Below are 57,671 nucleotides of genomic sequence, written 5' to 3'. Positions count from 1 at the left end.
ACTTAATATTTTAAAAAATGCAGAAGACAACTTCATAGAAAAACAAATAAGTGGTGCAGAAATTTCTATCAATGTCAAAAAAGTTCAATCTGATTTCATTATAAATATTTCAGATAATGGGAAGGGCATAAAAAAAGAGCTTTTAAGTAAAATTTTCGACCCCTATTTTTCTACAAAACTGGATAAAAATGGAGCTGGCCTTGGATTATATATGTCGAAAATTATAATTGAAGAACATAATATGGGAAAATTAGTAGCTATAAATACAAAAGAAGGCATAGAGTTTATTATTAAACTGCCTTGCAGCTAACTTAGAAAATAAGCCTGTATCCAAAACCATAAATACTTTCTAAGGTCTGTTTTGGGATTTTTTTTCTCAATCTAGAAATTAGCATTTTTAAGGAATCATTCGATATTAAACTAGGATCATCGTAAATTGTATTAATTATTTCCTCATAAGTGGATATCTTATTTTTATTTTTTATTAAAAGCTCCATTATAAAGGATTCTCTTTTAGTTAACTTCACACACTTTTTTTTATGTAAGAGTATTTTTTCTTCCCTATCCCAAAAAAAATCGTAATTTAAGTCAATTATTTTCATATTTTTTTTAAGTTCACTGTTATTAATTCTACTTGAGCAAGAATATATAACATTTAATAAAATATCAAAATCTAAAGGTTTAATTAAAAATTGCTCAATACCTATATTAACTAATTCTAAAAGGTATTCGGATTCATCATGTGCTGAAATTACAATAATCGATTGTTCTTTATGTATTTCGTATATTTTTTTACAAAGTTCCACCCCATTCATAATTGGCATATTAATGTCTGTGATAACTATATCGTAGAATTTATTTTCTTTCTTATAATACTCCATATATTTAAGTAAGCCATCTTTTGCATTACTTACTAAGTCTACATGAAGAAATAATTCAGAAAAAACACTCCCTGTTTCTTTTTGAAAATTAATATCATCTTCAAAATACAAAATGCTTAATTTTTTGCTTACTTCAATTACTTTGTAATATTCAATCATATTATTCCTTTTTTAAGATTCTACAAATTAGCAAAATAATTCTTAAAGTATCTGCTTATGTTAAGATTTAAATAATTTTTACCTATAAAATATATACGGTATGTTTCTAAGATTTATACTTAAAAATAAATAGATTTTTATCAAATGCTATACTTATCAGGAGAAGTTAATTTGCGTCTAAAATACTATAAGCAACGATTATAAAGAACATTAAAACACTTTTAAGGTTTAATATTACACTTAGTTCTAATTAGGTAAAAAAGCTTAATGAAGTATAAGAATTTAAATAATAAATTTAAAATAAAAATAACTTTATGTCCTAAAATACGTGTTTGGGATAAATTATCTTAAGGTATTGCATATATACACAATACCATTCTTTCTCTGTTTAGAGTTTCATATTTTTAATTAAAGCCTTCTTTTCCCTCAAATTCTTTTTCCATGGCATCGCTTACAATACGCTTAGCTATTGCATCTGTTTCTAGGGCAATATCGCGTGTTTTTACTGCCGTTGCTGCATTCTGTTGTGTTTGCTGGTCTAAAGAATTTATGGAATCATTAATTTGAGTAATTGCACCTTCTTGTTCTCTACTGGCAAGAGCAATTTCATCAATTTTGTTTGTGGAATTATTTATATTATCTAATAAAGAACTATAACCCTCAATCATTTGATTACTAATATTTTTACCTTCTTTTGCTTTAATCGTTGCATTTTCAACTAAGTCTTTAATTTCTTTTGCAGCTTCTGCTGATCTGTTTGCTAGATTTCTTACTTCTTGAGCTACTACTGCAAAACCTTTTCCCGATTCTCCTGCTGTTGCTGCTTCAACTGCTGCATTAAGTGAGAGAATATTGGTTTGAAAAGAAATTTGATCTATTATGGAAATAGACTCATTAATAAGCGTTACTTGTTTTGTAATGTCTTCCATCGCCATACTAGTATTTTCGGCTAGGTTTTGACCAGATTTTGCAGAAGAGTCAAGTTGTTTTGCATATTCACTCATTTCTTTAACATTAAGTGCATTTGAAATAATCGTAGAAGTAACTTCTTCTAAAGCAGCAGCTGTTTCTTCTAAAGACATGGCAGCTGATGTGGAGGATTCGTTTAAAATATCAACATTAGAAATAAGTTTATTAGAAGATTTATCTAAGGTAAGTCCAATTTCTAAAGATTTTTTTAATAAAATAGAAATACTTGAACCTACATCATTTACACCAAGAGCTAATCGTTCTAAGTCAGCTTTAATACCTTTGGTTGAAACCTTAGGAGTATAGTTCGAATCAGAGAAGTTTTTAAGAACAAATAAAATACTAGCAATATTTTTTTCCAAATTATCTCCCATATTATTAATGCTTAAAGTCAAATCATTTAAAGCAGGATTATTTGATTGTTGAGTAATTTTCAAGGAGAAATCACCTTTTTCATACTCTTTCAAAGCTTTATTTGTTTCTTTAATAATATTTTTATCTTTTTCTAAATCAACTTTAATACTTTTTATATTCTCATTAATAATAAGTGCCATTTGTGAAATTTCATCTTTTCCTTTAATCTTTACATATTCAACATCATCTGTTTTACGATTTAAATAAGCGAAAAAAGCCTCTAATCCAAGTTGAAAGTCTTTAAGTGAAGATAAAATATTTTTCGAGATGAAAAAAACAAGTAAAGATATAAAAAGTAAAATGAACGCAGCAATCAATATATTTAAATAAACAAGGGATTCACTTTTCTTGTTTATTAACATAGGAATTGTCTCTAAAAGTTTATCAATTTGTATTTCAGTTTGGTGAACTGTTTTTCGCATATCGCCTTGAATTCCTAAATTACTGTTTAATCCTAATACAATCATTTCTTTACTTAGTGCAATAAAATTATCTTTATAATGTTGTAAATCTCTAATACCTTCTTGATTTAACATAGTCGTATTTACCAACAAAGAATTTATTTTTTTATTAAACGTATCAATGTATTTTAAATCTTTTCGTAGTAGAAAATCTTTTTCTTGTTTTCTTAAATCATATACCATGGCTAATAGTTTATAATTATTTTGTTTTTTAGCATACTCTTGTAGTTCTTGTACACTTTTTCTAAGAGCACCGTATAAATTAAGAGAAGGTGTTAATCCAATTTTTTCATAACGCTCAACCAAAGAATGAAATTTTTCTTGATAAGAAAGAAGAGTTTTATCAAGATTATTTATCATTTTGTCATCAAATCCTTTAGACAAAAGATCATTTTTGATTTCTTTTATCTCTAATCGCATTGTCGATAAATTTTTATTAAATTTTTCAAGATATTTTAAATTTTTTCGTAGTAAAAAATCTTTTTCATTTTTTCTTAACATTAAAATATCTGTTTTTAGTTTTTCAACCAAAACAGATATATGTTTATATTCATTAATTGTTCTGTGAGAATAATCATTAAAAGAGAATAATCCGATAAACCCCATAATTGTGATGAGCGTAAGAAGAAACAGTTTTATTTTAATTGTAATTTTATTCATATAATACCTTTTGTACTTTATTTAATAATAATTATATCATTTAAAATTAAAAACATTATTAAATTATAAATGATATAATTAGTTATTTAAGAATTTGCACTATAGCAATTTAAAATGTAAATAAAATCAAATAAATAAAGAATAACTTTATTAGTAGAATGCAAGCAGATGTTTTCTTTTATGGTGTCACAAGCCAAAATAATTCAATAATTATCTTCCTTTGGATAAGAATCATTCACTAATAGTGAACATATTTTTAGTTTTTTTGAAAAATAAAAATATTACTAAATAATTGTATGAATGTATTAATACGTTTTTTGGGAAGAACAAAAGCATAGAATAATTTTTTACTCTTTTTTTGGAAATATTCGTAGGAATGAAAACTATACATACAAATACAAAAAAAGTAAAGCATAAGAGAGTGAATATTAACAAACAATATATTCGCAACAAATAATAAAGGAGAGAGAAAACAGAAAATTGAAAAGTGTTTTTCTTGTAAATCATATGAGATAAATATTAGCAAGCTTTTTTTGCTAATATTTGTTTATTTATTCTTAATAGCTACGTAAGACCCTTCATGTGTTCCACATACTCTTCCATCACAAATAATCTCGCTGTAAATTTTTAGGCGTGCTTTCCCTTTTTTATTTAGTATCTTTAAAAATTTGCTAAAGTCTTCTTCTTTAGGTGTATAAGCAAGGGCTTGAAAATCTTTTAAAACAGGTAATAAAAAGGAGAATTTTGATTCTTGAATTACTAAAGTAACATCAAGTTTTAACTCTTTTTGTTTTACAAAAAGTAAAGCCCAAGCAGATAAAATTGCAATAGAAGATAAACTTCCACCAAAAGCTGAGTTTTTATGATTGATATTAGCAGCAAGAGGAGCATCAATAACTAGTAAATCACCTGTATATTTACTTATACTTACCCCGAGTTCTTTTGTAATAGGAATATTTTTTTGTATATATTCTAAAACTTCGTTCATCTCTATCTTCACAATCTTCCTTTAATTAAAAATCTTCACTGTCTAACAAATGCAGATGTTTTCTTTTTTGATAACTTAAGGCTAACAAAATACAATATTTAAGTTCTTTTAGAGGGAGTTCATCCTTAAGATCAAAACATATTTCTCTTTTTCCTTTGAATTCAAAAATATCATCAAATAAAATACGAAAGGTTTCAATTAATTTTGTAGTACAAATAAAATACATGCTGTACTTATTTTTAGTATTTTCTACCCAAGATATACGTATTGGACTTCCTTTTTTACAAGAATAAGAGGGAATATTCCATTTAAGGGATTCTTCTATTTGTATATTTTCTTCTTTGGCTACTTCATAAATAAGTTCTCTTAAAAAAAGTACTTTTTTTCTAATAGTTAAGGGATAAGTACTAAAAATAGTTTCTACCTCAAATAATATATCTTTTTCCATTTATTTTCCTATTATTAATCCCAACGGTTTTTAATAACTTTTTTAGGGAGCAAGATTATACTTATAAAAACCAATACTAAAAGTCCAAAAGCATATAAAGATAAAGGATTAAATATCAATAAACAATACAACCAAAGAAAAGAATAAATACTTGCAAATATAAAACAAACAAAAGAATTGTTTTTATAAATAAAAACAAGAATCAACAAAGCAGAAAGGACTAAAGAAGAAAACCATAATACATCATATTTAATATTTGAGTCCAAGTCTAAAGGATTCTCTATTTTGTTTTTGATACCCAATAACATACGTTTTTCCATAATATAATGAAAAGGCTCAAAAACCAAATCACTTACTTTGGCCCATGTATACAAACCTTTTAAACCATGTGTTCTAATAATAAGTCGTGTTTGTGTATTAGAAATCTGTTTTAATGCAAAACTGCCCCAGCCTTCTAAAACAAAATATTCATACTTTTTTGAAGCAACTACTAAAAACGAATACTTTTCATCTTTTGCAGCAGTGGTTGGAACCAAACGTCCAACCCTCATATCATAAATATAATCTTTGGGAACATTTATTGTATGGGCTTCAAAACCAAGAAGTCTTTCTAAAAAAGTATAAGCAAAAAAACCACCTCTATCTGCCCCTAAAGTAACCAAAGTATTCCAAACTTCTTTTACATTTGCATCTATTGTAATAGCTCTTGTTGAGACAATAAAAGGAGCAATATTATCCCCTTGCATTTTTGCACTTATTTCATTTTTGCTGGCATTCCAAGTAGAAATTTCATCTTGAATTAAACTGCTATAGATAATAAATTGGATCAAGAAAATAACAAACAATAATAGAGTTGATTTTATAAAGTTGCTCATTACTTAAGGCCTTGACATTGTTTCAAAATAATTAGCTATTAAAACTTAATATTTGTTTTTTTAATGGCTAATTATTTTTCTACATTTTATACAAATAGCCTTAAAACAAAGGCAGAATCCATATAACTTTTTTCATATAAATAAAAGAATGAGACAATTTTTGTTAAACTTGCATATGGAAATAATTGATAAAGAAAATAAGATATATTTATTAAATGAAGAGAATTTTGATTTTCCCACGCTGGAAATGATGAAAGACGACTTGGTTGCTATTGGAGGAGATTTTCATCCTCAAAGAATACTAAACGCTTATAAAAATGGAATTTTTCCCTGGTTTATTGATGAAAATAACTATATTCACTGGTTTAGTCCCAATAAAAGAATGGTTTTAAAACCAGAAGAATTCAAAATCTCAAAGAGTTTAAAAAAAAGTATTAAAAATAAATCCTATGAAATAAAAAGCAATGAGAATTTTTATGAAGTTATTAAAAACTGTGCCAATATAAAAAGAAAAAACGAAGATGAAACTTGGATTAGCGAAGAATTTATTTATGCGTATAAACAACTTTTTGATTTGGGTTATGCTTTTAGTATTGAGTGTTATTTAAAAGAAGAATTAGTAGGTGGTTTGTACGGTTTATTAATTAATAATATATTTTGTGGAGAAAGTATGTTTTCTAAAAAAACAGATGCTTCTAAAGTAGCTTTTTATCACTTGTGTAAAGAAGCTAAAAACAATGGTATTAAATTAATTGACTGCCAAGTTCATAATCCCCATCTTGAATCACTTGGGGCAAAAGAAATAAAAAGAGAAGAATACTTTTCTCTTCTTAAAGAATAAGTTCTTTTTATTCTTTATACTGAGGATGCCTTTTTATAAAAGAATCAAGACGTTTATTTGCCATTCTTTTTAATTTTATTTGAAAATAAAAGCTCCAACCAAAAATAATTCCAACAAAACCAAAAGCCATTTTGCACCAAGAATACATATTAAAGCTATCTTTATGAGATATTATCTTTCCATCTTTAAATATAAATTCTGCTTCTACTTCATTATGAATAAATCTTTTAGTTATTGAAAACATATACCTTGCATTCCACGAAACACTTCCTGTTTCATCATTTGCGCTTACATTTTTAAAATCTTTGGTTTTTGGATTTCCTTTTTTTTCTAAGAGCATATGCCACATAGCCTGCGCTCTTTTCCCATTTATTCTAAAAAAAGGATCATTGTATTCAATATCTTTATGATAACACTTTTGCATTTCTCTAAAATTTGAGTGTCTAAATGCTTCATAAAACCGTGTTAAAAGTTTTTCGTTATCATTCACGGAATAGGTCCTTCTTTCTTAATTATTTGTATATTCTTATTTTAGAATAAAATACTGTATTTTTGAAGTACTTATACTTAAAACTTAACTTTGCTTTTAATTTTATTGCAATTGTTACGTCTTGAATCACAAACTTTAACTCCTTTGAGATAGAGCATCGTTTCTATTGTTTGTTTTGCACTTGGGGAATACAAAAATGTTTTTTCAATAGTATAAAAACGTTTATTTCCTTTTATTATTTTTATAAAAATTGACATATTTTTGTTCCGTATTAAGCCTTGGGGACAAAACACGGATATAAATGCTACTTCATAAGTGTTTTCTATCCCTTGGCCTAAAACCTCAATCGTACTGCCTTTACACTTAATAAACCATGATATTTTTAACTTATAAATATATTCTCTTAAATAAAGCCCTAAAGACGCAGTATTAATAGTCGTACTTATCATTTCTTGGTAATTATTTTCATTCTTGGAATAGGGAATAAAAACAAGTCGCCTGTTATTGTTTATATAGTATTTATTCATTAGTTTATAAGTACTAGGTATTTTTTGGAAAAGATATTCATGCTTAAGCCGCGAAGTATTTGTTTCTTTAAAAGAACAAGCAGAATAAAAAAGAAGTATTAAAATTATTAAGAATATGGATTTTTTCATTTTATAATTCCTTTTTTAAAGAAGTAACTATAAAACAAGATTATGATTTTTAATATTATTCTAAACTTAAAATATCATGATAATCAAGATAGTTTTCATACTAGCGTTAAAGGTTTGGGAAGTTTTTTATAAATGAAGAAAGATTTTTAATAAAGAAACAGATTTACTGTTTCTTTATCAATTAATTATGCAGATTTTTTAGCTTTTTTTGAAGTATTGTTTGCAGCTTTTTTATTTACTTTTCTAATAACTTTTTTTGCTACTTTTTTAGCTGGTTTTTTAGCTACTTTTTTTACAACTTTTTTAACTACTTTTTTAGCCGTTTTTTTAACAACTTTTTTACTTGCTTTTTTATTTACTTTTTTTGCAACTTTTTTAGCCATTTTTTTAGCAACTTTTTTTGCCATTTTTACTTTTGTCGGTTTTGCTTTAATAACTTTTTTAATAACACTTTTTGCAACTTTTTTAAGGTTCTTTTTTTTGCTTACTTTTTTGCTTGCTTTTAAAGATATTTTTGCAACTTTTTTCTTATTTAATATTTTTGCCATTTGGACTTCCTTTGAGTTTTTATCACTACTTTTATATATAAAAGTAATATTATATGGTGATTATATATATTTAATTGTCATTTGTCAATACTTTTTAATTATTTTTTTTAAATTTGCAATAATATTTCCCATAAATTACACATATTATTCTTTTACAATACAGATACAAGGAGTCAAATATGGCTAAATTTGGAGTATTGTTTCAGAATTTGTTAGTATTTTTGTTTTCTATATGTTTTTGCATTTGTATTATTATTGTATGTTTTATTTTACTTATAGATTCAAATGTATTATTGTTTTAATAAATAAGATTAAAAATCTACTCTTTACCTCTTCTTTTATATAATTATAAAAAAATGAAATGAGATCAAATGAAAAGTATTTTTTTGGTATTTTTATGTTCTTTGCAATTTTTAAGTGCAAATGCAAAAGTACTAACACTAATTCCAGAAGCATCAGGAATCACCTACGTAAAAAAGACAAATACACTTTTTGTTGTTAATGATGAGGGAATTTTATATGAGTTAAACCTTAAAGGTAAAATATTAAGAAAAAAACATCTTGGGTCATACGATTTAGAGGGAATAAGCTTTGATTCTAAAAATGACTTATTAATTCTTGCCATTGAAGGAAGAGATAATATTCTTCTTGTACACCGAAACAATTTTCACATTAAAAAAGAAATTTCAATAAAAAGAAAATATAAAAACAAACTTTTACTAAAAAAAGATAAAAAAAGAGGTTTAGAGGGTATCGTCTTAATTGATTCACATGTATACATCTCAAATCAATCAAATATAGCCTATCCTAAAGAAGATGCTTCAGTCATTGTAATTCTTCCTTATACTATTAAAAAGAAAAAACTTAAGATCATTCGTATTCTTGATCATGGATTAAAAGATATTTCTGGTTTGACATATTATAAAGGTGATTTGTACTTGGTATCTGATAAAAAAAGCACAATCTATCAATATTCCTTTAAAGTAAAAAGAATAATCAAAAAAAAGAAACTTAATAAATCTCATGCGCAAGAAGGTATCACTTTTGATAAGAAAGGAAATTTATATATTGCAGATGATAAAGGAAAAATTTTAGTCTATAAAAACTTTAAAATGTAAGAACTAACTTTTTTCATTTATCCATTCAAGTATAAGTATATGAAGTTTATTTGGCTCTTCTAGTGGTAACATATGACTGGTACCATTATTAATAATAAACCTTGCTTTTTTATGTTCTTTTTGTAAAATAGCCAAAGAATCATGATTTAAGAGCCTGTCGTGTTTTGAATAAAAAAAATAAATTGAAGTATTCAAGGCTAGTAAGTCCTGTAATAAATCTTTTCGCAATAAAGTAGCTTTCATTTGAAGTTCAAATACATAAGCTCCTGCATCTTTGTACATGTTTTGGACTAAGTCAATTAGTTTTGTATTGTTATGGTTTTTTTCTTCTAATAAAGAAATGACTTTTTTCGCACTCAAGTTTTTAAATCCATGTTTTTTTGTAAACTCAATAGCAAGACTACGTTTAACAATTTCATCTTTGTACATTGAAGAAGGAGTAGATGCAAGTATGAATAATTTATTAATTCTATGGGGATATTTACAAGCATAATAAGCAGATACATAACCCCCCAAAGAAAAACCAAGTAAATTGATTTTTTCTTCTTTAAAATACAGCTCCTCTATTATTTCATCAAAGGTGCTTTTTAAAGGAATATTTACATGAATAAGTTCATATGAATCATCAAACAAACAAAACAGCTCTTTCCACAATCTTTCATCTGTCATTAAACCAGGAAGGAAATATATCTTTGTTTTCATATTCTTCTTTTATATTGAAATAATGTGCTTTAACGCACACAAAAAATATTAGGACTCTAAATAAGTCTCATCTTTGTTTTTAATATTAAAAATAACATTTTAGAGCTTAAATTATTGTTGTAGGATGTGAGAAAATCATTTTATTGTATTTTTAAAAATACGAATATTATAAGATTTTACAAAGAAATATATTCTTCTCTTATGATTTTTAAATCTTCCCATGTTTGAAGATGTTTACCCACGAATTCGTACTTTACATCATTTATATTGGTTAGTTTATAATTAAAAATAAGTTCTGAAACATTACCCACAATTTTTTTTGAACACAGTTCAATATCAAAATCTTTTATGGTAACTTCAAGAACTTTATATCTTAAATAAGCTTCCTTTTTATTTTGTGCAAAAATTATTCCATTGTTTAACATTAAAACATTTTCATCGTAGAATATATTACATATTTCTATGACTTTTCCCTCTTCTATTAAATTAATAAGTTGATTTACACTATCTTTCATTTTATACCTTAAAATTAATAATGTTTAACAATAGCTACATTGTGTGTAGTGTTCATAAATTTTACATAAAACAAAAAAAAATAACTTAAAATTATTTTGTTATACTTTATTTTTAAAGAATTTTTAAACATATAAATTACCTTATAATTGTTTTTTATATTCATTATTATTCTCATTTGTAAAATATTTTCAAATAACATATTTTAAGCTAATTAACCTATAATAATAAAAAGAATTTTAGGAGAAAGAATGATTAAAAACTATTTAAAAAATACTCCCGATGAAAAAGGTTATTTTGGTAAATTTGGAGGTTCTTACCTTCCTCCTGTTTTAGAAGAGGCTTTTAAAGATATCAAAAGTGCTTATGAGCACTTAAAACATTCCCCTGCTTTTATTGAAGAACTTGCTTATGTAAGAAAACACTATCAAGGAAGACCTACTCCTATATCTTTTGCTAAAAATCTTACTAAAGAATGTAATGGTGCAAAAATTTATTTAAAAAGAGAAGATTTAAACCATACAGGCGCACATAAACTAAACCATTGTATGGCAGAAGTTATTTTAGCCAAACACTTAGGTAAGAAAAAAGTAATTGCAGAAACAGGAGCAGGACAGCATGGAGTTGCACTTGCAACGGCTGCTGCTTATTTTGGAATGGAATGTGAGATTCATATGGGTGAAGTTGATATGAAAAAAGAACATCCAAATGTTATAAGAATGCAGATTTTAGGTGCTAAAATAATTCCAGTATCTCATGGATTAAAAACACTTAAAGAAGCTGTTGATTCTGCTTTTGAATCCTATATAACACAAGCAGATACAGCCCTTTATTGTATTGGTTCAGTAGTAGGGCCTCATCCTTTTCCAATGATGGTTAGAGATTTTCAAAGTATTATTGGTTTTGAAGCAAGAGAGCAGTTCTTAAGTTTAGAAAATAAACTTCCTTCTCATGTTCTTGCTTGTGTGGGTGGAGGATCAAACGCCATGGGTATTTTTGCTGGTTTTATCCAAGATGAAGAAGTGCAATTAATAGGTGTTGAGCCTCTTGGAAAAGGAGAAAAACTAGGAGAGCACGCAGCCTCTTTAACTTATGGAGAAGAAGGAATTATGCATGGTTTTAACTCTATCATGTTAAAAGATCAAAAAGGAGATCCAGCTCCTGTTTATTCAATTGCTTCTGGAATTGATTATCCTTCAGTAGGTCCAGAACAAGCGTATTTAAAAGAATTAGGAAGAACCCAAGTAGCTCTTTGTAATGATGAGGAAGCTATAGCTGCTTTTTATAAACTCTCACAACTAGAAGGTATTATTCCAGCCCTAGAATCAGCTCACGCTGTTGCTTATGCTATGAAACTGGCTAAAAGCTTAGATAAAGATCAAAGTATTTTAATAAATCTAAGTGGTCGAGGGGATAAAGATATTGATTTTGTAGTTGAGAACTACCCTTTTGATTCTTTTAAACATTAATACACTTTTTTGTATTAATGTTTCTATTATTCGTATTTTTCATAAGCCTCGTATTTTTTGTAAAATATGCGTAATTCATTTAAATCCTTGTCATTTAATAAATAGACCTTTGAAAGAGAAGTTAATGACTTATAATGTTCATTCGACATTATTGAATCTATATTAGTAACATGAGTAAAGATAGTTTCTTCTCTTTTTTTATTCATCTTTTTACTTGAAAATCCCAATAAAGACAAATATATTTTTTGAGATTTTTCAAGAATTTTAATATTTTTTTTAAGTTGAGGATTAATTTCTAGTAAGATATCAAAATCATTTTTAGTTACAACAGAAACAATGTTTTTTTTAAAAAATGCTTGATAAATTAACTTTGAACGTTTTTTAAAATAAACACGTTTAGTAATTACTCTTAAATATGATTTATTATGTTCTTCATAAACAAGACTTTCAAACCATTTTTCAGCACTAAAAACGCCATCTCTAAAATTAACAGTATAGTTTTTTATGTTTTTTATACTTGCATTTGAATCTTTATGTGTAATTAAATAATATTGCTCATATTTTTCATTATTTATTCTAACCGTCCATTTTTTGGATATGTTTTTTTTTAGTCTCTGTTCTTCTTTAAAAAAGAATTCTGGGCTTAGAATTATTAATTCAATTTTTTCATTAAAAAAATCACTAATGATTTTTTTTTCACTTGAATAAGGAAGAATATGAATTTTTACATCACTGTATTTATTATTAAAGCTGCTTTCAATAACTTTTATTACTAAGTTTGAAAATTTTTCATCTTTAAAAAAAGTTTTTGTGCTCATAGCAATATTAAAATTAAGAACCTCAGATTCTAAGGAAGAAAAAAGAAATAATAAAAATAAAATATATTGCAAAATTATCCTTTAAATATTTTACATCATAACAATTATAAACTAAATTTCAGTTATTTTAAATCCAATAAACCTCTTTTGCATCAATACGTATATCAATAACAGAACCTGGCATAATTGAATTACATAAATACTCATCTTTTAATAAAGACAATTTTAAAGCAATGCCAGCAATGCTAAAATCAATCCAAAATTTTTCATCGTTTTTTTCTTTTCTTATAGAAGAAACCACTCCTTCTAAATAAGAAATATCCTTTTTAAAATATTCTTTGCTTTTATTTATTGTGATATTGTTGGAGTTTATCATTAACACTGAATCTCTTTTTTTCTTGGAAGAATTTGGAATAGTTAATTTTTGACCATCTAAAAAAACTTTAACCAAATTTCCTTCTTCATTTTTCTCCCAAGGAGCATAGAGTAAATTAATGCTGCCACTTTGCACCAGTTTTCCTTGAAATAAAGCAACCTTCATATCTGAGATATGGTTTAACCAATTATGATCATGACTGGATATTAAAACAGTGCTTTTATATTTTTCTTTTGCTAGTAATATTGCTTCTTTTATTAATTGGGCTGAATTTGTATCTACTCCTGCTGTTGGTTCATCAAGAATCAAAACCTTAGGTTTTAATACTAATCTTGCGGCAAGTGCAACTCTTTGGGCTTCACCACCTGAGAGTTCACTGTGTTTTCTTTTTGAAAAAGATTTATCCAAACCCACAAGAGATAGTGCATTGTTTACTTGTTCTTCTAAATTATCAAACTTTTTTCTGATTTTTAAACCATATGCTATGTTTTGGAAAACACTGCGTTTTAATAAATAAGGGTTTTGGGGTAAAATAACAATATCTTGTTTTGCATCTAGCCCCAATAAAGAAGAATCTAAACCATCAAAGGTTATTTCTCCTTTTGATGCTTTAGAAACAAAAGAAAGCAAAGAAAACAGTGTGGATTTTCCACTTCCATTGGGTCCTAAAAAACCAATAATTTGATTTTCTTCTAAAATCAATTCTTTTATATCTAATACTTTTTTACCCTCATAATAATGTTTGATATTTTTCAAATCATAGAGTGTTTTCATTGTGACCACTTCCTTTTTAGAACAGATAAAGCAATATTTACCATAAGTGCAAGACAAAATAAAACTAAACCAAGTGCTAAACCCGTTACAAACTCGCCCTTACCTGTTTCAAGTGCAATTGCTGTTGTTACTGTTCTTGTATGATATTTAATATTACCGCCCACCATCATAGAGATTCCAATTTCTGTAATTATTCTTCCATAAGCAGTAATTGCAGCTGTCATAATTCCAAACCTGGCTTCTATTAATGTAGCATTTAATATCTGTATAGGTTTTGCTCCTAAACCTTTTAATGACGTATATAAACGCTTATCCACAGATTCTACTTGAGCTGCTGTTAAAGCAATAATAATAGGCAAAGATAAAATCACCTGCCCAATAACAATAGCTTTTAAGGTAAAAAGTAAATTAAAATCTCCAAAAACACCATTTTTTGACAAAATAGTATATAAAATTAAACCAATGACAACAGTAGGCAAAGCCAATAAAGTGTCCACCATAGTTCTTAGTATTATCTTTCCTCGAAAAGAATAATAACCCAAAATAAAACCAAGAGGTAAACCAATAATTAAACTTATTAATAAAGCCAAAGAAGACACACTTATTGTTGCATAAATTGCTGAGTAAACGCTGTCATCTCCTTCGAGCAATAAGTGTATAGCTTCAGTAAAACCGTCTGTAAATAGATTCATTTTATCTTTTTCCAAATACTTTTAATTATTTGCATTGGGAATAAAAAGTGCTTGCCCCAATAACCTAAAATCGGCTATAAAACCTTGTATTTTGGAACTGTTAATCCAAAGCGTAAACTTTTTAGCAAGTTCTTCTTTTGCATTTGAACATTTTTGGGAATTAATACTAATAACACTGTATTGATTAATTAAGTCTTTTGAACCTTCAATAACTATTTTCATAGTATTATCACTTTTGTGTTGACTCATATACTTAATCCAAGTACCTCTATCGCTCATAGTGTATCCACCCATTTGTGAGCTCATATTAATAGTACTTAACATTCCTTGTCCTGTTTGCATATACCATTTTTGCGATTCAGGAACATTTTTAAGCGCTTTTTTCCATAAAGATATTTCTTTTTTATTTGTACCTGAATTATCTCCACGTGAAAAAAATGTCACTTCTTTTTCTTTAATTGTTTTTAGAGCCAAACTTATATTCATACCTGTGAGTTTTGCAGGATCATTTTTAGGTCCTATTAAAATAAAATCATTGTACATCACTTGTTTACGGTTTAAGCCATAGCCTTGTTTAATGAATTTTTTCTCAGATGCAGGGGCGTGTACAAATAAAATATCTACATCACAATTTTTTCCCATTCTAAGTGCTTTTCCAGTTCCCGTTGCTATCCATTTTAAGTTAATACTTGTATCTTTTTCAAACTTTGGTGCTAAATAATCTAAGAGACCTGTATTATCAGTACTAGTAGTAGTTGCCATCATCAAACTTTCTTTTGCATTTACATTTGTATTTAAAGAGAAAAGGATAGTAAGTGAAAGCACCCCATTAGTAATAACTTTTTTCATTTTTAGCCTTTTAATTAAATATATTTATTTGTTCATTAAGAAAAGAACAAGAAAAACGAATGATCTTAACACTTTTGTTTGCTAAAAAATGTTCACTGCTTGTATCAGAAACTAGAATTGCATTACTTTCCCCAAGCACAGAAATCATTCCTGAACCATATTTGTTTTTTTGGCTTACTGTGAATTCTGATTTTTCAAGCTTTCCTAAGACCAAATTTACGCGTCCTTTTTTTACATTAAACGCTTCTATATTTACAGCGCTTTCATAATCATGGTAAATATTATTGTTGCCTTGTAATTTATATAAAACCGGTAAAACAAATAAATGTAAATTAACCATAGCAGTAAGAGGATTACCTGGCAAACACATAACATAAGTAGAGTTTAGTTTTCCCATCATAATAGGACGACCAGGTTTTACATTCACTCCATGAAAAAATATCTCAAGTCCATTGTTTAAAAATGCTTGTCCCACAAAATCGGCATCTCCCATAGAAATACCCCCACTGGTAATAATTACATCATAAGATTTTAAATTCTTAATAAATTTTTCTGATTCTTCAAGATTATCAGGAATGACTCCGGTATATGTTGCAGAAAAACCTTTTTCTTTAAGCTGGCAAAGAAGAGCAAAAGAATTACAATTGTATATTTCATCTTCACTTGCATGCTCCCAAGGTTCTTTAATTTCATCCCCAGTTGAAACAATAGCAATACTCAATGTTTTAATAACTTTAATCATAATCATACCTTGAGAAGCTAGAACTGCGACCATTGAAGCAGTAATACTTTCCCCTTTTTTATACAAAATATTGCCAACTTTTTGTTCTTCACCTTTTAATCGTAAACAACTTCCTTTTTTTATTTCCTTTTTTATTTTTATGCTGTTATTTATTACAAGAACATCTTCAATGGGAACGATTGTATCTGCATCATTAGGAACTTTGGCCCCTGTCATTATTTTATAACATTCATTTTCTTTTAACTCTTTTTTACTGTTTTGTCCTGCAAAAATAGTTTCTTTTATTAAAAGAGTATTTGAAGCTTCACAAAATTTTATTGCAAAACCATCCATCGCAGAATTATTAAAAGAAGGCAGGTTTTTTTGACAAATAATATCTTGGGATATAACACGGCCTAAAGAATTTTCTAAAGAAATTATTTCTTCAAAGGTATTTATTTCTGCCATTTCTAAAGAAATTTTTATTGCTTCTTCAAAATCTAAATATTTTTTAATCATTTAAAACCTTTATTTGTCTATAAACTTTTGATATTATTTTACAAATATAATCAATATCTTCTTTGCTAAAAATACTTGTAAAAGAAAAACTAAGTGCTTGTCTGGATTCATTTTCGCTGTAGTACATTTCTTGCAGAATACGGGAAGGTTTCATTAATCCCAACGAACAACCTTCTCCATTAGAGGTAAAAATATCATATAAAGCGAGAGCACGTATAATTTCTCGTGCTTTTATATTTTTTAGTCCAAAATGCAGTGTATTCTCTAAACTTAAAGAAGGATCAACAAAAAAGAAAAAATCATCTTTTAATTCCTTTTTTAAAGCCTTGATAAACATGCTTTTGTTTTCTTTTTCATAAGAAAAAGCCTGTGTTTTGATAATATTTTGTAGAGATATGATATCAATTTCGCCAAGAACTTGTTTTTCTAATAAATCATTATGTAATAAAACAGAAGAACTGGCATATCCACTTAATTTATACGCATCCAAAACAGCTATATCGATATTTGTGCAGTCCAAAGTAGCAGAAATATTTCCTATAATTTTCGCTTTGCTTCTCTTTTTAACTTCTAATAAATCAACTTTTACATACGTATCCATAATGTAAGAAGAAACAAATATATAGGTATATTTATCTTTAATACTTTCATAATCAAGCTGCCCATTTTTATTAATATTAATAAAGTCTAAGTTAAATCCAAGTTTTTTATATGCGTAAGAAGCTTCTATCAACGCTTCACTTTCACCCAAAGAAACGGCAATATTCCCATCAAGTCCTAATAAAAAGCCAAGTAAACTCTCTTTGCTGAAATGCAAAGTATTTAAAGAAGAAAATGAAAATCTGTTTTTATACTCTTCCAATAAAACCTTTAGATTTTCATTATTAGAAAGTGCGGCCAGAGAATAAGAAGACGCAATATTTATATCTTTTAATACAGGATATTGTAAAACATTTAGTTTATACATGAGAATCCTTTTTACAAACGATGGAAGCTTTTTTATTTAAAAAAATCACATCAAATCGTTCTTGTGCATAAACATTAATTTCATCTTGTAGTATTTGATAGTTTTTAATAATTTCTTTTGCTTTAGGAGTTAGGGTAGTACCACCATTGTTTCTGCCTTTTTGAACAATAACTAATTCATCTTCAATATATTCTTGTAATATTTTAATATGTGACCAGGCTTTTTTATAATTCATTCCTAGAATTTTAGAAGCTGCTAAAATACTTCCTGTTTCATCGATATATTTTAAAATTTGAGTTTTACCGCCACCAAAAATAAGGTTTTGTTTTTCATCTTCTATCCATGTTTTAACTTTTATTTGCATGACCCAACTTCTTTCTAAAACAACCCAATTGACAATAAATCACGTCTACATCAGAGTTTTTCACCGTAGATCCAACTCTTCTTAAACTTGTACTTTGTGCTTCTTTCCATAAGGTTTTACAAGTAACTTGTGTATTGTTTTTATAATGTTGTTTAATATTTTTGTAAATATCTTCTTCATAGGTTTCAAAAGCAATTTTTCCAAACACACCTAACTCACAAGATGTGATTTTTATATTTTCATTTTTGCAAGTATCTGCCATTTTTATTGCTTTTATGCCAAGAAGTTTGGCAACTTTAAAAGCTTTTAAACAGCTCAAGCGTCCATTTTCATCCAAGTTATCTTGAAGTATAAGCATTTGTTTTGTATCCAAACTAGACATCTATTCTTCCTTGGTGAGTATACATATTCATTTTTTTACCTCTTGCAAAACCAATCATTGTGATACCATGTTTTTGCGCCGTTTGTACTCCTAAATACGTAGGTGCAGTACGTGAAACTATCATAGGAATTGCATGCATAACCGCTTTTGTAACCATTTCAGAACTTAAACGTCCAGAAACAAACAAAACAGATTTTGTGGTATCTAAACCTTGCATCATGCATTTACCTATGGCTTTATCAATAGCATTATGACGTCCTATATCTTCAGCAGTAACAGTAGTTCCATCCAGTAAATAAATCATTGCTTTATGCACACAACCTGTTAAGTTATACAGTTCACTGTCTTTGTAAAAAATCTTTATTTCATCAAGAATGGTTTGTGCTTTTATTTTAAAAGCGCTTTGGTTAAAAGGAATTTCTAAAAAGCCAGCAACATTTCCAGTAACTCCTCCTCCACAACCACTTGTTAAGGTTTTTTCTTTAAATAAATTCTGTATGGATTCTTGGTTAATATTGGCATTAACATCAACTCTTAAACCATCTTTACTTACACTTATTTCTTTAATATCTTTATAGGAAGAAATAACATTTTCACTCATTAAGTATCCAATAGCATGGGCATCTTGATCTTTTGGAATACACATCATGGAAATGGTTTTTTCTCCATTTAAATATAAATTCAATCTTACCTCATCAATAGTTACGTCTTCAAATTCTACGGCTTTATTTTCTATAAGTTTATCAATTATTACTGTTTTTAAATATTTACTGTTGTCCATATTTTTCCTTTAAACTACGTTCGCAAGATAGTTTATTGTGCAAATTTTGCATATTTAAAAGCTTTATTATGCATTTTTAGCATAATAAGAAACCAAAAGAAAAACACCTAAGTGTTTTTCTTTTCTTTATTTTATTAAGTCTTCTTCTTTAAGAACATCTGGTCTAAATTGTTCTATATACTCTCTAGGTAGTTTTCCTGTAATAACACCAGGCAGATAACCTTTTACCGATACAAAATACGAATACACTGTTTCAAATGTAAAGAACGAAATAATCGCAGATCCCATAAAATGAATAAATAAAATAAAACGCTTAAACTGAATCGTTTGGGCATGTGTTGCAGCATCAGGAGCCATAAACCAAATTAAGAATCCTGAAAGTACTAATAAAGCACCAAATGCTACATACATATAATAATTTATTCTATCCATCGCTTCGTATTTTCCACGTAAAAATATTTTATTCCATATTTTCACAGAGGGTCTGTAAAAAAACTTGTGATCTTTAAATGCAATTACCGTCATAATTAACCAAATAGGCATCCATCCTACTCCAACTATTTCATGAGATGCTCGCATAAACCTTGCAATATATCCTCCACCTGTCCAGTTTCCAAAAGTAATTGAAAAACCAGTAATGAATAAATAAATCATAATCACAATATTTAATAAAATTACCAAACGTTGAAAAACAGAATACACTTGTACCTTGTCATCATGTCTTGTAATCTTTGCTTGTTTTCTTCCTTTTGCAAGTATGAACATTCCTAAAAATAGAAAAAATTCTACTAAGAAAACAATGGGTAAAAGGTGTTGTCTTTCTTCAAAAGCTCTAATAACTTCAGGTGCAATTGCTCCATAATTAGGTCCATATAAAGCAACTTCCATTTGTTCTAAACGTGTAAGTTCCGATATGGGAATCACATTTCCAGAAATATCTCCTTGGGCTATCAGTATTAAAAACTTAAATACATAATCTAAGTTAGCAATAGTTGCTAGAAAAAAGTACCAATAAGTAAGAAGAGCAAATATAAAACCTATTATAATATAGGCTTTATACTCACTAAAAAAACTTTTAGTTTCCATACGCTTTATCCCAACCGTAAGGCATTGATTGTACTCCGTGACCAAAAGAGATTACTCGTTCTCTGTAAATATTAGCAACAGATTCAGCATCTCCTACTAATAAGGCTTTTGTTGAACACATAGATGCACATACAGGAACTTTTCCTTCTGCAATTCTATTTTGTCCATATAATTCTCTCTCATGTGCACTGTTTGTATCATCAGGACCACCTGCACACATAGTACATTTGTCCATTACACCTTTAGTACCAAAAGCTCCATTAGATGGAAATTGAGGTGCGCCAAAAGGGCAGGCATATAAACAATAAGAACAACCAATACATTTATCTTTATCATGTAAAACAATTCCATCATCTCTAATATAGAAACAATCAACTGGACACACCTCTTCACAAGGGGCATCTGTACAATGCATACAAGCTACAGATAAAGAAAATTCCATTCCTTGGATTCCCTCATTAACTGTAACAACTTTTCTTCTTGAAATTTCAACAGGTAACTCATGTGCTTCCGCACAAGCAACAGAACATCCATCACAATGGATACATCTGTTTTCGTCACAGTAAAATTTCATTCTGGCGAAATCAGGTTTCGTATTATCACTCATATTATCCTCCTAAGCGCTTTCAATTCGGCACAAGCCACCTTTTGTTTCAGGTATTTGAGTAACAATGTCATAACCGTAGTTAGTAACAGTATTAGCACTTTCCCCAATCGCATAAGGTGCTGTTCCTTCTGGATACTTATGAGAAAGATCCACACCTTCCATAACTCCTGCAAAATGAATAGGAATAAAAATTCTATCACTTGATACTGAGTGCGAATATTTCGCTTTGACTTTAATTTTAGTTCCTTGAGGGGAATGAATCCACATCATTGAACCATCTCTAATGCCATGCTCTGCCGCTAAATCAGGATTAATATCACAAAACATATCAGGACTTAATTTAGCAAGATATTTACTTGCTCTGTTTTCCATCCCTGCTCCATTTAGATTTACCAAGCGTCCAGTAACTAAGTTAATAGGAAATTTTTCAGCCCAATTTTCTTTTGTTTGCTCTGAGGTATATCTTGTATCTACTCTATAGTGATTCTTTTTATCTGCAAAACTTGGATACTTAGCAACAAGATCCGGTCTTGGAGAATGAAGAGGTTCTCTATGAAGTGGAATTGGATCAGCAAAGGTCCATACTTTGGCTCTTGCTTTCGCATTTCCATAAGGAGCCATTCCTTGTTCCATACATTTTTTAGCAATAATATTTGAAGTATCAACTTTCCAGTTTTTACCAATTGCTTTTTTCTCTGCTTCACTTAATTTAATACCTAAGACTTCTTCGATATTGTCTCTTGTGATTTCTGGGTATCCATCTTTATTTGCAGAGCCTTTAGGAGCAGATCCCACACCGGCTAATAAATCTTCGCCATCATGCTCAAGTCCAAATCTGTTTCTAAATCCCATTCCACCATCTTTAACAGATCTGTTAATATTGTATAAAATTGGGCTTCCAGAATGTGATTCAGTCCAACAAGGCCAAGGTAAACCGTAGTATTCGCCCTTCATAGGTCCATATCCACGTCCAGATACTTCATCAAACATATGCCAGTTCTCTTGGTGTGCTTTTAATCTTTTAGCAGTCCATCCTGTTAAACCAATAGTTTTAATGATTCTTGCAATTTCATCTGTTGCATCTTCTGGCCATTTAAAGTCTTTTTTATTTTCTTTTATCTTCATACCGGCAGTTAATTCATCATAAAATCCAAGTTCTTTTGCCAATAAAAACATAATGTCTTGATCCGTTTTAGATTCATACATAGGTTTTATAACTTCACTTCTCCACTGTGCTGCTCTATTAGTAGCAGTTACACTTCCAGAAGTTTCAAACTGCGTAGCAGCTGGTAAAATATAAACATCATTTTGTTTGTCTGTAATAATGGCACCTTCATTTACAAAAGGATCACAAAATACAGCCAATTCAAGATTGTCTAAAGCTTCTTTTACTTTTTTTGTTTGAGCAGTAGATGTAATTCCATTTCCCATAACAAAAATAGCTTTTAAATTTGTACCTGCATTATGAATAGCATCTTCGCCTGGATTTCCAGCTAGAACTCCTGACCACCAACGTGAAAGTGTAAACCCTTTTTTATTCATCCAAGAAGGATCTTTAAATCTTCCTTTTAACCATTCGTAATCAACACCCCATGATTTAGCAAAATATTTCCAAGAACCGTCACTTAAACCATAATATCCAGGTAAAGTATGTGATAAACAACACATATCAGTAGCCCCTTGAACATTATCATGACCTCTTAAAATATTAGTACCTCCACCTTCAATACCTAAATTTCCTAAAGCAAGTTGCAAAATAGGAGCAAGTCTAGTATTAGAAGAACCATTTGAATGTTGCGTTAATCCCATAGCCCAAATTAATGTTCCAGGAGAATTATTAGCATAAAGTTTTGTAATTTGTAAAATTAAAGAAGCATCAACACCCGTTACATCAGCAACTTTATCAAGTGGCCAATTTTTGGCTTCTTTCATTACATCTTTCATTCCATAAACACGATCGTTTATAAAACCTTCATCATGCCAACCATTTTCAAAAATAATATTTAACATTCCATACATAAAAGGAATATCAGTACCTGGTCTGATTTGTGCATAATAATCCGCTTTTGCAGCTGTTTTAGTAAACCTAGGATCTACTACAATTATTTTTGCATTATTTCTCTCTTTTGCTTTTAAAAAATGTTGGAATCCAACTGGGTGATTAACCGCAGGATTTGCTCCAAATATAATAATAGCTTTTGCGTTTTGTATATCCCCTAAAGAATTTGTCATAGCACCATAACCCCATGTATTTGCCACACCGGCAACTGTTGAGCTATGTCAAATTCTAGCTTGGTGATCTATATTATTTGTACCAAACATTGCAGCTAATTTTCTAAAATAATATGCTTGTTCTGTACCAAATTTTGCTGAGCCTAAAAACATTGTTGAATCAGGTCCCGATGTTTGTCTAAGATTTTCAAGTTTAGAGGCAATACCTTTCATTGCTTCATCCCAAGAAATTCTTTTCCATTTTCCATTTTGTTTTACCATTGGGTGCTTAAGTCTTACTTCTGATCGAACCATATCAATCATATCCGCACCCTTACAACAGTGACCACCAAGTGAAATTGGATGATCTTGGGCTACTTCTTGTCTAACCCACACTCCATTTTGAACTTCTGCTATTACTCCACACCCTACTGAACATGCGGTACAAATTGTTTTAATTAATTTGGACCCAGGAAAAGGATTTTTAATCTCTTCTTGTGTTGCAGCTCTTGTTGCGTTAGTACTAGCAAAAGAATTAGTAACTCCAAATGCTGCGGCAACGGCACTCATTTTTAAAAATGAACGTCTTCCCACTTTTGCATTTAGAGCTTCATATGTATTTGCTGACATACATTCTCTCCTATACTATTTTGCGAACTTGTAGAATTCTTCCCAAGCCGCTGTTTTCTTGTAGAGTATTTCTTTTTTTCTAGAACTACCTACAACAACACCATTATTATTAGCATCTTGAACCGATGCTCCCTTATTTGTAGCAGCCATAACTGTAGTACCTGCAACAGCAGCTCCAGCAGTAATCAATGCAGCAGTTTTTGCGAACTCTCTTCTGCTTTTTTGCATGACTGACCTCCTTATAGAAATTAAGCCCCTTCTTAGAGACTTTATAAAAAAAGCAAAACTTCTTTTATAAAGCCCCCTTTAAAAAGCTTAAATATCTACTTCTACATCATAAGCAATGTCTTTTGTTTCTTCTTCATCTTTTGGATTTTTTTCTCTTAATGCTTTATTACGTGCGCGTCTTTTTATTTCATCTTCGCTTAAGATTTTTTCACTTGGTGCTACTTTTCTAAATTTTGCTTTTCTTATATGAATAGAGACATCTAAATATAAGCGTTCAAATTCTAAAAAAGAATGTAAAACAACCATCAGCTCTTTATAAATAAGAGCATTTTCATGTTCATATATATCTTTAGCAAGATCATCAATAAATTCATTTAAAATAGATTCAAAAATACAATGCACTGTATTTTCATATTCTTTTTGACCTTGAGCAATTTCATTGCTTAAAAAAGCCAAAGCTGAAAAAATAAAACCAATGGAGTCTTCATATTCAAAATAAGATTTTTCATCTCTTCTTATTTTTGTTTTGGCAATAAATTGAATCATTTCAACTCTTTTTTTACCCGATTCAACCCCTTCATCATAATAAGAAGCCGTTTGTCTTATTTTTTTACTCATAGGAGAATGAAATAAATCATCAAATTCTTGTAACAATGTAATATTAGAACTTGGATCTAATAAAAGAGATATATTCTCTAAAGCACTTCCTGAACCCTTATCAATTGGATTTTCTTTTAAAGTATTCACTAAAGATAAAAGTTCAAAATAATTTTTACTTTCTTTTGATGCCACAAAAAAGTTGGCAAATAAATTGTAATAAAGCGCTCTTGCTTTATTAATACTGTTATTGTTTTGCATGGGATGCTCCTTTATTTTTATCATAGAAGCTTTGCATCATGATTTTTGGTTTACAATCTGTACAGCAGTATAAACTTCTCTCTTTTACTGGATCGTGGGCAAATTTAGGTCCCATAATTGCAGCTATTTTTTCAACTGATTTAACGGTTGCGAAATCAACCCCACATTCAACACAAGCAAAGAGTTCATCTTGAGCAAGAATACTTTCTTTAAACCAAGCAGGTTGTAGTTTAATGACATCTCTCTCAATTGTTAAACAATCACTCTCAGGACAGGAAACTTCACAATAACCACAAGAAGTACATAAAGAAGGATTAATTCTTAATGTATTATCACTGGCATCTGCTTGAAGGGCATCTACATTACAAGAGCCCACACATACTAAACATAAAGTACAATTATCAGCATTTACTTTTACTTGTCCATAATGCACATGCTCACCGGTGGTAACTTCACCTAAGTCCTCATTTCCTACAATATGTGAAAGTCTAATAGCAAAGAGTTCTCTTTTTCTTCCCTCATCTTCATTAAACGTAAAACGTGAACCTTCTACAAATTGTACTTCTTCTAAGGCTTTTTTCAATTCATCTTTAGTAGAAGCTAATAAAACAGCATCTAAGCCGTATTTTTTTTGATAAATTTGATTTAATATAGAAATGGAATCTTTTGTTCCTTTTGATAAAATTGAAGTATAAAAAACTACTTGTGAACCTGATTCTTGTAACAGTGTTAAAAGAGTTCCTTCATGCAAAAACTTTTCTCCATCAATTACAAAAGGAAGAACATTTTCTTTTAAATCAACATCCAAGGTATCTATTTCCATAATTTGAGGTAAGATTAAAGGAATATGGCCTTTAAAAAACTTTGCCATTTCGAAAATAGAATCTCTTCCACTTGGTGCATATTCCAAAGCGCCTGAAGGACATACAGAGATACAACCTCCACAGCCTTTACAATCAATTTGTGAAAAACTCAAGGTTTTAGTAGCATCGTCTTTAGTAATTGCAACGGTAGGACAAACATCTTCACACTTTGAGCATATTTCTTCTCTTCGTCCATCGTATTGACAAATCGTTTTATCATAAATAGTGTATTTTTTATATTCATAAAAATTTATATTTTCACGTAAATTTGCCAAAACATCGTCAATGGAGCTCTCCTTTGGATCTTGAGTACCACTTTGATTTAAAGCAATTTGTAAAGCATCAAACCATACAATTTGATCCACTTGTATTTCAACATTTTTTCCATCATCATCAACAGTGACACTTAAGTTTCCAATATGACCTGTTATTTTTTTAATAATATTTGCAGGAACATGAAATAAATCAAATTCATCGGGTAAGGATTTTTTTAAGAATTCCCTTTTTTCTTCATCACTACAAACCAATAAAACCTTATTAGCTACATCTTGGCTATATAACATCTCTTTTGATAAATCAAAACGAGAAGCTGATATGTCATAGAGTTTTTCAATATTCTTAATTTTTTGTGCAATTTTATCTTTTGAATGATTGATGTAATAATCAATTTCGAAAGCTATGTGTTGTGCATGTATATCTTTTGAATTGGATACAATAAAATCTTCATCTTCTATTTCTTTATTGGAATTAGTTACTAAAATATTAGAAGAGAGAGGAAAATCAAGTTCTTTGTCTGCATAATAAACATATTCATACATCTTTGGCCTTTTGGTAAAATATTATTTACCTATTTTAAACTGTATTAACTTTCGTTTTACTTAAATAGTTAAAAATATTTTACCAAACTAAGAAGAAGTGTTACCTTTTGCTCAAGTGTGTTATAATTTAATAAAATGAGGTCTGCGTGTTTAAATATTTATTTATTGCTATTGCTTTTATCCTTTTACTTTATATTGGTTTTAGAGACAAGGTCTATAATAATAAAATCATTCTCTTTGGTGCATCTGTACCTCAAACAGGAATCATGAAAGCTTGGGGCTCTGCAGTATATACAGGTGCCAGTTCTTATTTTTTTTATGTCAATGATAATAATTTATTAGAAAACAAAGAAATACAACTTATTACCTATGACGATAAATATGAACCCGAACTTACAAAAGAAAATCTAAGCCGCTTAATTGAAGAAGATCATGTTTTTTCTTTATTTGGTTTTGTAGGCACCCCTACGGTTAAAAGCATTTTACCTATTTTGGAAAAAGAAAACATTCCTTTTATTGCGCCTTTTACAGGCGCTTCTTTTTTAAGAGATACGTATAAAGCTAATATTGTAAATTATCGCGCCTCCTATAAAGAAGAAATAGAAAATTTGATTGAGTATTTATACAAAAAAAAGAAAATCACTAAAATTGCTGTTTTTTATCAAAATGATGATTATGGAGAAGAAGGTTATGTTTCTTTATTGGAAGCTTTGGAGAAAAGAAAATTAAAACTTAATTCAGAAGGTACTTATAAAAGAAATACTTTATCCATTAAACATGCTTTTTATGAAATAAAAAAAGGAAAACCAGAGGCAATTATTATGGTTGGTGCCTATAAAGCAAATGCTTTGTTTATTAAAAAAGCAAAAAAAGATCCTGTTTTTAAAGATACCATCTTTTGTAATATATCTTTTGGTGATGCCAATGAAATGATAAAAGAATTAAACTACGAAAGTGAAAATTTACTTTTTTCTTCTGTTGTTCCTTATTATGGAAGTGCGAATATTTCAGTTATTAATGAATATAAAAAATTAATGTTTAAATATTTTCCAAAACAAGACTTGGGTTTTGTATCATTAGAGAGTTTTTTAGCAGCTAAAGCAATAGTTAGGGCCTTACAAAATATAAAAGGAAGCATAACACGAAGCAGTTTTTTAGAGCAATTAAAAACCCTACCCAAAGGTTTTTTAGAAGGTTTACCAAACGATTATAAAGACACACAGATTCAAAATAACCTCTACTTATACGAGTACAAAAATAATAGCTTCAAAGAGATACTCTAATGCAGATAAATAAGCTATTTAACTTTTATGAGAAAATACCCTTTTCTTATAAAACATCTTTTTTAATTTTTGTTATTGCGGGGGGAATGTTTACTATTATTCTTTTATCTCAGATATCCATGTATGCTTTAAAAAATGATTTCGATTTTTTATTTGAAAAAAGAACCAAACCCATTATAAAACTAGAAATAATTAAAGATACTTTTGCTATTAACATTTATGATACCTTATACGATGTACAGCACAAGAATATCACCATTGCTCAATCAAGAGACGTTATTGTATTAGGACAACAGCTTATTAATAAGAATTGGTTATCTTATAAAAAAACATCCTTAATCAAAAGTGAAGACTCCTTTTTTATAACTGAGCTGATTAAAAAACTTGCACTTAATACAAGAGCAACACATAATGAAAAACTACAACACAATATCATTAAAAATATTGATAGGAAAATTGTACTAATTAATCAAAAAATAAATACTATTTATATTTTATTTTCACAAAAAAATAAAGATGAAGCTATATTATTAATTGATAAAATTAACTTTGATATAAATTCTATTAATATTTATTTGACCAATTTAACCAATTATGATTTAAATTTAGCCATTGATGAAAAAATACAAACACAAGAAGTATTTAATATACTAAGTAATATTCTAAATATATCCATTTTTTTGGTTTTTTTATTCTGCATTTTACTCTCAATAATAATTATTAATAATTTTAGAATCTCACACTATATATTAGAAGCAGCCATAGAAGATAAAACAAAAGAGTTACTAAAACTAAATGATACCTTGGCCAATAAAGTTAAAACAGAAGTACTTAACTCAAGAAAAAAAGACATTATTATGTTTCAACAAGCAAAACTAGCTTCTTTAGGAGAAATGATTTCTAATATTGCACATCAATGGAGACAACCACTAAGTTCTATTTTAATGATTGTTCAATCCTTTCAAGTAAAAATGTCTTTAGGTAAACTCACGCAAGAGTATATGGATGAAAAAGTAAACGATGCCATACTATTGTCACAAAACATGTCAAATACCCTAGAAGACTTCCAAAACTACTTTAAACCCAATAAAGAAAAGTCTTTATTTCAAATTTCAGACTGTATTAATCACTCACTTAGTTTAGCAAAGTATATTTTAGATCAAGAAAAAATAGTAGTAAGTTTAATAATTAAAGAAGAATTATCTACTTATGGTTTTTACAATGAACTCTCACATGTACTTTTAAATATGATTTCTAACTCAAAAGATGCATTAAAAAACAAATCAAATAATAAATTAATCAAAATCGTATTAAAATGTCAAAACAATTTTATAGTAATAAAAATATACGATAATGGTGGAGGCATCAAACAAGAAGCTTTACCTCATATTTTTGATCCGTATTACACTACTAAATATAAAAGTGCAGGAACAGGAATAGGATTGTATATGTCAAAACAAATAATTGAAAAACATATGAATGGTAATATAAAGTGCAAAAATGTTTATTATAATATTAATAAAACTATTTTTGAAGACTGTGCACTTTTTATTATAGCCATTCCAATAGTAAAGGCAAAAGATGAATAGAAATTTAAACATATTAAATCAATTTAATATTTTATATATAGAAGATGATAAAAGTTTATTAAAACACACAAAAGATATTTTAGATGATTTTGCAAAAGAAGTATATGCCGTTAATACGTCCCTTGAAGCACTAGAGATAATTAATTATTATACTGTAGATATTATTATTTGTGATATTCTTTTAGAAAATGAAAATGGTATTGATTTTTTAAAAGATTTACAAGAAAACAAAAAAATATTTATACCTTCAATTTTGGCAACAGCACATACAGATACGAAGTACTTATTAGAAGCCATTAAACTAAAAATTGATCATTACATTGTAAAACCCATTAATGTAAAAGAGTTATTAAATACCTTACATGATATTTTATTACCACAAATTCAAGAAAAAGAACTCAGAAAAAACATTAATGTAATAAAAACCATTTCAGCAATTACCGATTCAAAACAAGTAGAAATCATTAAATATATGATTGCTAACTTGGATGATAAAAATCAGCTTTTTACTTCTTATTCTGAAATTATGGAAAAAATATCTGTTTCCAAACCAACCTTGATCAAATTATTTAAAGATTTATCTGCTAAAAATATTTTAAATAAAACAGCACACAAAACATATTTTTTTGATGAAGAAGCACTTAATTCTTTAGAAAGATGATATTAAGAACATGTTTTAATTTTAGTATCACTTTTTAAATAAGTACTTACCCTTTTAGAAATATTATCAATTAAGATATTTAAAAAAGCAGTAAGTACTAATAACATCATCATCTTATCTAATCTAAAATCTGCAATAGCAGAGTCAATAAAAAAACCCAAAGTAGCAATACCTAACATCCCTAAAATGGCACTTTCTCTCATTATAATCTCCCAACGGTAAAATAAAAACGATAAAAAAGAAGAATAGAGTCTTGGTAAGGTTTCATAAGCATATAAAGAAACCTTTTGTTTAGAAAAGTCCATTCTATATTCTAAGGCATTGGCTTGTTTTCCTAATAAAAAAGCAATAATGGAACCATTATGAAGCATAAGAGCAAGCGCAGCTGGTAAAAAGGAAGGACCAAATATCTGTAAGAACAAATATGCCAAAATATACTCAGGGGAGCTTCTAAAAATAATCAATACAATATGAGACAAAAACCTAACATAAATATTACTAAACTTATAAGAAATAAAAGGAAAAACAAGTAAAGTCATTGTCCCTGTTAAAACCAAAGCAACTTGTGTTAATAAAATAGTATTAAACAAACCAGGCAGTATTTCATTGCTAAAAAACCTATAAAACCATAAACTTCCTTCTTCTAAAGAAAGCGATGCTTTAATAGGATAAGGAATAATATCAATGCTTATAAACCTCCATAAATTTTCTAAAGATAAAGAACCAAAATCATCCAAATAATAAAAAGAAAAGAAGAAAAGAAAAATAAAACTGTATTTATTAAACCATAATTTAATACTAGCAATTAGCGCATAAAACATGAGAAGTAAGAGCCAAACTTCATTATAATAAGCTTGATTAAAAGAAGAAGATAAATAATAGCCCAAGGTAGTAATACCTACAAAACCTAAAATAGCAGAGGATCGCAAAGCACATTCAAAACGGTATAAAGTATAAGACAATAAATGTGAAAAAGCATCTGGAATTTTAGAATAAAAATAATAAGAAAGTTTATTCTTTCCTCGTAACTGTTTATCAAATACATCATGCTCTTCTAAAATTTCAAAATATACTTTTGCAAATATTGCAGAAAAAGGTAAAATAAGTGCTAGGAGTGCGGTTAATACGTTGAGTCCAAAAATTTGAAGAAAAATAAGAGCCCAAAATAGCTCATGAATTGCTCGTATAAAAGATAACAAAGTACGTAAAAATGTATTTTCATAAAACAAAGCCAAAATAAAACCAAAAAAAGAGGAAAAGAATAAAGCCAAAACAGCAATACAAACTGTTCTTAGAATAGCTGGAAATAAGCCAGGAAGAGTAGAGAGATCTATTTCAAATAGAGCAAGTGAGAACTTCTTAAGTTCTAACATTGGTTCTAATGAAGAAATGGAAAAATCAGAAAATACAAAAGAGATAAAAGCCAAAAAACAAAAAACAAAAGTTACTTTTAAATTCTTACTCACATGCATAATATAAGGTATTCCTATCATCATTACTTAATTCGCAGCAGGCTTTATTAATGATAATTTCTCCATCTTTTAAGCCAATTACCCTATCAAAATATTTAATAGCATAAGAAACATTATGAAGGGTACAAATAACAGTATCATAAGTACTAAGAAAATCTTCTAGTACTTTTTGTGCCAAATATTCATCCAATGAAGAAACCGGTTCATCTGCCAATAAAATTTCTTTTGCATTAAATTTTGCTCTTAATATTGCAACTCTTTGTTTCTCTCCTCCTGAAAGAGAAGAAACACTTTCAAAAATCTTATCTTCTAAATCTAACTCTTTTAAAAGTACTTTTATTTCTCTTACGTCTTTTTTAAAAGGAAAAAATAAATTTATTAAATTATAAATACTTGAATGTTCATCTAGTTTTGACATAAATATATTGTGAAAAACACTTAGTTTATTTATCAAAGATAAATCTTGCGGAATATAAGACACATTGTTTTTTTGTTGTTCAAAAAGATGTTTTATCAACGTAGATTTTCCTGAACCACTTTTACCTAAAAGCGCAAGTTTTTCTCCCTTATTAATTTTTAAATTAATATTTTTTAAAATAAGATTATTAGAATACGAAAGATTTTCACCTTCTAAAGAAAATGCCATTAATCAATAAGTCCTATTTTTTTTCCTACTTCTAAAATAGCATCAAAATCGCTATTTTGTGCTTTTATAAAGGATTTTCTTGGAAAAGCGTTAAGAATGTTTTTGTCTTTTATATTAATAAGCACAGCTGCTAATTTTTTTGTAAAACCTTTTCCATACGTTTTATCCAAATCCCCTCTTGCCGTAAATTGATAATCAGCATAAGTAGGTGTTTCCCAAATAACATCCACTTTTGATAAATCTATATTACCAAGTTCTAATTCTCTTAACCATACTTTAAAATTAACTGCACCAATTTTATAAGCTCCACTTTGAACCAATGCAATGGTTTTTGTATGAGAACCTGAATATCCAACTTTAGAAAAAAGGGAAGAAGGTGCTTTTTTGAAATGCTCTCTAAGAAAATATTCAGGCATTAAACGCCCAGAAGTAGAACCTTTGGAACCAAAAGTAAAACTTTGATTTTTAATTTTTGAACTTAATGTAGAAGATTTTGTTATTTTCAGATTTTTGTTGGCAATAAAATATGTCTTAAAATTGGGATCTTCATAACCTTGAGCTAATACAAGTGAATCAGGAACAAGTAATCTTGCACGTACTCCGGATAAGCCTCCAAACCAAGCAAGTTGAACTTGATTATTTCTAAAAGCTGCGATACTTGCGCTGTAAGATTTAACAGGAATAAATTTAACTTCTAAATCCAGTGCTTTGCTTAAATAATTGGCTAATAAGGAAAAACGAAGTTCTAATTTACTCTCATCTTGATCAGGAATAGCTGTAAAATAAAAGGTATTAGAAAATATAAGGGTAGTTGCACATACAAGTGCTATTAGTATTCTGTTCATAAAAACTCCAAATAGTTTGAAGCACGAGTCATAAAAGTAAAAGTCTTATTATGTCCAAGCTAAACCTTAGCTTATTGCTTTTAATTAAAATTAATTAATTATAATTACGTAATAATAAAGTAAAGTAAATTAAGCAGTGCTTAAATAAGTCCACTTAAATTATTTACCAGTTAATTCATCTTTAAATCGATTTCTAATATCTAAGAATTCTGGTAAATGTTTAAAAAATACATCCACTAAAATAGGATCAAAATGTCCACCTTTTTCATTTTTTAACATTTCAAATATTCTTTCATCACTCCAAGCTTTTTTATACACTCTATCTGATCCTAAAGCATCAAATACATCTGCTAAAGCAGTTATTCGTCCATATATATGTATTTGATCTGCTTTTAAGCCTTGAGGATAACCTGTACCATCGTATTTTTCTTGGTGCTCATGGGCAACAATAGCAGCAACTTTTAAAATTCGCCTGTCTGAAGTATTTAACATCTCAAAACCCAACTGTGCATGTGTTTTCATTACTTCAAATTCTTCTTCTGTTAACTTCCCTGGTTTGTTTAAAATAGCATCAGGAATTGCTACTTTCCCAATATCATGCATAGGACTTGCAAGTTTTAATATGTCTTGTTCACTTTCGCTCATACCTATGTATTTAGCAAGCAGTTTTGAATATTCTGCCACCCTTTTTACATGCATCCCCGTTTCTTTTGATCTCGATTCACCAATTGAACCCATTCTAAAAACAACTTCTTTTTGAGTTTCTTCTATTTCCGTATTTAAAATTTCGATTTTTCTATTGGCTTCTTCAATGTGCTTTTGAGGTGTAATATCTTGAGAAATTGCAGTGTAACATAAAAATTCACCTTTAATATTGTATTCTGGAGTAATAATTACGTACAACCAATAGTCTTTTCCACCCTTAGTTGTATCTTTAATTTCGCCTCTCCAGACCTCGCCTTTTGCTATGGTTTCTAGTAATTCTTCATAAAACTCATTGCTCACATTTTTGTATTTAAATATACTGTGATTTCTGTCTAATAATTCATCTTTCGTATACTCAGACATTTTACAAAATGCAGCACTTACATATAATATTTTTCCATCTACATCTGTTTTTGAAGCAATTACATGTTCATCAAAAGTCGATAATAATCCATTTACTTCATAATTTAAACTCTCTACTTCTTTTTGGTGAGTAATATTTACAAAAATATTTGTAAAGTTCAAAAACTCATTATTATTATCATATTCTGCAAAACGATTTAATTGAGCCCAAAAAACACTTCCTGTTTTTGTTATATACATTAGCTCACCTATCCAAGGTGTATTATCAAGATAAGACTTTTTTAGAGATAATAAAGTATCGTCATCTTGATCCTTGTGTCTTAAAAACTCATGTGTTCTACCTATTAATTCTTCTTCTTCATAACCAAAAGCTTTACAGAAAGCTTTACTTACATAAGTAATATTACCTTCTAAATCAACTTTTGAAGCAATTACAGATTTATCAAAAGAACCTATTAATTTTTTTAAATCGTGATTTAACATTCCAATTTCATTTCTTGTTTTTTCTAAGTCTAAAATATTCTCATACGATCTAATTGCAGTGGTTACCGTTGTTATTAGTTTTTTTGAAGTCAATTCTGTTTTTTCTTTATAATCATTAATCGCATAATTCATCACCACTTCATTTTCTGGGATATCTGCTGCTTGCCCGGTTCGTAATACAATTTGAATGAGGTGATTATCAAACTCATCGCGTATTTTTTTAACTACTTGAAGGCCCGCATCATCACTTTCCATAATTACATCTAATAAAATCAATACAATATCTTCGTTATCTCTTACTTTTTCTATCGTCTCAGCCCCAGAATACGTAGAAATAAACTCAAGCGTTTTGTTTTTATATATGTAGTTTTTTAAAACCGTTTTAGTTAGAGTATGAACATCTGCTTCATCATCAGCAATAATTATTTTCCAAGTCTCTTTTTTTTCTCCTATAGTTTCTTCTTTTTTATAAAAGTTCATCTTTGCCATTTTAAGCCTTTTTGTATTAGCTTATTTTCAATTAATTTTATTATCAATTATTAAAGCCAACAATTCAAAATAATTTAAATATTTATTTATTATTATAATACAAGTAATATTAAAATAGATTGATTTTTAAATTATAAGTATTGCTTCAAATAAATATTAAGAATATTAAAAATAATAATTATATAAGGTAAAGTATATAGACTTTATGTGCTTTTAGGCTTTAAATATATTCTAAAAATATTTTATAATCTAGCTCTAATATTATAATTAGAGCCTAAGAAAGCAGATGTTTTAGAAAACAAAAAATTTTAATTGTTTTTATATTATCAAAAGTTTTTTATAAACAAAGAGATCAAGATAAATCAGAGTTAAAGTAAAAAGACTTATTCATTTTTATAAGAATATTTTCTTTATTTTTTTATAAAGGTAAAATAATTAAAAATAATACACCTTCTTTTTCTATACTTTCACATGTTATTTTACCATTTAACCTTGAAGTTATAATATTATAAATAATATTTAATCCCAAACCACTTCCCCCTTTATCCCTATTTGTAGTAAAAAAAGGATCAAATATTTTATTTATATGTTCTTTTTTTATTCCCTTACCATTGTCTTGATAAGTAATGAAAAGATTGTCATTTTTTTTCTCCAAATCAATGATAATTTTTCCTTTTTCTCCTTCTGTAAAAGCATGTATCACTGAATTCATCACTAAGTTAGTGATAATTTGTGAAAAAGAACCGGGATAAGAGTTTATTCTTATATTGTCTTTTGAATTAACGACAATCTTAATATTTGTTTTTTTAGTAACAGAATGAAGACTTAATAAAACTTCATTCGCATATTTAGAAACATTAAATGTTCTTTTTTCTTCACTGCTTTGATCAACGGCCACTTGTTTAAAGGAGCGTACTAAAGCAGCAGCTTTTAGTAAATTTTTATGAATTAAGGAACTTAGTTCAGAAGAAGTAGATAAATATTCTTCAAAAGACTCTTGACTCATTTCTTCATTCTTATATTGTTTATTAATTTCTTTGCTTATTTCTTCAAAATGAGAAATACCCGTTAAACTAATACCAACTGGTGTATTAATTTCATGTGCCACCCCAGCAACCAATCCACCTAAACTTGCCATTTTCTCTGATTCAATTAGTTTCTCTTGAGTATTTTTTAGATTTTGAATCATTGTTTGTAGTTCTTCATTTGAATCTTCTAACTCTTCATTCGCACGTTCGTAATCAATTACTCTTTGTATGACTTCTTCTTTTAAGGATTTTTGACTTGAAATATCTCTTATTATAGAATAAATTAAACTTCGATCTTTTAACTTAATTTGTATAAGCGTATTTTCAATCCAAAAAAGTTTTTTTTGACTGGTCCAAGCCAAACGTTCATGAACAGAAAAATTTGTTTGCAAGCATTCTTGCATTTTTTCTTCAAATAAATCTTTAGATTTTCTACCATCTGGTTGTAAAAGAGGAGCCAATTGTCCAGGTTTTCCGCTTCTTAAACTTTTAATATCTTTGATATCATACATTTTTAATAAAGCATTATTACAATTAATTAACTTATTATCTTCAATAATAGTAAGTCCATCTGTTGTACCATTAAATAAAGCCTCAAAAAAATTCTTTTGTTCTTCTAACTGTATTTTAGTTCGCTCAATTTTTTTCTTGGCAGAAGCTAACTTTTGTAAAAAATACAAAATAATAAGTAAAACAAAAGCAAAAGCAACAAGAATTTGATAAATTATTGTTTTATCAACTTCCGTAGTAATATCTGTATTCACCCATTTATTTTTTATATCTAGTTTTTCTTTTCTTGAAATACTTCGTATAACTTTATTAATAATACTAAGCAACTCAGAATAGTCTTCTTGAATAAGAAAATTAAAAGCCACCTTTTCTTCGCTTATTCCTGTAATCTTAAGCTCCGGGAAAAAGTTTTGTATAAAATATATTGCAACTTCTGAACTCGAAATAAAAGCATAGGCATTTCCATTAGAAACTAAAGAAAGAGCGTCCTTGATGCTCTTAGTTTCAATAATAATAGTATTTGGATAATGTTTTTTTATATAATAATAAGCAGGAGAGTTTAAGGGAAGTGCTAATGTTTTAGCAGAAATATCTTCTATATCCTTAGAGAAAGGAGCATTTTTATTGCTTACAATCGCAAAATTAAAATGGGTCAAATCTTCACTTTTTAAAGCACTTATATTTATTGATTCAACATTTCCAAGTTTTGGAATTAAGTCGATTTTTTGAGTATTAAAGTTTTGTGATAATTCTTTATTGTTCGTGACCTTTTTAAGATGAAAAGTTAATTTTGTTTTTTCTTCAATAATTTTTAGATAATCAGCAAATAAACCCGTATAATTTTTTTCATCTGCAAAAGAAAAGGGTTGCCAGTTTATTTGAGAAAAATATATAATAGGATTATTTTCAATAAAACGTTTTTCTTTTAATGTAAATAATATTTTATTATTATCGTAATTATAATCTTTATAAATACCCTTAATAAATACAAAAGTATCTAATTTTTCAAAAGAAGAAAGCTTTGGAATTAATTCAAGTGAAGAGTATTTTTTCAACTCTTTTTCATTAAAATAGATTTTAAGATAACCTACTTTAATGGGGATTCCACGTTTTAAATAATAACTGTCTTGTTGAAAGAATTTTTTAAATATTTCTACTGAAGACGAAAGGATTATTTTATTATCTTTTTCATTATCAAATATTTCAACTTTATCAATAAAATCAAGAGAAGAAAATACATTAACAATTTTTTCCAATTCACTCTGGTTATTATTAAAAATACTTTTTGATACCAAAGAAGCAAGCAAAGAACTAATTTGAACTTTTCCATAAATATTACTTTTAACATAATCAAAAAAAACATCTTCATACTCACCATTATCTTTTATTTCTTCTAAATTATTATTAAAAACATCTCGTAATTTTGAACTTCTAAAAGCTATTTTATAGGTATTTTTTTCTGGAAAAATATAGTCAAATTTATATTCATCTAAAGAATTGTTTGAAAGTTTTTTTAAATACCATGAAAATATATTTTTGTCCAAAATAATTAGATCTACTTCTTTATTTAAAAAGTCCCTTACCATATTTTCATATTTACTTGCTTCAGAATAATTGAGGTCTCTGTTGCTTAAGTTAAATTCTTTTTCGTACCAAGGCCCTAAATATTGGTATGCTTTTGGAAAAGCAATAATACTTTTATTTTTTAAATCTTTAACCTTATTAATGTAAAAATTATCATCAACTCTTGAAACAACAACATTTTGAAATGATATAAAATCGTCTGAATAAAAGAAATTGTCTTTATTGTCTTTTACCCCCACTGAAATATCAATATCATTGTTCTGAGCAAGTACCTTGTTCATATTAAAGAGAGGAAAATTTCTAACTTTTGTTATTGTTACATTTGATTTATTTAAAATCTTTTTAATCAAATCATATTCTATTCCTTTAAGGTACTCTTTGTTTAAAACATAAGGTTCAATATCAGAAGAAAAAGCAATACTTACCTCTTTTTTAAATTTTTTTGATTCAAGCCATTTCAAAATAATTGCATTTTTTTCATAAATGGGGATAGAGTATAAAGATTTTTGAATAATATTTCTTAATAAAATATCTTCTTTTTTAAAAATATAATGTAAAGTATGTTCTTTTATATCATTTTGCGATATTGCAAGAAAATCTAATATTCCAAGTTCCTTTAATTTATATTCTACTGCCATTTGACTATCAAACAGGGCATCAACTTCATTTTTTAAAAGCCTGATAATTGAATCTTCTAAATTAGCTGTTTCAACAATTATTATGTTTTTGTATAGTTTTTCTAATTCTTTGATACTAGAATAACCCTTTACTATCGCTAGTTTTTTATTAGTTAAATCTTTAAATCCCGTTATTCTTGAGGCATTTTGTTTTATATAAATAAATTCGTTAATAGGCAAATAGGATTCTGAAAACAAAGCAAATTTTTCTCTATTCTTTGAATAGTAAGCGCTTGGAATCAAATCGAGTTCTTTGTTTTTAAAGCTTTGAATAAGACTATTCCATGGTTTTACTTCTACAGTGTATTTTAAACCCGAAACTTCAAATGCTTTAATTAAAATTTCACCTACCACACCTTTTATTTTTTTATCTTCAAAAAAAACAAAAGGTTTCCAATCTTCTATCCCTACTTTGATAGTAGAAGCATTTTTAATATAAAACAATTCTTCTTTTGTAAAAATAGAAGTACTTTTTTCTTTTTTATACCATTTATCATTAAATATCTGTATTTGTTCTCTAGAAAGGGATTGAAGCCCCTTATTTATAATCGAACTTGCAATTTTATTTTCTTTATAACTTCCTATATATAGATTTCCTTCTTTTATAAAAACTTTTTTTGAAACTTTTAACTTATACTTCTTTAAAAATTCAGTTCTAACTTCTCCAAATAAACCCGCATCAAGCTCATTTTTTGAAATAAGCTCTAAAATTTCGACTTCTGTTTTTCCTTCATAAATTTGACTTAAAGGAGCCAGTCTTTTTAAAGCATTAATTGTAATACTGTTTTTATTTACACCTACAAGTTTGTAGGTTAAATCCTTCAAAGAATTAATACTTGTTTCATTTTTTCGTACAATAAGGTCATGTGGATAAAAAAAATAAGGCAAAGAATAAGTGAAATAATTGTCTCTTTCTTTTGACCAAGAAAGAGACATTATTCCATCCGTATTTCCATTCTTAACACTTAAAAAAGCTTCACTCCAAGAATGAAAAACTTTTGGAATTAAATTAATGCCTAAATTTATATTAATTTGATTTAACATATCAATATTAAAACCAACTAATTTATTTTCTTTATTATAAAAAGATACTTTTTTCCAGTTTTCTAAAACAGCAATTGTTAAGAGTGGGTTTTCTTTTAAATACTTGCGTTCTTCTTTTGTTAAAATATTATTTTTCTTCTGTGTTATTTTCAATTTTGTTTCAGAAAAAGACAAACTAACAAAAAGAAATAAAATCATAGCTACTTTAAGAATATTACTCATCTTTTCCCTTTGTTCTTTTAAGCCCTAAAATATATTAGCATTATAATTAATTACATTATAATTATAATACAATTAATTATAAATATACTAGCCACTTTAAATATTAATTTTTATATTACAGTCTTTAAATATTTAGAAAAATCTCAAAAACCACACCTTCATTTTCTATACTTCTACAGGTAATTGATCCATTTAATGTTTTAGTAATAATATTAGAAGTAATATTTAAGCCCAAACCACTTCCCCCATTTTCCCTGTTTGTAGTAAAAAAAGGATCAAATATTTTTTCTAAGTTCTCTTTTTTTATTCCTTTTCCATTGTCTTTAAATAGTATATGTATTTGTTCTTTTTTTTCTTTAATATCAATAATAATCAAACCTTTTTCTTTTTCATCAAAACCATGAATAATTGAATTCATAATTAAATTAGTAATAACTTGAGAGAAAGGACCAGGATAAGAGTTCACTTTTAGTTTTTCATCACAATTTACTTCAATAACAATATTTGTTTTTTTTGTAAAGGGGTGAATACTGTTAAGTATTTCTTCTATATATTCGTTAAAATAAAACACTCTTTTTTCTTCGCTGCTTTGATCAACAGCAACTGTTTTAAAAGATTTAATCAAAACAGCTGCTTTTTTCAAATTTTTATATATTAAATTTGACAACTCTTCTGAAGTAGATAAAAAATCCTCAAAAGCTTCTTGTGTCATTAAGTCATTTTTATATCTTTCTTTTATTGAAGTACTCATTTCAACAAAATAACTTACAGAAGTTAAACCAATACCAATAGGTGTATTTATTTCATGTGATACGCCTGCAACCAAAGAACCCAAAGAAGCCATTTTTTCCGCGTCCACTAATTGTAATTGCATTTTTTTAATATCTTCATTGGTATTATTAAGTTCAATGTTTTTATCTTCTAATTCCTGCGTTCTTCGTTTCACTTTTGTTTCTAAAATCTTCTTTTCAGCGATATCTCTCCATACACAGTGAATTACATATTCTTTATCAATCATAATCTTTGTTAAAAGAATATCTAACCAACAATGCTCGCCCGTGGATTTAAGATGAACCCACTCAAAACTTACATGTCCATTTTTAAAACACTCTTTTACTAAAGACATAAACTTTACACTTGAATTCTCACCGTTAGGTTGCAAAGCAGGAGAATGGTATTGAAGTTCTTTTTTTAAAAAAGATTTTTTTTCTGTGTATTTTAATAAAGATAAAGCGGCCGAATTACAATCAATAATTTTCCCATGCTTATACAAAAGTAAACCTTCCGAAGTATCTCTAAATAAAGTTTCAAAATTTTCCTTTTGTTCTTTAATTGCAAAATTTGCTACTCTTAATTTTGCGATAAAATACAAACTTATTATTAATATAAGTAAAAAAACAAATAACAATTGATATATTATTCTATAATCAATAGCTGTATTTATTTGATTTTCAATCCATTTATTTCTTATATTTTTTTTTTCATCTTTACGTAAGACATCAAGGTTATTCTTTTTTTTGATTTCTTGAAGTTTTTTGTTTTTTATCCATTTTTTTTCTATATTTTTAATATCAGCATTCGTTATTTGCCTCATACCCATTAATACAAAAGAAGAAAAATCCGCTTTGTCCTTTGAAATTGCTGCATAAAGCCAATTATTCATTTTAAAATTTTTTACTTCACTTATTTTTTTATTATAAACATAAAGTTTAGTACTTACTTGTAAAAATGGGTCTAAATAATGGATATCTGCAGCTCTTTTTTTACTCTTAAACAAAGCAGAATGAATATCAACGTCTTCATTTTTAATAGCATCAAGACTTTTTTCCCAAGTATAAGGAATAAACTCAATCTTTGTTTGTGTTTTTTTTGCCCAAAGTTTCCAATAATCAATAACTATCCCAGCAGCATTGTTTTTATCATCAATAAAAGTATAAGGAGACATGTCAGAAATAATTGCAATTTTAATAATCTTCCCAGATAAAGTAGAGCTCATAAAAAAAGAAAGTAATAAAATTATATACAGCAATTTTTTCATGTCTTTTCCTTATAATTAAATAATTATAGTAAAAACTACCCCATCCTATAATTTACTTTCACATTTAATGCTAACATTTAAACCAATCATAATAATATTATAAATTATATATAAAGCAAGTCTCTAAGCACTATTTTTTAATTAGTAATAAAAAATATATCCTGTATCTTTGAAAGAGTATCTTTTAATATAAAATACCATAGAAGTTGTTATTGAAATAAGCATCAAGTTTTCTATTTTATAAATAAAAATATCTTTACATTTTTATGTACTTGAAGCTTGAAAATCTTTTTATTCCTATTCAATAAGTATAAAGTAATTTTGTTTGTAGTAGAAGAATCTAAAATAACTATTATTAGTATAATAGTTATTTTAGTAATTGAAGATAAATTATATAAGGACAAAGCATTTAAAGCTCAATTTATCCTAAATTTCCTAGGGTAAGTAAGGGCGAGTAAGGTTTTCAACTTCATCTTTTTTGATGTATACCGAGTCTTCAACTCTAGCTCCTCCATAAGCTCTAAAATGAGAAATAACATCCCAGTTAAACTCTTTTTTTCCAAGATGATTTTTCAAAAGCTGATCGATAACATAAACACCTGGCTCAACAGTAAAAACATTTCCTTCTTCGATATTTTTATTTAATCGTAAAAAAGGATGTTTTATTGACATGTTATGTGCAGTTCCATATTCATCACTTATAGTATTTCCAATATCATGCACTTGCAAACCAATATAGTGTCCAACCCCAGCAGGACAAAAAACTTTCGTAAATTCTTTCTCATAAATTTCATCTGCACTAATATTCATGAAATTAAAATCTGCAAGAATTTGAGCAGTATCTAAATGCATTTGTTCTTGAAGTACTTCATAATTCATGTTTATTTTAATTTTAGAAATAATATTTAAACAAGACTCATCAACTGCTTGTATTAAGTCAGAAAAAGACTCATGTCCTTTTTTTACATGGGTTCTTGTAATATCAGCATGATATCCTCTAAAAGAAGCACCTGCATCTAAAAGAAAAGACTTAGCATCATATTCATGCGTTTTATAATCAACATAATGTAATATTGCAGCACTTTCATCAAAAGCAACAATATTAGTATAAGGAACTTCTTCTTCTTTATAAGATAAAGCTTTTAAATACAGTAAATGCGTTTCTAATTCACTTTTCCCCTCTAAAAAAGCAGTTCGTGCAGCATTATGTGCTTTTGAAGCCAGTTTATTGGCTTTTCTCATACACTCTACTTCATAAGTACTTTTAATGGTACGGGAGAAATGAAGGGCATGAATTAAAGAATAATCATTCAAGGATTTAAAAGAAAAATCTTTAAAACGATTTATTTCTTCTCCTAAAAAAGCAGTATTTTTAAGATTTGAGGGAAGAACATTTTTCATATCAGCTAAAGAGTGATAATATGTAATATTAAAGAATTCTGTCCACTCCCCTTCTAGTTCTTTAGGCTGAGAATCCCAATAATCAACTTTTTGAAAAACAATTAGTTCTGGTTTTTCATCTCTTTTATACCTTATAAAAGAGTGAGGATTTTTTAATACGGGCAGTAAATATTTAAAATTCGTATACACCTTATAGGGATATTTATTATCATCCAAATAAATAGTTTTGGCTTCACCTGAATACAATATAATTTCATCGTATTCATTTTTCTGCATTGTTTTATTCAATACTGACAATATTTTACTTAAGTGTTCTTTATATAATTCTTTCATATTGTTGGAATCGCTCCTAATAATCGTTTTGTATAGTCCGCTTTGGGATTAGAAAACAGCTCTTCTACACTTGATAACTCAACAATATCACCAAAATACATAACCATAATCCTATCTGAAATGTGTTCAACCACAGATAAGTCATGAGAAATAAAAACGTAGGTTAAAGAAAATTCTTCTTGTAAATCAAGAAGTAAATTTAGTACTTGTGCTTGAATAGATACATCTAAAGCAGATACGGGTTCATCACATACAATAACTTCAGGTTTTAGAACTAAAGCTCTAGCTATTCCAATTCTTTGCCGCTGTCCCCCTGAAAATTGATGAGGGTATCTATCATACCAATCTTTTTCAAGCCCTACTCTTTTCATAATTTCATACACTTCTGCAACGATTTCTTTTTTACTTAGAGTTGTATTTAATTCTAAAGGTTCAGCAATGATTTTCCCAACTGTCCATCTTGGATTTAAAGAAGAATAAGGATCTTGAAAAATAATTTGTACTTTTTTTCTATACTCTTTCCACTCTGCATCATTAAATGTAGATATATCCTTACCTTTAAAAAATATTTGTCCGCTACTTGGCTGTTCTATATTTAAAAGCAGTTTAGCAGTAGTTGATTTTCCGCAACCACTCTCTCCTACAATTGAATACGTCTCACCTTTATAAACATCAAAAGAAATTTTATTTACCGCATTAATTAGCAGAGGAGAAGAAAACAGACCTTTAGAAATAGCATAGGTTTTTTCTAAATTTTTAATTTCAAATATTTTCTCTTTACTCATCTTATTTCCTTTGGAAAATCTAAATAATTAACATTTTCATCCACTGTATCCAGTCTTGATTTTCTTTTTACTTTTCCAGGTATTGGAATTGAATTTAATAGTGCTTTTGTATAAGGATGTTTTGGGTTGTCAAACAATTCTTTTACACTTGCTTGTTCTACCACATGACCTCTATACATTACAATTACTTCATCTGCCATTTGTGCAACAACAGCTAAATCATGAGTAATGAATAAAATGGATGTTCCTTTTTTTCTTTTTAAATCATTCATTAACTCCAAAACTTGTGCTTGAATAGTTACATCTAACGCAGTTGTTGGTTCATCTGCTATTAAAAGTTTGGGTTCACAAGCCATTGACATTGCAATCATAACTCGCTGTCTTTGACCCCCACTTAGTTTAAAAGGATATTCATTGTATTTATCTTCTGGCATTGGAATTCCAACAAGATTAAAAAGTTCAATTACTTTTTCTTTTCTCTGTACTTTATTTAAGTCTTTTTTATGTAAACGCAATACTTCATCGATTTGATAACCTACAGTATAAGAAGGATTCAAAGAAGTCATAGGCTCTTGAAAAATCATTGCTATTTCTTTTCCCCTGATAGCTCTCATTTCATCATCACTTTTTTTAAGTAAATCACTGCCTTTAAATAGAATTTCACCAGCAGTTACTCGTCCTGGTTCGTCAACTAAACCCATAATAGATAAAGAAGTCATAGATTTACCGCTTCCACTCTCCCCTACGATACAAAGTGTTTTACCTTCTTCTAAATCAAAAGAAATACTATCAACTGCTGTATTTACTCCTTTTTCAGAAAAAAACTGTGTTTTTAAATTTTTTACACTTAATAACATTATCTGTCCTTCATTTTTGGATCTAAAACATCCATTAAACCATCACCAACCAAATTAAAGCCCATAACAGTTAAGAATATTGCAAGTCCAGGATAAACAATCATCCATGAAGCAGTTGTAATAAACTGTAAAGAATCAGCCAACATTGCCCCCCATTCTGGCGTTGGAGGTTGTGCACCAAGACCTAAGAACGAAAGACCTGCTGCTTCTAATACAGCTGAAGCAAAACCCATAGAAGCTTGTACAATAATAGGTGTAGTACAGTTTGGTAAAACAACTTTTGTTATTAATCTAAAAGAACTTGAACCATTAATGCGACTAGCAATTACATATTCTTTTTCTTTTTCAGCAAGTACTGAAGCTCTTACAATTCTAGCAAACGTAGGAATTCCTACAATACCAATTGCAATCATAGCATTCATTAAATCAGGACCTAAAATAGATACAATAACAATGGCTAATAAAATAGCAGGAATAGATAACATAATATCTACTACTCTCATAATAAGAATATCAATCAAACCACCAAAATATCCAGCAGTAGCTCCCATTAATAAACCAAATACTAAAGAAATACTAACAGAAACCACACCAATGGTTAAAGATATTCGAGCTCCATATACTACTCTTGAAAATAAATCTCTTCCAAAATCATCTGTTCCTAAAATATGTGCAGCACTTCCTAGTTCAGTCCACATAGGAGGAATTAATCTGTTGTCAAGATTTTGAATTAAAGGATCATAAGGTGCTATAAAAGGTGCAAATAATGCACACGATATTAATACAACAACAATATATAAACCAACAAGAGCTGATTTATTTTTTCTAAATTGTTTATAAAATTCTAATATTTTATTTTCTTCATTCATTATGACAGCCTTATTCTTGGGTTAACAACGGCATAAAGCACATCAACAATTAAATTAACAATGACAAACATAGAAGCAATTATCAAAGTAGTCGATTGAATAATAGGAAAATCTCTTTGATTAACTGCATTAATTAACCATTTTCCAATTCCAGGCCAAGAAAACGTTGTTTCCGTTAAAATTGCTCCTGCGAAAAGTGTTCCAACCATTAAACCAATTACAGTAAGAACTGGTAACAGTGCATTTTTTAAAGCATGAACCATAATAACTTGCATTCTTGAACAGCCTTTTGCACGTGCTGTTCTAATATAATCTTCTTTCATAACTTCAATCATAGAAGCTCTTGTCATTCTAGCAACAATTGCCATAGGAATGGTTCCTAAAGCAATGGAAGGCAAAATCAGATGTTTAAAAGCATCCCAAAAAGCATCATAATCTTTAATCAGTAAAGAATCAACTAAATATAATCCCGTAGGTCCTTCAATATCAAATTCATAACCCAAACGCCCAGAAACAGGTAACCATCCTAATTCAACTGAGAAAAAGTATATTAGCATCAAACCCAACCAAAAAACAGGCATAGAAACACCAGCAAGTGCCGTTGACATAGCTGCATAATCAAAAATTGAGTATCTCTTAACTGCTGAAATAATTCCTGCAAATAGTCCTACAATTACAGCAAAAAACATAGAAAAAACTGCTAATTCAACTGTTGCAGGGAAACGCTCCATAAATTCATCAATTACAGGCTCCCCAGAACCCAAAGTAGTTCCAAAATCTCCTTGCAGGGCATTCGTAACAAACATAAAATATTGTTCATAAAGGGGTTTATCTAATCCCAATTGCTCACGTAACTCTGCAACACTTTGTGCACTTGCATGCTCACCTAACATTACTAATGCAGGATCCCCTGGTGCCATGTGTACCATTGAAAACACCAATAATGATACCCCTAATAAAGTAGGTATTGCCCACAATAATCTTTTTATAATATAACTTAACAAAAATACTCCTCTTTTTACGCCACTAAAACTACAATCTTTTAAATTGTACTTTTAACAGCGTTTTTTATGAAAATTAAACAAAAAAATAGGCAGAAGTATACTTCTGCCTAAATTTATTCTTTTATTTTGATAACCAAACTTCTTTAAATCTTCTTTTTCCAAGAGGATCTAATTTAAAACCATGTACATTTTTCAACATAGGTTCAACTACGATTGAATGTGCAAGAGGTTTCCAAGGTGCTTCTTCTTCAAAAATCACTTGTGCTTGTTCATATAATTTAGTTCTTTCTGCAATATTAGTAATCTCTTTTGCTTGATCAATTAACGCTGTAAATTCATCATTTTTCCAGAATGCTCTGTTTTGCGCAGGTTTAACCATTGCAGCATGTTTAGATAATAATACGTTTAAGAAGTTATCCGGATCACCATTATCACCAGTCCAACCTAATAGTACCATGTCATGTTCACCATTTGCAGATTTTTTAAGGTAAGTACCCCAGTCATAAGAAACAATTTTAACTTTGATTCCTACTTTTGCTAAATCTGCTTGCATAGCTTCAGCAACTTTTCTTCCATTTGGATTATAAGGTCTTGGAACTGGCATAGCCCAGATATTAGTTTCAAAACCATTAGGGAATCCAGCTTCAGCTAATAATTTTTTAGCTTTTTCAATGCTGTACTCATAACCTTTTAGGTTTTTATTGTAAGACCACATTGTTGGAGGAAGTGGATTAGTTGCAACTTTTCCTAAACCTTCGTAAACAGACTTAACAATACCTTCCATATTAATAGCATGAGAGATAGCTTGTCTAACTAATTTATTATCAAAAGGTTTTCTTTCAGTATTAAATGCTAAATAACCAACATTTAAACCTTCTTGTCTAATGATTTTAATATTTTCATGTGCTTCTAAACCAGCTACTTCAGCAGGATTTGGAAAATCCATCATGTGAATAGAACCAGCTTTTAATTCAGCAGCTCTTACAGCATTATTAGTAATTACTTTGAAAATTAATTTATTTAAATAAGGTCTACCATTCCAGTAGTTTTTATTAGCAGTATAAATGATTTTGTCATCTTTTACCCATTTAACAAATACAAATGGTCCAGTTCCAACAGGTTTTTTACCTAAATCTCCTGTTTTTTTCTTTTTTAATAACATGTTTGCATAATCATTAGATAAAATTGAAGCAAATTCCATACCTAAGTTGGCAATAAATGGAGCTTCTTTTTTCTTTAATGTAAATTTAACAGTATATTTATCAACAGCAATAATATCTTTTACAATATTACTCATATCCATTGCAGACCAATATTTAAATGCTCCACCAATTTTATTAAAAGGGTGAGATTTATCAAATTGTCTTTTTAATGAAAATACAACATCAGCAGAAGTAAATTCTGATTTTTCTTTAAAGAATTTTGTTTTAGCAAAATAAACACCTTTTCTTAAATGGAATACATATTCTAATCCATCGTCTGAAATATCCCAAGATGTAGCCAAACCTGGTTCAATTTCTGTACTTCCATATTTAAACTGTACTAATGTATCATATACAGCAGTTGCCGCATAAAAACTTTCACCATCAGTTACATGTGAAGGATCCATAGAAGTAGTATCACCACCTCGTCCAAATACTAAAGTTCCACCAACTTGTGGGGTTGCAGAGAATGCAATAGATGATAAAAACACAAATAAAGCAAGAATAATTTTTTTCACGTCGTCTCCTTTAATTTTTAACTAAATCAAGTTTAACAAATGCAAGTGAGCTAAAAGTGAGTTATTTAAGTAAAAAATACAAATAATAAAATTCATCCAAAATACATGTATTTTTAAAAAATAGAAATTACAAAAATAAAATGGTACAATCTTTTCATGTTTAAAGAAAAAAATCTTCCAACACTTATCATTTATACACCAATAATAGCGGTGATTTTTGTAACCATTTTTACCATTTATTTGTTTGTACAAAACCAAAATGAATACTTTTTAGAAGAAAGTATACGCATAGAAAAAGAATTTAATACCAAACAAAAAGTACTTATAAAAAATCAACTCAATACTATTATTTCGTATATAACTACTCAAGAACAACTTTATACTAATGCCGCCATTGAAAAAGTAATTAAACGCACAGTGTTATTAAGTACTCAATTAAATCAACTCTATAATGATTTAAACGCGGAAGTAAATAGCAGCATACAAGAAGATATTTTAAGTAATTTAATCAATTCAAAAATTTCAAATGACAATTACTTTTTTGCTTTTGATATTTCAAAAAACAAACTCATTCAAGCAAAAAATAAAGATATTAAAAGAGAATTTAAAATTGATGATAAATATTTTGAAAACTATTTATTTTTTGAAGAAGGAAAATTAATACAATTTGAATACTCAAATAAAATTGTATTTATACGCTATTTACCAAAACTTAACTGGATTATAGGAAATATTGAAAATATTCAAAAAGACATTGATTTTATTAAAAAAGTATCTTTATCTTTTATTTCAAGCATTCGTTTTGAAAAAAATGGCCATTTTGTTGTATATGATAATAAGCATGTACTATTAGCAGACGCTTTTAGAAAAGATAAAATCGGTCAAAACCAAAAAGACCTTTCTTATAATAAAGAATTTCCTGTGCAAAATATTGTACATGCGGCCCTTGATTCTGATCTTGGCTCTTATGTAAAGTCTTCTTGGCCTAAAGAAAAAGAATCAAATTTTTCTAATAAAATCTCTTATGTGCAGGCTTTTGAAAAGTGGAATTGGATATTAGAGGCGGGTTTATATGTAGATGATATCCAAGAATCCATCTTAATTAATAAAAATAAACTTGAAAAAAGAATAAAAAAATACATACAATATGTAGTTATTGTATCGCTTTTAATTACATTTATGATTGCTTTATTGTCTGTACTAATGTCAAGAAAAATTGCACAAACTTTTCAAGATTATCAAAAAAATGTTCAAAGAAAAGAAGAAAAACTCAAAATGTTAAATGCCAATTTACACAGAAAAGTAAAAATTGGAATAAAAGAAGCACAAGAAAAAGATAGGGCTATGTTACATCAATCAAGACTTGCAAGGCTTGGAACTATGATATCAATGATTGCCCATCAATGGAGACAGCCTTTAAGTGAAGTATCTGCAATTTTAATGGAGATAGAAACAGCAACAAAGTTTAAAAAGCTCGACGAAAAACTAGTTCTTGAAGGCATTAAAGAATCGGATCAATTAATAAACTATATGTCAAATACTATTGATGATTTTAAAAACTTTTTTAAACCAAGTAAAGAAAAAGAAGACTTTCTTCTTGATAAGGCCTGCTCTAATGCCCTAAGTATTGTACAAGCTTCATTAAATGATTATGGAATAGCTATTGATATATCTTTTGATAAAAAAATTATTGTAAATGGTTATGCACGGGAGTTTTCACAAGTTATCCTAAATCTTTTACTTAACAGCAGAGATGTTTTTGAAGATAAAAAAGTAAATGACCCAAGAATAAGTCTAAGTACTAAACAAACAGATGATTATGTTTATATTACTGTAGAAGATAATGCAGGCGGTATTACTGAAGAAAATATAAATATTATCTTTGAGCCTTATTTTACTACAAAAAGTTCTTCAAAGGGTACTGGTTTAGGATTATATATGTCAAAAATGATTATAGAAAAAAATATGAATGGACAACTAAGCGCTAGAAACGAAAATAATGGCGCAGTATTTGAAATAATTTTAAGGACAAAAAAATGAATGAAACCTTATTTACACAGTTAAAAGATTATACTGTTTTATGTGTTGAAGATGAAGATGGGATTAGAAAAAGGTTGGTTAATACCTTGAAGTATTATTTCAAAGAAATTTATGATTGTAATTCGGGGAAAGAAGGTTATGACTTGTATTTAGAATACAAACCCAATATCATTATTACAGATATTCAAATGCAAAATGGCAATGGCATTGATTTGATTAAAAAAATACGTAAAAATGATTTTTCTACCAAAATAATTTTATTGACTGCTTTTTCTAATGAAGAGTATTTAATGGATTTAATCAATTTAAAAGTCAATCATTTTATTTTAAAACCACTTAATTCAGAAAAACTTCTAGAAGGACTATTGGCTTCTTTTGAAGATAAATTGCAACAGTTAATAAAACTAAGCGATGATATATATTTAGATTCTGCAAAAAGAGAGTTATTATACAAAAATCAAAACATATTATTAAGAAAAAGAGAAAAAGAGTTTTTGGAACTTTTATATGAATACAAAGATTGTTGCATTCTTACTTATTCAAAAATAGAAGAACGTATTTGGGAAAACAAATGTATGAGTTCCTCTGCTTTAAAAACCTTCATAAAAGAACTAAGAAAAAAACTTCCTCATGATATTATTGTGAATATTCCTCAAGAAGGGTATAAATTACTTTAATTTAAAAAATTTTTTACCTAGCTTTGATATAATTGTTTACAAATTAATTAAAAAGTAAAATAATGGATAATCAATATAAATTGACAAAATTCGTTAGAGCAGCTGGTTGTGCGGCTAAAATGGGTCCGGAGGATCTAAAACAAACGATAAGCGCACTTATTCCAGATAATAAAAATGTTCTAGTTGGCTTTGAAAACAGTGAAGATGCAGCTGTTTTTAAAATAAATGAGGAAGAAGCCCTTGTACAAACCTTAGATTTTATAACTCCTGTTGTAGATGATCCTTATATTTATGGAAAAATTGCAGCTGCAAATTCACTTTCTGATGTTTTTGCTATGGGAGGACGAGTTCTTACTGCTATGAATATAGTTGGTTTTGATGCAGCTAATTTCCCCAAAGTAGTTTTAGATGAAATGCTTCGTGGTGGAAATGATAAAATCAAAGAGTGTGGTGGAGTCTTAATGGGAGGGCATACTATTGAAAGCCCTGAAATGTATTATGGTTTAAGTGTAACAGGAATGATTCATCCCTCTCGCATCTTAAAAAACAATGCAGGAAAAATAGGACATGTCTTAGTCCTTACGAAACCCATTGGTTTAGGTATTTTAACCACTGCTATTAAAAGAGATTTACTTGAAATAAGTACTATTAATCATACAGTTGAGATAATGGAGAGTTTAAATTATTTTAGCTCACAATTATTAGAAAAGTATGAAGTAAGTGCTTGTACAGATATTACAGGTTTTGGATTATTAGGACATGCGCTGGAATCAACTGCTAGTACTCACTCTTATAGTATAGATTCATCATTAGTGCCTATTATTAAAGAATCGATACAACTTTGTAAGGACAATGTTGTTCCAGGGGGAAGTAGAAAAAATTTCAAATACCTGCAAAATAAAATCGAATATAAAAACACTATAGATGATACTATAAAAACTATTCTTTGTGATGCACAAACTTCTGGCGGTTTATTAATAGCTATGAAAGAAGAAGATGCAAAAGAATACATAAAGAAGATTCAAGATTATTCTTTTGGTTATGCCACTATTATAGGACAAGTCATAAAAAAAGAAGAAAAAGAACTGATAATCTATTAATATTTCATTAACAAATCAATCTTTTTTAAGATTGATTTGATACAATTCTACTACTAAAAAGCAAACACAAATAAGCACAAAAGATATAAATTGGATTATAACTACGATACAAGCACTCTTCTTACTATAAAAGAAAATATTATTACTGAAGAAGACAGATATTTGGTGGGAACCTTATACCTAGCGCCTCAAAAAAACCTTAACAATGCCAAATATTATGGTGTGGCATACGATGAAAGCGCTATTAATTTAAGCAAAGTAAACCTTTGTAAAAAAGCGACCAATGGCTGTGCAACCTCATGTATTTATCATCAAGGAATTTTTAAAACCTCTGATTTTGAAAAAAATAAAATCAAACAAGCCCGTTTTAAAAGAACTTTTAAATTTCTTCTACAAAGAGAAGCTTTTTTTGCTCAATTATGCAAAGAAATAGCAGCTATGATTAGAAGAGCAAAAAGAAAAGGTTTGCATCCTTCAATTCAATTAAATGGAACATCAGATATTTTATGGGAAAAAGAAGCTTTTTCTTATAAAGAAGAAGAATATAAAAATATGATGGAACTCTTTCCTGAAGTAACATTCTTTGATTATACAAAATATGACATCAAAAAAAGTAGAAAAAAACTGCCTTCTAACTACCACTTGACTTACTCAAGAGCAGGAAAACAAAAAGGCATATTGGTTGATAATTGGGAGTATTTAAATGGTCTTTTAAAAGACAATATAGATGTAGCTATTATTTTTTCAAAAAAAATGAAAAGTAAAATTCTTGAAGAATCCTTTCATAATGGAATTAAAGTTATAGATGGAGATATTTACAACTACAGAGCCTATGATTTATATCAAAGAGAAAATACAGGACTTATAGTAGCCATTGAAGCAGCACGTAAAACAGAACTTACAAGAAGTGGTTTTATTATTCAAGAAGAATCCTGTATGCAAGAGTTCTTAAACTAGACCACTTCATTTATACGTACTATTTATTCAAATCGTAAGGGTGCCATATACACTTGCGATTTATCATTTCTTTTGCGATATTCACTTTTTTTAACACTTTTTACTACTTTATTTACCATCCACACAATAAATAAAACCAAGTAATAAGCGATTACTAAATACTTAATAGTATCCGTTGACATTATAAACTCCTTCTTTTTAAATACGTTGATAAACTCTGAACCGTACAACTTTCCATAACAGGCTTTAAATGTTTGTTGATGATTTGACTTAAGGATACGCCTAAGTCTTTTAATTCAACAATACGTTCTTTATGCACGTCATATTTAGATTTTTGGTTCACACCTTTTGGTTTGCCTAGAGCTAAACCTTTTTCTTTTCTAATACTTAATGCTTCTTTTACTCTGTTTGAAAGCACTTCTTTTTCTAATCTTGAAATGATTCCAAGTAAATTTATTATGGTTTGATTCCTTAAGTCTTTTGTATTATTGGGATTAATAAACAAATCTTCTTTTATAAAATGCAAAATGATTTTCTTATTTAGAAGTTTAGAAATTAGCTGCAGTACTTCTTGAGTACTTCTTCCTAATTTACTCATTTCGTAAATAACAAGTAGATCCTTTTCTTTAAAAGAAGTGAAAAAATCGTGAACTTCCGTATCCATTTTTTCTTTTTTAGAAAGCAAATCAATAGATATATATTCATCAATACATAAGTCTTTTTTTAAGGCATAGTTTATTATTGCTTTTTTTTGTATCAAGCTATCACTTTTATTTTTAGATACTCCAATATAAGCTATATTCATTCGCCTCTTTCATAAATTACAAGTCTTATTATATTTTTTTGCTTAATACTATATCATTTAAGATAGTATTAGTCAAGGAATAAAGTATATTATTATTAAAGTCTTAATTATACATAAGACTTTAATAATTTAGAAGTATATGATTTTGTATTGATTATAGAATAATGTATTTATTCATATAAATAATGAATAGAGTGATATTAAGGCAGTAAAAACCTTGTTTTTGATACAATTGCGCAGAAATAAAAGTAATATTTTGTTCTTTAATATGAAAAAATAAACAGTTTTTTTAGGGGATTTATAAGAGTTATTGTAGTCTTTAGATGGCGAGAAGGCGAAGGAATCGAACCTCCCTCGGCGTTTACACAAAAACCGACAATCAGGGTTGAAACCTGTGGTGTCCGCCAGGATCACATGCCCCCCAACTAAAGAACTTGCATATTACTATAAAATATATAAAATTTAACTAAAAGGGATACAATGGTTTTATTAAAATCCATACCGAAGATTGATAAGTTTATCAATGACAAAGACTTTAAACCTTATTCAACAAAACTTCTTACTAAAATTGTAAAAGAAAAAATTGATACTTTACGTCAGAACATTTTGAATGAAACAATAAATGAAGTAAATCTTGAAGCTTTAAAGCAAGAAATTATAAAAGAATATGAAAGTATTATCAAACCTTCTTTACGCCCATTAATAAACGCAACGGGTGTTATTATTCATACTAATTTAGGACGTTCATTAATCAATGAAAAAACTTTTGAAAATATCAAAAAAGTTCTTACTTCATATAACAATCTTGAATACGATGTGGAAAAAGGAAAACGAGGCGAGAGATATACTCATATTTCTAAAGTAATTTGTAGCCTTTTAGATTGTGAAGATGTTTTAATCGTAAATAACAATGCTTCTGCTGTATTTTTGATTTTAAATACTTTTGCAAAAAACAAAGAAGTAATAGTCTCACGTGGTGAGTTAGTTGAAATTGGAGGTTCTTTTAGGGTTCCAGAAGTAATGGCTCAAAGTGGTGCAATACTTAAAGAAGTTGGGGCTACTAATAAAACCCATCTTTATGATTATGAAGACAATATCAATGAAAATACAGCAATGCTAATGAAAGTACATAAATCCAACTACAGCATTGAAGGTTTTACGAGCGAAGTTTCATGTCTGGAATTGGTAACACTAGCAAAAGAGAAAAAGCTAATTGATTATTATGACATGGGAAGTGGTCATTTAGTTGATTTGCCTTATAATTTGGATCAAGATGAACCTTCTGTTTTAAAACTTTTAGAGAATAAACCTTCCTTACTTTCTTTTTCTGGCGATAAACTTTTGGGTTCTGTACAAGCTGGAATTATTGTAGGGAAAAAAGAACTTATATCAAAATTAAAAAAGAATCATCTTTTACGAATGTTAAGAGTGGATAAAATAACTTTGGCTATTTTAGAAGAAAATGTAAAATCAATTTTATTGGATAAAAAAGAAGACATTCCTACGCTGGAAATGTTGTTTACTTCTACAGAAGTACTTGAAGCACGAGCTTTAAGGGTTCAAGAAGCGATTAAAGATATATGCCAAACAAGTATTTTCAAAACACACACTGTAATAGGCGGTGGAACCACTCCTAATAAAAAAATACCTACTATTGTATTGTCTTTGGCATTTAAAAACTACAAAGAAAATAAAATAGAAAAACTATTACGCTCAAAGGGAGTTATTGGAAGAATGGAAAAAGAACAATATCTTTTAGACTTTAGAGCCATCAAAGAAAATGAATTAGAAACATTGATTTCTATTATAAAAGAGATTATTAATGAGTAATTATATTATTGGAACCTGTGGTCATATTGATCATGGTAAAACAGCTTTAATAAAAGCGTTAAACGGTTACGAAGGTGATACAACAAAAGAAGAAAAAGACAGAGGAATTACTATTGATTTGTCTTTTTCTCATATTTCACAAAATGAAAAGAATGTGGCTTTTATTGATGTACCTGGACATGAAAAACTGATCAAAAATATGATTGCAGGAGCTTTTTCTTTTGATTGTGTGATGGTTGTTGTAAGTGCTGCTGAGGGAATAAAACCTCAAACCATTGAGCATTTAGAAATTCTTAAATTAATTGGTATTAAAAAAGCTTTAGTTGTAATTACTAAAAAAGATTTAGTTGATGAAGAAACGCTTAAAATAAAAGAAAAAGAAATTGTTTCTTTTGTACAAGAATATGAATTTGATATTGAAAAATCTTTTTGTGTCTCAATTTATGATGAAGCTTCAATAGCACATTTAAAAGAAGAACTATTTACACTAAATGCTAGCACTAAAGAAAAAGAAAACTTTTTTAGATATTACGTTGATAGAGTATTTTCAAGCAAGGGTGCTGGAACTATTGTAACGGGAACTGTTTTAGGAAATGAAATATCTGTAAATGAAAAAATATATCTTTGTGATATTAAAAAAGAAGTTAAAATTAAAAACCTGCAAGTTCATTCACATGATGTTGAAACGGCTTTTATTTCAAACAGATGTGCAATAAATCTCTCTGGTGTTGATACCAATAAAATTCAAAGAGGTAGCGTTTTATCTAAAAAAGGTTTTTTAAGAGGATTTTTTTCAATTGATGTGAGTTTCAAAGCCTTAAAAGGCTTGAGTTTAACCCATAATAGAATTTATACTATTTATTTGGGTGCTAAAAAGTTTGAAGCAAAAGTGCTCCTTTTTTCATCTACTGATTCACT

At 28.2% G+C, this 57,671-nt stretch carries 53 protein-coding genes and 1 tRNA gene (2 of these 54 cut by a window edge); 13 read left to right on the top strand and 41 right to left on the bottom strand.

The annotated features are described in order from the left end of the window. Positions 1–310 carry the 3' end of a PAS domain S-box protein gene (locus HRT41_12140; protein NQY24772.1) on the top strand. 1,961 nt of this gene lie to the left of the window's left edge, so 310 of the gene's 2,271 nt are visible here — the last part of the coding sequence; its start codon lies beyond the left edge, outside the window; the stop codon is at positions 308–310. Between the two features lies 1 nt (position 311). On the opposite strand, the gene HRT41_12135 is transcribed toward HRT41_12140, so the two are convergent. The 5 genes from HRT41_12135 to HRT41_12115 form a co-directional block, all read right to left on the bottom strand. Further along, entirely contained in the window at positions 312–1,040 is a 729-nt protein-coding gene (locus HRT41_12135) for a response regulator transcription factor (protein NQY24771.1), read from the bottom strand. A gap of 404 nt (positions 1,041–1,444) precedes the next feature. Then, positions 1,445–3,544 carry a methyl-accepting chemotaxis protein gene (locus tag HRT41_12130; protein NQY24770.1) on the bottom strand — a complete coding sequence of 700 codons (2,100 nt, stop codon included), beginning with the start codon at positions 3,542–3,544 and terminating at the stop codon, positions 1,445–1,447. Between the two features lie 547 nt (positions 3,545–4,091). Beyond that, positions 4,092–4,544: a YiiD C-terminal domain-containing protein gene (locus HRT41_12125; GenBank protein NQY24769.1), complete on the bottom strand. Its 453-nt coding sequence runs from the start codon at positions 4,542–4,544 to the stop codon at positions 4,092–4,094. A 13-nt stretch (positions 4,545–4,557) separates the two neighbouring features. Next, a complete protein-coding gene (locus tag HRT41_12120; protein ID NQY24768.1) occupies positions 4,558–4,980 on the bottom strand; it encodes a DUF1801 domain-containing protein in 423 nt (140 codons plus the stop codon). 14 nt (positions 4,981–4,994) lie between these two features. Beyond that, entirely contained in the window at positions 4,995–5,855 is an 861-nt protein-coding gene (locus HRT41_12115; GenBank protein NQY24767.1) for a hypothetical protein, read from the bottom strand. 175 nt (positions 5,856–6,030) lie between these two features. Between HRT41_12115 and HRT41_12110 the strand changes: the two genes are divergently transcribed. Further along, positions 6,031–6,696 carry a leucyl/phenylalanyl-tRNA--protein transferase gene (locus HRT41_12110; GenBank protein NQY24766.1) on the top strand — a complete coding sequence of 222 codons (666 nt, stop codon included), beginning with the start codon at positions 6,031–6,033 and terminating at the stop codon, positions 6,694–6,696. A gap of 7 nt (positions 6,697–6,703) precedes the next feature. Here the strand turns inward: HRT41_12110 and HRT41_12105 are convergent, their stop codons facing one another. From HRT41_12105 to HRT41_12095, 3 genes are all read right to left on the bottom strand, one after another. Continuing rightward, entirely contained in the window at positions 6,704–7,186 is a 483-nt protein-coding gene (locus HRT41_12105; GenBank protein NQY24765.1) for a nuclear transport factor 2 family protein, read from the bottom strand. 77 nt (positions 7,187–7,263) lie between these two features. Continuing rightward, on the bottom strand, positions 7,264–7,842 hold the full coding sequence (locus HRT41_12100; protein NQY24764.1) for a hypothetical protein: 579 nt from the start codon (positions 7,840–7,842) through the stop codon (positions 7,264–7,266). 185 nt (positions 7,843–8,027) lie between these two features. After that, complete coding sequence (locus HRT41_12095) at positions 8,028–8,390, bottom strand: histidine biosynthesis protein HisIE (protein ID NQY24763.1); 363 nt, start codon at positions 8,388–8,390, stop codon at positions 8,028–8,030. A 371-nt stretch (positions 8,391–8,761) separates the two neighbouring features. On the opposite strand from HRT41_12095, the gene HRT41_12090 reads away from it, so the two are divergent. Then, positions 8,762–9,508 carry an SdiA-regulated domain-containing protein gene (locus tag HRT41_12090; GenBank protein ID NQY24762.1) on the top strand — a complete coding sequence of 249 codons (747 nt, stop codon included), beginning with the start codon at positions 8,762–8,764 and terminating at the stop codon, positions 9,506–9,508. Positions 9,509–9,511: 3 nt separating this feature from the next. On the opposite strand, the gene HRT41_12085 is transcribed toward HRT41_12090, so the two are convergent. Both HRT41_12085 and HRT41_12080 read right to left on the bottom strand, forming a co-directional pair. Further along, on the bottom strand, positions 9,512–10,210 hold the full coding sequence (locus HRT41_12085) for an alpha/beta hydrolase (protein NQY24761.1): 699 nt from the start codon (positions 10,208–10,210) through the stop codon (positions 9,512–9,514). A 176-nt stretch (positions 10,211–10,386) separates the two neighbouring features. Next, on the bottom strand, positions 10,387–10,725 hold the full coding sequence (locus tag HRT41_12080) for a hypothetical protein (GenBank protein NQY24760.1): 339 nt from the start codon (positions 10,723–10,725) through the stop codon (positions 10,387–10,389). A gap of 249 nt (positions 10,726–10,974) precedes the next feature. Here HRT41_12080 and trpB point away from each other — a divergent pair, with 249 nt between their 5' ends. After that, positions 10,975–12,192, top strand: coding sequence for a tryptophan synthase subunit beta (gene trpB / locus HRT41_12075; protein NQY24759.1), 1,218 nt, complete (start codon positions 10,975–10,977; stop codon positions 12,190–12,192). A gap of 26 nt (positions 12,193–12,218) precedes the next feature. Here trpB and HRT41_12070 read toward each other — a convergent pair whose 3' ends face one another. The 16 genes from HRT41_12070 to HRT41_11995 all read right to left on the bottom strand — a co-directional run bounded on the left by HRT41_12070 (position 12,219) and on the right by HRT41_11995 (position 26,736). After that, positions 12,219–13,082, bottom strand: a complete 864-nt coding sequence (locus HRT41_12070; GenBank protein ID NQY24758.1) for a hypothetical protein — start codon at positions 13,080–13,082, stop codon at positions 12,219–12,221. A gap of 55 nt (positions 13,083–13,137) precedes the next feature. Next, positions 13,138–14,160, bottom strand: coding sequence for an energy-coupling factor ABC transporter ATP-binding protein (locus HRT41_12065; GenBank protein ID NQY24757.1), 1,023 nt, complete (start codon positions 14,158–14,160; stop codon positions 13,138–13,140). Next, positions 14,157–14,852 (bottom strand): ABC transporter permease, encoded by a 696-nt coding sequence (locus HRT41_12060; protein ID NQY24756.1) that lies wholly within the window; start codon positions 14,850–14,852, stop codon positions 14,157–14,159. The genes HRT41_12065 and HRT41_12060 overlap by 4 nt, the downstream gene beginning before the upstream one ends. A gap of 21 nt (positions 14,853–14,873) precedes the next feature. Continuing rightward, on the bottom strand, positions 14,874–15,701 hold the full coding sequence (locus tag HRT41_12055) for a substrate-binding domain-containing protein (GenBank protein ID NQY24755.1): 828 nt from the start codon (positions 15,699–15,701) through the stop codon (positions 14,874–14,876). 10 nt (positions 15,702–15,711) lie between these two features. Next, the gene (locus tag HRT41_12050; protein ID NQY24754.1) at positions 15,712–16,938 is read right to left on the bottom strand and encodes a molybdopterin molybdotransferase MoeA; all 1,227 of its coding nucleotides are present in this window, start codon (positions 16,936–16,938) and stop codon (positions 15,712–15,714) included. After that, a complete protein-coding gene (locus tag HRT41_12045; protein ID NQY24753.1) occupies positions 16,934–17,908 on the bottom strand; it encodes a cysteine desulfurase in 975 nt (324 codons plus the stop codon). The genes HRT41_12050 and HRT41_12045 overlap by 5 nt, the downstream gene beginning before the upstream one ends. Continuing rightward, a complete protein-coding gene (locus tag HRT41_12040) occupies positions 17,901–18,272 on the bottom strand; it encodes a LysR family transcriptional regulator (GenBank protein NQY24752.1) in 372 nt (123 codons plus the stop codon). The genes HRT41_12045 and HRT41_12040 overlap by 8 nt, the downstream gene beginning before the upstream one ends. Beyond that, the gene (locus HRT41_12035; GenBank protein ID NQY24751.1) at positions 18,256–18,654 is read right to left on the bottom strand and encodes a ModE family transcriptional regulator; all 399 of its coding nucleotides are present in this window, start codon (positions 18,652–18,654) and stop codon (positions 18,256–18,258) included. Before HRT41_12035 ends, HRT41_12040 begins: the two co-directional genes overlap by 17 nt. Continuing rightward, entirely contained in the window at positions 18,647–19,435 is a 789-nt protein-coding gene (gene fdhD / locus HRT41_12030; protein NQY24750.1) for a formate dehydrogenase accessory sulfurtransferase FdhD, read from the bottom strand. Before fdhD ends, HRT41_12035 begins: the two co-directional genes overlap by 8 nt. Positions 19,436–19,561: 126 nt before the next feature. Next, positions 19,562–20,323 carry a cytochrome b/b6 domain-containing protein gene (locus tag HRT41_12025; GenBank protein ID NQY24749.1) on the bottom strand — a complete coding sequence of 254 codons (762 nt, stop codon included), beginning with the start codon at positions 20,321–20,323 and terminating at the stop codon, positions 19,562–19,564. A 187-nt stretch (positions 20,324–20,510) separates the two neighbouring features. After that, positions 20,511–21,128, bottom strand: a complete 618-nt coding sequence (locus HRT41_12020; protein ID NQY24748.1) for a 4Fe-4S dicluster domain-containing protein — start codon at positions 21,126–21,128, stop codon at positions 20,511–20,513. Between the two features lie 9 nt (positions 21,129–21,137). Further along, positions 21,138–23,360 carry a formate dehydrogenase subunit alpha gene (locus HRT41_12015; GenBank protein NQY24747.1) on the bottom strand — a complete coding sequence of 741 codons (2,223 nt, stop codon included), beginning with the start codon at positions 23,358–23,360 and terminating at the stop codon, positions 21,138–21,140. Positions 23,361–23,408: 48 nt separating this feature from the next. Then, positions 23,409–23,969 (bottom strand): molybdopterin-dependent oxidoreductase, encoded by a 561-nt coding sequence (locus HRT41_12010; protein ID NQY24746.1) that lies wholly within the window; start codon positions 23,967–23,969, stop codon positions 23,409–23,411. Between the two features lie 15 nt (positions 23,970–23,984). Next, positions 23,985–24,197 carry a Tat pathway signal protein gene (locus tag HRT41_12005; GenBank protein NQY24745.1) on the bottom strand — a complete coding sequence of 71 codons (213 nt, stop codon included), beginning with the start codon at positions 24,195–24,197 and terminating at the stop codon, positions 23,985–23,987. Positions 24,198–24,284: 87 nt separating this feature from the next. Further along, positions 24,285–25,055: a molecular chaperone TorD family protein gene (locus tag HRT41_12000; protein NQY24744.1), complete on the bottom strand. Its 771-nt coding sequence runs from the start codon at positions 25,053–25,055 to the stop codon at positions 24,285–24,287. Then, on the bottom strand, positions 25,042–26,736 hold the full coding sequence (locus HRT41_11995) for a 4Fe-4S binding protein (protein NQY24743.1): 1,695 nt from the start codon (positions 26,734–26,736) through the stop codon (positions 25,042–25,044). The genes HRT41_12000 and HRT41_11995 overlap by 14 nt, the downstream gene beginning before the upstream one ends. 146 nt (positions 26,737–26,882) lie before the next feature. Between HRT41_11995 and HRT41_11990 the strand changes: the two genes are divergently transcribed. Genes HRT41_11990 through HRT41_11980 form a run of 3 tightly spaced genes read left to right on the top strand, consistent with a single transcriptional unit; the run spans position 26,883 to position 30,269 of the window. After that, on the top strand, positions 26,883–28,019 hold the full coding sequence (locus HRT41_11990; protein ID NQY24742.1) for an ABC transporter substrate-binding protein: 1,137 nt from the start codon (positions 26,883–26,885) through the stop codon (positions 28,017–28,019). Further along, positions 28,019–29,608 carry a HAMP domain-containing histidine kinase gene (locus HRT41_11985; protein NQY24741.1) on the top strand — a complete coding sequence of 530 codons (1,590 nt, stop codon included), beginning with the start codon at positions 28,019–28,021 and terminating at the stop codon, positions 29,606–29,608. Before HRT41_11990 ends, HRT41_11985 begins: the two co-directional genes overlap by 1 nt. Beyond that, positions 29,601–30,269, top strand: coding sequence for a response regulator (locus HRT41_11980; protein NQY24740.1), 669 nt, complete (start codon positions 29,601–29,603; stop codon positions 30,267–30,269). The genes HRT41_11985 and HRT41_11980 overlap by 8 nt, the downstream gene beginning before the upstream one ends. A 2-nt stretch (positions 30,270–30,271) precedes the next feature. On the opposite strand, the gene HRT41_11975 is transcribed toward HRT41_11980, so the two are convergent. The 12 genes from HRT41_11975 to HRT41_11920 form a co-directional block, all read right to left on the bottom strand. Further along, on the bottom strand, positions 30,272–31,741 hold the full coding sequence (locus HRT41_11975) for an ABC transporter permease (protein NQY24739.1): 1,470 nt from the start codon (positions 31,739–31,741) through the stop codon (positions 30,272–30,274). Further along, entirely contained in the window at positions 31,728–32,387 is a 660-nt protein-coding gene (locus tag HRT41_11970; GenBank protein ID NQY24738.1) for an ATP-binding cassette domain-containing protein, read from the bottom strand. The genes HRT41_11975 and HRT41_11970 overlap by 14 nt, the downstream gene beginning before the upstream one ends. Then, complete coding sequence (locus HRT41_11965; GenBank protein ID NQY24737.1) at positions 32,387–33,232, bottom strand: putative selenate ABC transporter substrate-binding protein; 846 nt, start codon at positions 33,230–33,232, stop codon at positions 32,387–32,389. Before HRT41_11965 ends, HRT41_11970 begins: the two co-directional genes overlap by 1 nt. Before the next feature lie 159 nt (positions 33,233–33,391). Then, positions 33,392–35,272, bottom strand: a complete 1,881-nt coding sequence (locus HRT41_11960; GenBank protein NQY24736.1) for a PAS domain S-box protein — start codon at positions 35,270–35,272, stop codon at positions 33,392–33,394. Between the two features lie 418 nt (positions 35,273–35,690). Beyond that, on the bottom strand, positions 35,691–40,337 hold the full coding sequence (locus HRT41_11955) for a transporter substrate-binding domain-containing protein (GenBank protein NQY24735.1): 4,647 nt from the start codon (positions 40,335–40,337) through the stop codon (positions 35,691–35,693). Between the two features lie 124 nt (positions 40,338–40,461). Next, the gene (locus HRT41_11950; protein NQY24734.1) at positions 40,462–42,375 is read right to left on the bottom strand and encodes a transporter substrate-binding domain-containing protein; all 1,914 of its coding nucleotides are present in this window, start codon (positions 42,373–42,375) and stop codon (positions 40,462–40,464) included. 435 nt (positions 42,376–42,810) lie between these two features. Then, positions 42,811–44,109, bottom strand: coding sequence for a Xaa-Pro dipeptidase (gene pepQ / locus HRT41_11945; protein ID NQY24733.1), 1,299 nt, complete (start codon positions 44,107–44,109; stop codon positions 42,811–42,813). Beyond that, positions 44,106–44,894 carry an ATP-binding cassette domain-containing protein gene (locus HRT41_11940; GenBank protein ID NQY24732.1) on the bottom strand — a complete coding sequence of 263 codons (789 nt, stop codon included), beginning with the start codon at positions 44,892–44,894 and terminating at the stop codon, positions 44,106–44,108. The genes pepQ and HRT41_11940 overlap by 4 nt, the downstream gene beginning before the upstream one ends. Next, complete coding sequence (locus tag HRT41_11935) at positions 44,891–45,751, bottom strand: ABC transporter ATP-binding protein (GenBank protein NQY24731.1); 861 nt, start codon at positions 45,749–45,751, stop codon at positions 44,891–44,893. The genes HRT41_11940 and HRT41_11935 overlap by 4 nt, the downstream gene beginning before the upstream one ends. Beyond that, positions 45,751–46,620: an ABC transporter permease gene (locus HRT41_11930; protein ID NQY24730.1), complete on the bottom strand. Its 870-nt coding sequence runs from the start codon at positions 46,618–46,620 to the stop codon at positions 45,751–45,753. Before HRT41_11930 ends, HRT41_11935 begins: the two co-directional genes overlap by 1 nt. Next, positions 46,620–47,624 carry an ABC transporter permease gene (locus HRT41_11925; GenBank protein NQY24729.1) on the bottom strand — a complete coding sequence of 335 codons (1,005 nt, stop codon included), beginning with the start codon at positions 47,622–47,624 and terminating at the stop codon, positions 46,620–46,622. The genes HRT41_11930 and HRT41_11925 overlap by 1 nt, the downstream gene beginning before the upstream one ends. Before the next feature lie 121 nt (positions 47,625–47,745). Next, positions 47,746–49,344: an ABC transporter substrate-binding protein gene (locus tag HRT41_11920; GenBank protein NQY24728.1), complete on the bottom strand. Its 1,599-nt coding sequence runs from the start codon at positions 49,342–49,344 to the stop codon at positions 47,746–47,748. A 156-nt stretch (positions 49,345–49,500) separates the two neighbouring features. On the opposite strand from HRT41_11920, the gene HRT41_11915 reads away from it, so the two are divergent. The 4 genes from HRT41_11915 to HRT41_11900 all read left to right on the top strand — a co-directional run bounded on the left by HRT41_11915 (position 49,501) and on the right by HRT41_11900 (position 54,118). Further along, positions 49,501–51,384 carry a cache domain-containing protein gene (locus HRT41_11915; GenBank protein ID NQY24727.1) on the top strand — a complete coding sequence of 628 codons (1,884 nt, stop codon included), beginning with the start codon at positions 49,501–49,503 and terminating at the stop codon, positions 51,382–51,384. Further along, complete coding sequence (locus tag HRT41_11910) at positions 51,381–52,061, top strand: response regulator (protein ID NQY24726.1); 681 nt, start codon at positions 51,381–51,383, stop codon at positions 52,059–52,061. The genes HRT41_11915 and HRT41_11910 overlap by 4 nt, the downstream gene beginning before the upstream one ends. Before the next feature lie 62 nt (positions 52,062–52,123). Continuing rightward, positions 52,124–53,161, top strand: a complete 1,038-nt coding sequence (selD, locus tag HRT41_11905; protein NQY24725.1) for a selenide, water dikinase SelD — start codon at positions 52,124–52,126, stop codon at positions 53,159–53,161. Between the two features lie 90 nt (positions 53,162–53,251). Continuing rightward, positions 53,252–54,118 carry a hypothetical protein gene (locus HRT41_11900; GenBank protein NQY24724.1) on the top strand — a complete coding sequence of 289 codons (867 nt, stop codon included), beginning with the start codon at positions 53,252–53,254 and terminating at the stop codon, positions 54,116–54,118. A gap of 23 nt (positions 54,119–54,141) precedes the next feature. On the opposite strand, the gene HRT41_11895 is transcribed toward HRT41_11900, so the two are convergent. From HRT41_11895 to HRT41_11885, 3 genes are all read right to left on the bottom strand, one after another. Then, positions 54,142–54,300 carry a hypothetical protein gene (locus HRT41_11895; GenBank protein NQY24723.1) on the bottom strand — a complete coding sequence of 53 codons (159 nt, stop codon included), beginning with the start codon at positions 54,298–54,300 and terminating at the stop codon, positions 54,142–54,144. Then, positions 54,300–54,923 carry a recombinase family protein gene (locus tag HRT41_11890; GenBank protein ID NQY24722.1) on the bottom strand — a complete coding sequence of 208 codons (624 nt, stop codon included), beginning with the start codon at positions 54,921–54,923 and terminating at the stop codon, positions 54,300–54,302. Before HRT41_11890 ends, HRT41_11895 begins: the two co-directional genes overlap by 1 nt. Positions 54,924–55,247: 324 nt before the next feature. Next, positions 55,248–55,346: transfer RNA gene (locus tag HRT41_11885), tRNA-Sec, on the bottom strand. Between the two features lie 57 nt (positions 55,347–55,403). Here HRT41_11885 and HRT41_11880 point away from each other — a divergent pair. Together HRT41_11880 and selB are read left to right on the top strand one after the other, a co-directional pair. Next, on the top strand, positions 55,404–56,753 hold the full coding sequence (locus HRT41_11880) for an L-seryl-tRNA(Sec) selenium transferase (GenBank protein NQY24721.1): 1,350 nt from the start codon (positions 55,404–55,406) through the stop codon (positions 56,751–56,753). Continuing rightward, positions 56,746–57,671, top strand: partial view of a selenocysteine-specific translation elongation factor gene (gene selB / locus HRT41_11875; GenBank protein NQY24720.1) — the 5' portion only. The gene runs 904 nt beyond the window's last position; only the first 926 of its 1,830 coding nucleotides appear in the window; its start codon is at positions 56,746–56,748; its stop codon lies off the right edge, out of view. The genes HRT41_11880 and selB overlap by 8 nt, the downstream gene beginning before the upstream one ends.

It is taken from the genome of Campylobacteraceae bacterium, from assembly GCA_013215945.1.
GTDB lineage: Bacteria > Campylobacterota > Campylobacteria > Campylobacterales > Arcobacteraceae > NORP36.
Note: the sequence above shows the minus strand (reverse complement) of the source record. Positions and strands in the feature narration are given on the sequence as shown.

Bases quoted from the DNA above. Each gene is read 5' to 3' on its own strand.
- HRT41_12135 (NQY24771.1), bottom strand. From the start codon at position 1,040: ATGATTGAATATTACAAAGTAATTGAAGTAAGCAAAAAATTAAGCATT.
- HRT41_12130 (NQY24770.1), bottom strand. From the start codon at position 3,544: ATGAATAAAATTACAATTAAAATAAAACTGTTTCTTCTTACGCTCATC.
- HRT41_12120 (NQY24768.1), bottom strand. From the start codon at position 4,980: ATGGAAAAAGATATATTATTTGAGGTAGAAACTATTTTTAGTACTTAT.
- HRT41_12115 (NQY24767.1), bottom strand. From the start codon at position 5,855: ATGAGCAACTTTATAAAATCAACTCTATTATTGTTTGTTATTTTCTTG.
- HRT41_12110 (NQY24766.1), top strand. From the start codon at position 6,031: ATGGAAATAATTGATAAAGAAAATAAGATATATTTATTAAATGAAGAG.
- HRT41_12100 (NQY24764.1), bottom strand. From the start codon at position 7,842: ATGAAAAAATCCATATTCTTAATAATTTTAATACTTCTTTTTTATTCT.
- HRT41_12095 (NQY24763.1), bottom strand. From the start codon at position 8,390: ATGGCAAAAATATTAAATAAGAAAAAAGTTGCAAAAATATCTTTAAAA.
- HRT41_12090 (NQY24762.1), top strand. From the start codon at position 8,762: ATGAAAAGTATTTTTTTGGTATTTTTATGTTCTTTGCAATTTTTAAGT.
- HRT41_12085 (NQY24761.1), bottom strand. From the start codon at position 10,210: ATGAAAACAAAGATATATTTCCTTCCTGGTTTAATGACAGATGAAAGA.
- HRT41_12080 (NQY24760.1), bottom strand. From the start codon at position 10,725: ATGAAAGATAGTGTAAATCAACTTATTAATTTAATAGAAGAGGGAAAA.
- trpB (NQY24759.1), top strand. From the start codon at position 10,975: ATGATTAAAAACTATTTAAAAAATACTCCCGATGAAAAAGGTTATTTT.
- HRT41_12065 (NQY24757.1), bottom strand. From the start codon at position 14,160: ATGAAAACACTCTATGATTTGAAAAATATCAAACATTATTATGAGGGT.
- HRT41_12060 (NQY24756.1), bottom strand. From the start codon at position 14,852: ATGAATCTATTTACAGACGGTTTTACTGAAGCTATACACTTATTGCTC.
- HRT41_12055 (NQY24755.1), bottom strand. From the start codon at position 15,701: ATGAAAAAAGTTATTACTAATGGGGTGCTTTCACTTACTATCCTTTTC.
- HRT41_12045 (NQY24753.1), bottom strand. From the start codon at position 17,908: ATGTATAAACTAAATGTTTTACAATATCCTGTATTAAAAGATATAAAT.
- HRT41_12040 (NQY24752.1), bottom strand. From the start codon at position 18,272: ATGCAAATAAAAGTTAAAACATGGATAGAAGATGAAAAACAAAACCTT.
- HRT41_12035 (NQY24751.1), bottom strand. From the start codon at position 18,654: ATGTCTAGTTTGGATACAAAACAAATGCTTATACTTCAAGATAACTTG.
- fdhD (NQY24750.1), bottom strand. From the start codon at position 19,435: ATGGACAACAGTAAATATTTAAAAACAGTAATAATTGATAAACTTATA.
- HRT41_12025 (NQY24749.1), bottom strand. From the start codon at position 20,323: ATGGAAGTTGCTTTATATGGACCTAATTATGGAGCAATTGCACCTGAA.
- HRT41_12020 (NQY24748.1), bottom strand. From the start codon at position 21,128: ATGAGTGATAATACGAAACCTGATTTCGCCAGAATGAAATTTTACTGT.
- HRT41_12015 (NQY24747.1), bottom strand. From the start codon at position 23,360: ATGACAAATTCTTTAGGGGATATACAAAACGCAAAAGCTATTATTATA.
- HRT41_12010 (NQY24746.1), bottom strand. From the start codon at position 23,969: ATGTCAGCAAATACATATGAAGCTCTAAATGCAAAAGTGGGAAGACGT.
- HRT41_12005 (NQY24745.1), bottom strand. From the start codon at position 24,197: ATGCAAAAAAGCAGAAGAGAGTTCGCAAAAACTGCTGCATTGATTACT.
- HRT41_12000 (NQY24744.1), bottom strand. From the start codon at position 25,055: ATGCAAAACAATAACAGTATTAATAAAGCAAGAGCGCTTTATTACAAT.
- HRT41_11995 (NQY24743.1), bottom strand. From the start codon at position 26,736: ATGTATGAATATGTTTATTATGCAGACAAAGAACTTGATTTTCCTCTC.
- HRT41_11985 (NQY24741.1), top strand. From the start codon at position 28,019: ATGCAGATAAATAAGCTATTTAACTTTTATGAGAAAATACCCTTTTCT.
- HRT41_11980 (NQY24740.1), top strand. From the start codon at position 29,601: ATGAATAGAAATTTAAACATATTAAATCAATTTAATATTTTATATATA.
- HRT41_11975 (NQY24739.1), bottom strand. From the start codon at position 31,741: ATGCATGTGAGTAAGAATTTAAAAGTAACTTTTGTTTTTTGTTTTTTG.
- HRT41_11970 (NQY24738.1), bottom strand. From the start codon at position 32,387: ATGGCATTTTCTTTAGAAGGTGAAAATCTTTCGTATTCTAATAATCTT.
- HRT41_11965 (NQY24737.1), bottom strand. From the start codon at position 33,232: ATGAACAGAATACTAATAGCACTTGTATGTGCAACTACCCTTATATTT.
- HRT41_11960 (NQY24736.1), bottom strand. From the start codon at position 35,272: ATGGCAAAGATGAACTTTTATAAAAAAGAAGAAACTATAGGAGAAAAA.
- HRT41_11955 (NQY24735.1), bottom strand. From the start codon at position 40,337: ATGAGTAATATTCTTAAAGTAGCTATGATTTTATTTCTTTTTGTTAGT.
- HRT41_11950 (NQY24734.1), bottom strand. From the start codon at position 42,375: ATGAAAAAATTGCTGTATATAATTTTATTACTTTCTTTTTTTATGAGC.
- pepQ (NQY24733.1), bottom strand. From the start codon at position 44,109: ATGAAAGAATTATATAAAGAACACTTAAGTAAAATATTGTCAGTATTG.
- HRT41_11940 (NQY24732.1), bottom strand. From the start codon at position 44,894: ATGAGTAAAGAGAAAATATTTGAAATTAAAAATTTAGAAAAAACCTAT.
- HRT41_11935 (NQY24731.1), bottom strand. From the start codon at position 45,751: ATGTTATTAAGTGTAAAAAATTTAAAAACACAGTTTTTTTCTGAAAAA.
- HRT41_11930 (NQY24730.1), bottom strand. From the start codon at position 46,620: ATGAATGAAGAAAATAAAATATTAGAATTTTATAAACAATTTAGAAAA.
- HRT41_11915 (NQY24727.1), top strand. From the start codon at position 49,501: ATGTTTAAAGAAAAAAATCTTCCAACACTTATCATTTATACACCAATA.
- HRT41_11910 (NQY24726.1), top strand. From the start codon at position 51,381: ATGAATGAAACCTTATTTACACAGTTAAAAGATTATACTGTTTTATGT.
- selD (NQY24725.1), top strand. From the start codon at position 52,124: ATGGATAATCAATATAAATTGACAAAATTCGTTAGAGCAGCTGGTTGT.
- HRT41_11895 (NQY24723.1), bottom strand. From the start codon at position 54,300: ATGTCAACGGATACTATTAAGTATTTAGTAATCGCTTATTACTTGGTT.
- HRT41_11890 (NQY24722.1), bottom strand. From the start codon at position 54,923: ATGAATATAGCTTATATTGGAGTATCTAAAAATAAAAGTGATAGCTTG.
- HRT41_11880 (NQY24721.1), top strand. From the start codon at position 55,404: ATGGTTTTATTAAAATCCATACCGAAGATTGATAAGTTTATCAATGAC.